This window comes from Flavobacterium hibisci, assembly GCF_020026925.1.
Classification (GTDB): domain Bacteria; phylum Bacteroidota; class Bacteroidia; order Flavobacteriales; family Flavobacteriaceae; genus Flavobacterium; species Flavobacterium hibisci.
Genome location: NZ_JAIQDW010000015.1, coordinates 1 through 57,671, shown reverse-complemented (window position 1 = coordinate 57,671; position 57,671 = coordinate 1). Strand labels below are relative to the sequence as shown.

The window sequence follows — 57,671 nt, the reverse complement described above, 5'->3', positions numbered from 1 at the left end:
CAGATAATATAGAATGAAAAAACATTTTATAATAGTACCTTTTTTGCTTGTCTTAGCACTTGTATTTACTTCATGTAAAACAAAAAGGACAAGTAAAGAAGGTTCTTTTTCTAAAGGAGCTGATGTGGGATGGCTCCCACAAATGGAAGCCACAGGTTATAAATTTTATGATACAGACGGCTCTGAAAAGGATTGTCTGCAATTATTAAAAGATAGAGGAATCAATACCCTTCGTTTGCGCGTTTGGGTAAATCCCAATAATGATAAAGCTAGCGGACACTGTAGCCCCCAAGAAACAGTTGTCATGGCGGTTCGCGCGCAAAAGTTGGGAATGCGTATCATGATCGATTTTCATTACAGCGATTCATGGGCTGATCCCGGCAAACAAAATAAACCGGCAGCATGGGCAAACCATTCTTTTGTGGAATTGCTAAACGATGTTTACAATCATACCTATGATGTGCTGAAATTATTGAGAAAATCAGGAGTTACACCAGAGTGGGTTCAGATTGGAAATGAAATTCCAAGCGGTATGCTTTGGCCTGAAGGACACACAGACAACTTTCCTCAATTGGCTCAATTGTTGAACAAAGGATATGAGGCAACAAAAGCTATAGATTCAAAAATTAAGGTAATTGTACATTTAGACGAAGGCAATAAAAACGAAAAATTCAGATGGTTTTTTGACAAAGCAACAGAACTAAATGTTCAATACGATGTTATTGGTCTTTCATATTACCCTTTTTGGCTAAAAACAGATTATAAAGAAAACATTGCCGATCTGGAAAACAATCTAAAAAATATGGTTTCACGTTACAATAAAGAAGTAATGATAGTCGAAGTAGGAGGCGATTATACTTTGGAACAAAATACCAAGGAAATGCTTGAAGCCACTATAAAAGCTGTAAAAAGCGTACCTGACAATAAAGGTTTAGGCGTTATTTACTGGGAACCACAGGGCGCAAAAAGCTGGAGCGGTTATCAGCTAAATGCATGGCTTGACAACGGAAAACCGTCGCCGGCACTCGATGCTTTCAAAAATTAAATAAATTTCAATTAAGAATTAAAAGATTTGAGTTTTATAATTTCTTAATAGTAAAGTACAAAACGAAAATGAAGATATTTTTTAAGTCCATATTACTCGCGTTTTTGCTCTTTTTTTCGTCCGGAAAAATTTGGTCGCAATCCACTACTATTGTTTTAAAAGACAACTGGAGTTTTTCTAAAGAAGTAAAAGGAGATGCCTTTGCAGTTAATTTTAATACTTCAGAATGGGAAAAAGTCAGTATTCCTCATGATTGGGCTATTTATGGTCCTTTTGATAAAAAATGGGACATACAAACCGTTATCATTGAACAAAACGGAGAAAAAGAAGCAACTGAAAAAACAGGAAGAACCGGAGCATTGCCACATATAGGAACGGGCTGGTATAGAAATACATTTACCATTCCGGAATTTAAAAAAGGCCAAAAAGCACTTCTTCTTTTTGAAGGTGCAATGAGCGAACCCCAGGTTTATTTAAACGGGAAAAAGGTTGGGCAATGGGGGTATGGATACAGCTATTTTTATATTGATATTACCAATGATCTTCTTATTGGAAAAGAAAATATATTGGCTGTAAAATTAACCAATGAACCATTTTCTTCAAGATGGTATCCGGGGGCTGGTTTGTACAGAAAAGTTAGTATTGTACTTAACGAAGAGGAACGTTTTGCGCAATGGGGGACTTTTATTACTACTCCTGACATGAAAGGGAATAGTGCTGTTGTTGATATAAAAGCAGAGTTTCATGGCAGTAACTTGTCGATGGTAACCCAAATAAAAGATGCTAATAACAAGGTTGTGGCAACACAAAAAAGTACTGATACAAAGGATGGAAAATTCCATCAGCTAATAGAAGTTGCCAAGCCTAATTTATGGAGCCCTGAAACGCCTTATTTGTACACAGCAGTAACCAAATTATATGCAGCAGACGGAACTTTAAAAGACGAACAAAACATCAAGTTTGGTATCCGGTTTATAAAATATGAGCCTAAAATAGGATTTAGTCTGAATGGAAAAGTGACTAAATTTAAAGGAGTTTGTCTTCATCATGATTTAGGACCTCTTGGTGCGGCAATAAATAAAGCGGCGCTTCGAAGACAGCTTACCATTCTAAAAGATATGGGATGTAATGCCATCCGAAGTTCTCACAATATGCCTTCTTTTGAACAGCTTGAACTGGCTGATGAAATGGGTTTTATGTTTTTGGCAGAAAGTTTTGACGAATGGGCAAAGCCAAAAGTAGAAAATGGATATAATCGCTTTTTTAAAGAATATGCCGAAAAAGACATTGTAAATTTAGTAAGAGCTACGCGAAATCATCCTTCTATTGTAATGTGGAGTTCTGGAAATGAAGTTCCGGATCAATGGGGAGCTGAAGGGGTAAAACGTGCCAGATGGCTACAGGACATTTTTCACCGCGAAGATCCTACAAGACCAGTGACTGTTGGTATGGATCAGGTAAAAGCAACTATGGAATCTGGCTTTGGAGCTTTGCTGGATATTCCGGGATTAAATTACAGGGTGCATCTATATGAAGAAGCTTATAAAACATTCCCACAAGGATTTATATTAGGTTCAGAAACGGCTTCTACGGTGAGCTCCAGAGGAATTTATAAATTTCCGGTGGTTCAGGAAAAGAACAAACAATACGATGATTTTCAAAGTTCGTCTTATGATCTTGAAGCCTGCAGCTGGTCCAATGTCCCTGATGAAGATTTCGTGCTTCAGGATGACAAACCCTGGGTTATTGGAGAATTTGTCTGGACAGGTTTTGATTATTTAGGTGAGCCTACACCGTATGATGAAAAATGGCCGTCAAGAAGTTCTTATTTTGGAATTTCAGATTTAGCAGGATTGCCTAAAGACCGTTTTTATCTTTACAGAAGCAGGTGGAATAAGGAAAACAAAACGCTTCATATATTACCACACTGGAACTGGAAAGGAAGAGAAGGAGAGATTACTCCGGTTTTTGTTTACACCAACTACGACAGTGCCGAGCTTTTTGTAAACGGAAAGAGCATGGGGATCCAAAATAAAAATAACTCAACTCCGCAAAACCGTTATCGTTTAATGTGGAATGATATAAAGTATGAGCCGGGAACGGTAAAAGTTGTGGCTTTTGATTCTAATGGAAAAATTGCTGCCAAAAGCGAGGTTAAAACGGCTGGTGATCCTTATAAAATTGTACTAAATGCAGATCGTAAAACAATCAAAGCCGATGGTGAGGATATCTCCTTTGTTACGGTTTCAGTTGTAGATAAAAACGGGATACCATGTCCTGTTGCAGATAATGAATTGCAGTTTAAAGTAACCGGTGCTGCAACTTACAGAGCAGCATGTAATGGTGATGCTACCTCATTGGAAATGTTTCATGAAAATCATATGAAGCTTTTCAGTGGTAAACTAGTGGTTTTGGTTAAAGCAATTAAAACCCCGGGTGCTATCCAACTCGAAGTAACAGGTAAAGGGCTTCAGACAGGTAAAATTAATTTGAAGTCTAAACGATAATATTTTTAAAATTACCTATAAAATTTTAATTGAAAAAGAGGCTGATGCCTCTTTTTTTATGCGCCTATTTTTTAACTTCATAATTAAAAACTGAATTCGTATCTTGTTGTACTAAAATTAATATGCCAGATATATATATTTAAATAGCTGTCTTCAAACGTTTTTGATTCATTTATAGAAATAATCACATTATGAAAAATACAGTAGTGCTCTTCATTGTATTATTAGCTTTTACAGCGTGCTCAAAACATAACGGTAACAAAAATGTTACCATTACGGGAATAGATTCTACATTACGGCCTGGTAATGATTTTTTTAGATATGTAAATGGCAAATGGTATGATTCTGTGTCTATACCTGCATCTCAGTCTGGAGTCGGTGCCTATATGTTTATGAATTTTCCGCAGCGAATTCGACTCCAGGGAATATTGGATAGTATTTCTCAAAGCAAGAATAAGGCAGGGAGTATCGCACAAAAAGTAGGTGACTTTTATGCATCTGGTATGGATACTGTAACTATTGACAAACGCGGTTATACACCTATCAAGCCACTTCTTGACAAAATTGAAGCTATTAGCGATTTGCCTTCTTTAATGAAGTTTGTAGGCCATCAGGTAAAAGTGGATAATTCTTCTATTATAGGTTTTGGAGTATCGCCAGATGAGAAAAACAGTACTATGAATATTGCCCAGATTTATCAAACAGGTCTTGGGCTGCCTGACAGGGACTATTACTTCAAATCAGATGCATCAACTATTGCTATACAGGAATCTTACAAAAAATACCTTACTACATTATTTCAGCTAATAGGCAGCAATTCCGCCGAAGCTAAAAAGAATGCTAATTTGGTTTACGATATTGACAAACAACTCGCTGTTTCCCATAAAACAAAAGTTGAACTTAGGGATGTACAGGCAAATTATAATAAAATGGCTGTCACAGATCTTGTAAAAAAACATCCCAACATAAACTGGACTGCTTTTTTAAATAATTTGGGTGCCAAAACCGATTCTATTAATGTAGGGCAGACAGCTTATTACGATGCCCTTAATAAACTGCTGAAAACCACTTCTATAACAAATTGGAAAATTTATCTGAAAGCAAACTCTATAGAAAGATATGCAGATGATTTAAGTAAGCCTTTTGCAGATGCTACTTTTGAGTATGCCAAAGTACTTTCTGGTCAGGCGGTTCAGAAATCACGTGGGGAAAAAATGGCTACTGTCATTGACAATTACTTAGGCGAGGCATTGGGTGAATTGTATGTGAAAAAATATTTTTCAGAAGATGCAAAAAAACGCATGCTGGAGCTAGTCAATAATCTGCAAAAAGCATACGGAAAAAGAATAGATAAACTGGATTGGATGAGTACTGCTACGAAACAAAAAGCCAAAGAAAAATTGTTTGCCATTACTAAGAAAATAGGATATCCGGATAAATGGAGAGATTATAGCAACGTAAATATAGCTAAAAATACCTATTTTGAAAATATGGTTTCAGCCTCTGCAGCTGCATATCAATTTCAATTGGCAAAATTGGGCAAACATGTGGATAGATCAGAATGGTACACCACAACTCCAACAGTTACAGCGTATAACAATCCTACTGCAAATGAAATTGTTTTTCCTGCAGGTATTTTGCAGGCCCCGTATTTTGACAATAACGCTGATGATGCACTTAATTATGGAGGTATTGGAATGGTTATAGGCCACGAAATAACCCACACTTTTGATGATCAGGGGGCTCAATATGACAAGGATGGAAACTTGAAAAACTGGTGGACAAAAGAAGATTATGCACAGTTTAAATCAAGAATACAACAGGTTATTAATTTGTACAGCACCTTTACTGTTTTGGGAGATTTACACATTAATGGAGCAATGACAGTTGGCGAAAATACCGCAGATATTGCGGGAATAGCAGTTGCGTATGATGCTTTTAAAATGACACAACAAGGAAAAGGGAATACAAAAATTGACGGTTTTACTCCAGATCAGCGCTTTTTTATTTCTATAGCTAAAATATGGAGAGTAAAAATGAAAGATGAGTTTCTGCGTTTGTGGATTAATAATAATCCACATTCTCCACCAAATTGGCGTGTTAATGGACCTCTAATGAATACTACACCTTTTTACGAAGCATTTAATGTACAACCTGGAGATAAAATGTTTTTGCCAGAAAAAGACAGAATAACAATCTGGTGATTTTGTTCTATAAAGTATTTTTTGCTTTGTTACAGATTATAAATTCTTTACAAGTCCCGTAATTTTTATATATAGCTAAAGAAAAAGCGCTTCAGATTTTTTTCTGAAGCCTTTTGTATTAGTTGTGAACAGGAATTCTCAAAAAAAAATCCGGAGGATTTAAAGTATCTGTTTAATGTTAAATTACTAGATGATTTTTTAAATTTAGAATAAGTAATTGATTATGGTAGTGCAAGTAAAACTAAAACTTTCTCTTGTTTTCTGAAAAAGGTGTTTAGAATTGTTCCTGTAATTTTACATTAATATTCCCATTAATTATAACTTACCTTGATATTTTTAAAGTCCCCTCCGCTGCTGTCTGCTGTAAATAGCCCTAATTTTCCTGATGTTCGATTGTTAAGTTTTTCGACTATCAGTGAAGGCTGTTCTGCATCGTTTATATAGGCCTTAACAGTTGTGTTTTCAATTACTAATTTCAATGTAAACCAATCATTAGGATCTGGCGGATTGATAATTTCTTTCTCAAAAATCGCATTTCTTTCTTTTCTTAATTTCTCCCAGGTAAAATCGGGATGAGAAATATATTGCACAGCATGAATTCTCCGAACAGAGTCTTTAGCAAAAAAATTGAAAGGACGACAATAAACAGCATCATAATTAGTATCATCGGCACCGTGAAAAGCGATTCCAATAAAGCTTCGTTGAAAAACGTCTTTTCCCCGCATTTTTATTTGAATGATACCGTTTTTAAAGTCCTTACCAGGTATCCATACAATACCTTCCTTTTTATTTTCTGTTATTTTTAGATAGGCTCCACTATCAGACGAAACGACTTTAATCTCTCTATTTACAGATTTGAGTTTTCCTTTCCTGTAAAGATTCACGAGATCAGTGTCTTGTCGGAGTTGGCCGAATAGAATTAAGGGAAGTAATGTCAAAGTATATATAAATTTGATTTGCTTTTTCATTGAAAGACTGTTTAATGTTTAATAGTGAAGTTATTTCTACAGAAAAGACCACATTCTCCAGTGATTTTGATATGAAATGACTTGTTGTTTTTCGGTGGAAATATTCTCATGTACAAAAATAGCACACATAAAAAAATAATAATGACCAGTTAGGTAAAAGAACTACCATTTTGATAAGTGTTTCTGAATTCTTTTGGAGAGATCCCTGTTTGTGCCTTGAAGAAACGCGTTAAATGATTCGCATGAGAGAATTGTAACAGATCCGAAATTTCATTGATATTAAGTTTTGTATAGTTTAGCAGAGACTTTATTTCAAAGAGAATAAATTCGTTTATCATTTCAGAGGCGGTAACCCCAAATTGTTTTTTGATGCATTTATTTAGTGTTACTCTGCTGATACCTAACTCTTGAGAGTAATAGTCGATGTTTCTTACTTTACAGACTTTATTTTGTAAAATTTCTTTAAACATATATGCAATGCTATTATTTTCTGTTTCTGAAGACAGTTGATAATGCTGTGCATAGGCCCGATTGAGTTTGATTAGTATAAAATACAATAATGCTCTTATGATATGTTCGCTATCTGATTTGAATGTTTTTATTTCACTGATCAGCTCCTGAATTATATCTGTCAGCTGCAAAAAGAAGCCGTCATTGACCTTTAGATACAATGGTTTGGTTTTGTTGTAAAAAAACTGTAGCCTGAAGGAGAATAGTTTATCTGAAAAAAAATCAGACAGAAAACTATCCTGAAAAAATAAAAAATAACATTCAACTTTGGTTTTATCCAAAAACCATCTTCTTTTTTGAAAAGGAGAAATAAAAACGACTGTTTTATCAGAAATTTCAATTCTTTGATGATCAAGTTCTAAGTAGCCATTTCCTTTAGAGAAAAATATAAGTTCGTAAAAATCTGTATGATGGAGCTCACTTTCAAAAAAATAATTTGGAATGTCTTTATAGGTACCAATGTCAATTAGTAACGCAACATTATATTTATTTTTTAAGAATTTGAATGTCTTCATTATTTAACTGTATGGAATGAATTACACTTACTAAGATTTTAAAGTTTTATACCTGAAAATGCTAAATGGCAATAGGAAAACAAATACTGCCGCTAAAATAGCATAACAAAGGATAAATATATTTTAAATCATTCTGTAAATTAGCATTTTAATATTCAATTTTTTTTTTTAAATCTTATATTTAATTCTGGCAAATGCGACAGGGCCTAATTTTTTAATTTTATAATATGATCAATTTAAAAAAGCTACACATATTAGTATTATTTGCTTTCATTTCGTACTCTTACTCACAGGAATTTGTAAAGCCTGATAATGCCAGAATCAATTACACGGGCAGGGTAGATGTTACAGCAGACTCTACTATGTTTTACTGGCCTGGTACTACAGCCGGGATTACCTTTAAAGGATCAGGCGTTTCAGTAAAAATGAAGTCTTTAAAAGAGAAAGCATTTTTTTACGCTATAATCGATAAAGACGATAAAAAGCCTTTTAAGTTTGAAACAGATAATACCCTTAAAACGATAAAGATAGCAAAAGACCTTGGCCCGGGTATCCATACGTTAGAAATATACAAACTATCAAATTCTACATCAGTAAATGTATTTTATGGATTTGAGCTTTATGGGGAAACAAAAGTGTTGAAAAACCCTGACAAGCGTACCAGAAAAATTGAATTCTATGGAAACTCAATTACAGCAGGTCACGGTGTAGATGTGCCGGAAGGAGGGAACGATTCTGGCATGCCTGAAGACTTCAACAATTATTATACGTATGCTGCAATAACAGCCAGACATTATAATGCTAAACCTTCTGTTATTGCCCGCAGCGGGATAGGAATTACAGTGAGCTGGTTCCCTGAAATTATGCCTGAAACCTACAATCGTACTGCTCCGCTGGATTCTTTAAGTAAATGGGATTTTACAAAGTACACACCAGATATTGTAGTGATTAATCTTTTTCAGAATGATTCCTGGATCGTAAACAAACCGGAAAATGAACAGTTTAAACGCAGATTTGGTACAGAGAAACCATCAGAAGCTTTTATAATTCAGTCGTATGCTAATTTTGTTCGTTCAGTCAGAAGCAAATATCCTTCGGCGAGTATAATTTGCGCCTTGGGTAATATGGATGCTACAAGGACTGGTTCAGAATGGCCCGGCTATATCCAAAAAGCCGTTGATCAATTACACGATAAAAAAATATATACCGTATTTTTTCCTTATAAAGAAAGAGGTAACCATCCTGATAGAAAAGAACAGGAAGCAATGTCCAAACAGCTCATTGAATTTATTGACCGTAATATAAAGTGGTAAATAATAGGCAATCGTACGTTCACGAGCAAAATTGCGCCCAATGTCATTAAGTCAAAGATTAAATGATTGCTGATTTTTGATTTCAGATGTATCAACAATCTAATATTTTGTCAAACCAAATCTGAAATCAAAAATAGTTACTACTCAATCTAAAATCTCTTCACTTAATAACATTGCACTCGTGCCAGCCTTTAGATTTTAATTTATAAATTTCGTTGCTATTTATTGTTTTTTCAACCTTTTAAAATCCTCGATATACAAACCTTTGGCAGTATTTGTAGGGTTGAATGCAGCAAGATTACTAATATTTAAGGACAAAGAAGGATTGGTGGTTTTTGCTGTAGTTCGCAGGGTTTGGCCTGTAATTAATTCGAGAGCTTTATTCAAATAAGGATCTTTTACGTTTCCAAATTCAACCAAATTTAAGAAAGCGCTATATGGATTAATTTCGTAATCAGGTGTAATTTTCGATGGATTTGCGTCTTTGTCTTTGTTATAATAGGAAAAGGTAATGGGTTGCAATTGCCATTTGTGTTTAGTGCTTCGATTGGCATAGGAAGTATAATTATAAGCAGGAGAATCGTATAATGTGTTGGATCCTACAAATTTACCAACCGTTTCTTCGCCTATTGTGATTACGCTAATGTATTTTTTAAGACATTGTATGGTGAGCTCGCTGGCAGAAGCGGTTTGAAAACTTACCAGCACATATATTTTTGTTAAAGCAAGGCTGTTGATACTTTCTTCTCTCTGAAAAGTGGGTTCGTTATCAACCAGATTAAAAATATTTACTTTTTCAGAAAGATTTTCATAGCCATCTTCACTATTGTGTTTATTATTGAAGTCTAAGTAAATATAAGGCTTGTTGGTAAAACTTCCGTTAATCATTTGTGCCAGGGCAACTGCTGTTTCTAATGAACCGCCTCCATTATATCTTAAATCTAAAACCAATTCGTTAATTCCATCCGATTTCATTTTAGCGAAAGCGGCATTGAGTTCGTCATTATAATCAGACTTGAAACCATTATACACCAAATAACCAATATTTTTGCTGCCATATACTTTCTTTTCGTAATAAGCAACCGGGTTTTCATCAATAGTAGCTTTTGTTACAGTCACCGTTCCTGCTTTGTCTGTGGTTACCATGCTGCCGTTTGTAAATTTCACACTTGCTGCCAGAGTAATGGTGACTTGTGAATTTTCTAGTTGGTCATAATTACTTGAAGTAAGCTGGCTTCCATTTATTTTTGTAATAACATCGCCTCTTTTCAATCCCGCCAAAGCTGCTGGTGAGCCAGGTACAATGTAGTCAATTAAAGCTACTACATTTGTATTAGATGCGTCTTTAGGGTAAATTCCATAGCTAAAACCACCTTTTTTTTCGACTTCTGCAATTTTTGAAGCATTCACTATCTCATTACTGTTTTCAATCCAGGAGAATCGGTCAACAGTTCCTCTTTGATATAGGAGTGAATAAAAAAGCGCATCGGGAGTTTTTCCGTTAATGAAATTGTTGTATGCTGTGGCAGAAGCGATTTTGCTGTCAGACAAATCGGTAACATTGGGTTGCCAGTAGTACCAGGAATTCATAGCCTTCCAGACAAAGTTGTTAATCTCGTCTGGTTCGGTAGCTGTAGTTTCATCAGCATCAGAATCCTTGCTGCAAGCTGTAAAAACCAATCCTATAAGTAATGTTTTAACAATATATTTTAATTTCATTATTTTTTCAATCGTTAAATTTGTGGATATAAAACGCCAAAAGTATGAGAAATAGTATTCCAAAAGCCTTCTTTTTATTATTTTCTTTCGTGATTTTTTTTCTTTTTTCATGTTCCCGACAACTTTTAGATATTAAAAACCAAACGTATAAAAGTTATAACAGAAATAATGAGAGAGGATATGTGGTTAGTTTTAAATTAAATGACGCTGCTGTTGTTCCAAAATCGGTTGTGATCAATGGTATTGTTCAGGATATAGCAAAAGAAAACAAAATTGGAGATACTTACCAGATAAATGTGATTGCGCAAACAACCATAATTCATAATTATCAGGTAAAATTAGATAAAAAAGAAAATGGAATTTATTTTGAGAAAAATTCCAATATATTTTTTCAGCCTGTAAAATTCAAATTAATCACTGACTAATTGAAAATCTAAACGGTAAGATTAGAAAATACACCAAAAATAAATTATCATTCCCTACCGATGAAGCAGTTTTAAAATCTGTATATTTGGCTTTAAGAGAAGCTACCAAAAAATGGACAATGCCAATCCATAATTGGGGATTAATACTCAATCAGTTCTTAACTATATTTGAAAAAAGGGTTCAACTTTAATTAAAAAGTCAAACCCGTTATTTTTAAACTTACGCACTTTTTAGGACAGTGTCGCAAATGAATCTCTCCCCGAAGAGTTCCTTGAAAAGCGGTGTATTCTATAATTTGATAATACTCAGCATATTTGTTATTAATAACCTGTATAGTTCTTTTAGTACGGCACAGAGTACTTTAAGTAGTTCATTGACAACAAAATCGAAATTTAATACTGCTTGAGTTTTTCGATTAACTTATCAATATTTTCTTTAGGCAATTTATTTTTTAATTTGGAATCTATCAATCTGAGAGATTCTCCCAATTTTCCTGAGAGGGCAAGACTTTTAACCTCTAGTATATTTATGGTATTATTATATGTATTAGCTTTAGGATTCTTTGCTTTTAACTTATGCAATGTTTCAACCATTAACTCAGGTAATCTAAATTTTTCACAAATTTCAATTTTGGTTAATAATGGAAAAGGAGTATCTGGAAATCTACCAATACATTCATCAATTATAGCTAAAGCGGTATCTCGATCATTTTCAAATGTTGATATATATTCAGCTTTAACGCTGTAATACATTTCATTAGATATGTCTGTGTTAATTAATTTTAAATCATTAATTAATTCTTCAATTGTCAATTTATAATTATCTGTTTTGACTTTAAAAAGGCAGCGAATGTAAGCTAGTATATTATATGGATTAAGTTTTTCATAATCATAAATTTCCTTAGCGTATGAAAACGCATTTTCAAAATCTTCAATATCAATATAAATCTGCACTAACTCTCTTCTACCTTTTATCGAGTTTTTCTTGATATTTAAAAATTTTTCTATATTTTCTTTTGCAAGACCTATGTTACCAGATAGTCTGAAATAAAAGCCAAGCAAATAATAACGATCTTCTTTTTTTAAGTTTCCTACTTCTTTAAAAAATCTATCACTGCTACCAATTCTTGCTAAAGAAAGGCACAACATATAAGTAATTTCATTAAGTATATGTTTATCCATGAAACTAGAATTTTCAAGTACCCTATCTGCTAATTCAATTATCGTGTGATATTTTTTTCCTTTATCGTACAACTCATTAATAGTCTTTAGAAAATGAGACGGTATTAAGTATTCATTTGGTACAGCTATTCCATTTTTTAAGGAATTTCTGATTGTATATACGACTTCAGATAAATCATTATCTGACTCTTCTATGGAGTTGACAAATGCTTCAGTATGCTTTTTAATAATATCTTTAAATTCTCGTGGCATTGATGTTCTGGTTCTTGAAATATAATCCCTAATCCCATCATTCAAGCGAATATATTCTTTAGATGCACCTAAGTGTTCGCAAATTCCATTTATGATAAATTCTTTTATTAGACCTATGTAATTTTCACTAAGTGAAATAAATTCGTTTAGAAAATCTATACTAATAAAATCAAACTCTGATAATAAAAGAAGTAAGTTTAAAGACTCTGTATTTTCTTCATATTGTTTTATAAGTTCCTTTACCTTTTCAGTATTATATTCAACAATTAAATACGAATTTTCCTTGAGATAGTTTATTCCCTGTGCTCGAATAATATCTATACAATAAAAAATTTGCTCGGGGAATCCTTGTAATGTGTTTTTAAATATATCAATGGCTTCCTCATCTAATACAATTTCAAATAAATTGGCATATCTTTTAAGAAGTCCAATTCTTTCTTTGGGGTCAAGTTCGCTTAAATTGATATGATATATCTTTTTATTTAAATTGTATGCCTTATAAAATCTATATTTTGAAATGATATTAAAGTAAAGATAGTCGTCATGCTCTGTGAAACTATTTATAATACTATCAAACCAATCAGCAAGTTCTCCTGATGGAGAAACTATGCATCCATTATCTATGACTTGAATAATTTCTTTGGCTTTGTTAATATCGATTAATAATTGATTTATTAATGAAAGCTTTTCATCAATTGTTTTAAACATCAAATTTTTAATGTCGATTTCTTCAGAAAATCCTAAATCATAAAGTTTTAATATGAAATCTTCTATACTTTCATTAATATCTAGACTTATTTTTGTGAACTCGTAAGATTCTTTAATAATTGAACACTTTATTAAAGCCTTCTTGTTGAAACTTTTACGTCCTATTTTCTCTAACCCACAAACAAAAACACAATTTGGCGCATTTAAATCAAAGGAATCAAATCGTTCTTCAAATTCAGAAATTTGTTGATTTCTTCCTACAAATAAATTATTCTTTTCCTTAACTAATGGATGATATTGCCATGAAATCTCAATTAACCTCTGATTTATTCTTCGAGCCGCTAATTTCGGGCGAGAGATATATTGAATATTGTATTCTTTTCTCATCCAATCGGGAATTCTATGATCTTTATATGTGATATTCTCATCTATAATAATGGGGAAAATTCGTTGCAATTCTCCTTTTTTTAATTTGTCATAGCTATTCAAAATTTCTTTCTGAACCCATTCAGAATCCAATGAATCGTTAGATATAAATAGAACAAATAGGTCTGATCTATCTAAGCCACTCAAAATTTCCTCATAATTTTTCATTCCTTCTTCAAAGGATACTTCATCATAGATACATTTACTCTGCCCTAGATATTTATGAACAATTGAGACATATCTTTTTTTATCTATACTACTATGGGACAAAAATGCTTTCGCCATTTTTATTTTTTTTTAATTAATAAATATTTTTTTGCAATAAATTACTTTAAGTTCAGAAAAATATAATTGTTAATACAAATCAAAAATAAAGATAAAAATGATTACACCACACGTACTTTTACCTGTTTAAAGCAATTTTCGAATCAATTATATTGGCTTCTAAAAACTATTATTAAAATTTGTTTATGTCTATATTCTGAAAATATTTCTGTCAATTTTTTTATTTCCCCTGGCGAGCGTCCCGCTCGTGAACACACTCTTGAAGCCCTAATACTAAAATTACGAACCGTTTTCATGACTGTTTGACTAAATTTAGTACAGTTTGAATTATAAAAAAAACATATTATTTTTAGTATAATCGGGTCTTTTTAATTGGATATTTTATAAGAAATAGATTTGCAGTTTCGTAGGCACTGTGACACCTTTCTGTTGTAGGATATTTTTATATTCAAGAGTTAAGGGAGTAGTCGGTGTAAAAATGCTATTAAACCTTTCTAGTAACCAGTTTGAATTATCTTGCTGATTGTAATGTTCAACGAGCCTCATAATTACATTTTCATCAGAAGGGTAATTTTTTATTACTCCTGCTATAATGTCCGCTTTTCCATTTACCCATAAATATGATTTTCGGCTAATAAAATTTGAGTTCTCTATAATTTCTTCTTTGAAAATGTTAAAGAATCCATTTTCTTTCAAAGTATGGTGATCGTTGTATGAATTCGGATAATCATTTAAATTGGATATTAATAATTTTAACGCCTCAGTTATTTCATTAGTAGGTATTAAACCATTTCTTAAAAAAGAGGCAAGTAATGTTGCTTTATTGCTACATGAATCTAATTCTGTCATCCAAAATTCTCTGATCTCTTCCGCAGAAAAATTAAACATTAAAACCTTATCAGGATTGTTAGATAAAAATTCTCTCAGATAGAATTTATTTTCTTTTATAATGGAAATTAGATGCGTATTTACAAAACTTTTATTAACCTCTAAACTTCTGCTGATCAGTTTTTGTATGTTTGAAGATAGGCTGTAAGAGAAAGGTCCGTCATTTAAAAGTTTATTCCAGAATTCTTGTAATTTTGTTCTTTCAACTGAAAATTCAATCTGCTGGATAAGCGGAGTTATATCTTTGTCAGGAGGAGTTACTGTAGGATTAAAATGACTTCTGATTTTATTAAAAAGTGACTGCATGCCACCTTCAATTGTTATTTTGGATAAATTACTCTCAATAAAAGACCAGAAGGACTCAACGTGCGAATTATCAATAATATTGTCTTTATAATGTGCGCAGTCATTTCTTCTGTCTTTCCAGTATCTAATTTGCTGTCTTAGGTTTTCGTTAATGTTGAATATCGGATCTTTTGTTCTTGTTTTGGTAGTCTGATCAGTTTTTTCTTGGCGTAGTACGGATTCAAAAACTAATGCTTCCCAAAGGTTTTCATTTTGTAGTTTTGCAGTTAAATTGTCCCATTCACCCTGAGGGAATAAGCTTGGTTTAGTACCGCCGATTATTCTTTCTTTAAGGATAGTCAGGAAAGCAAGATAGGAAAAAAGTAAAGATGCCCGGTTTGCACCGGCCTTGTAGCAGGTTACGGCATCGATGAAAAGCACGTTCACATCTTCTGAAAAATTATTATCAGAAATCCAGTTCTCAATTTTAAGTTTCATTTCAAATTATTTTTATGTATTTAGTAAAAGTTAAATCATGTAAATATTTAAGGAATAATATTTAATTTGTTTTAATCGTACGTATATTAATAGATACTATCTTTTTTAATTTATATGTGATTGTTTTTAGATTCAATTGTATGAATAAAGGATATAATTTTTAGGTTAAGACCACCAAGTTTATTTTAGAATTTCCATATCATTTGTATTTATTAGCATTTTTTATTAGTTCAAAAGTAGAAAGTTAGTACGCAATTATTTTGCGTAGCATAATTATACGCTTATGAACACTTCGCAGATGGGGGAACGCCAATTTTTTATAAAATTCGTTATATTGCTAAAAATTAAAAACAGTCTCTTACTTTTTTAATTCATCTATTCTTTTCAGAAAATCTGCTAGTGATTCAAGTTTTTTATCTTCGTCATTGATAGGGCTTTCAGTTTCTTTTTTGGTTCTCAAATATGATTCTAAAGCTGTTTTAGAACCAAAAACAAATTTTTCCGAATTATTCATTTGTTGAAAATTTCCGACTAGTTTGTCCATTGTAGAAAAGGCGGCTTTACTAGTTTTTCTAAAAATTAAGTTTTCTTGCCCAGCAATTCCTTCTGGTATTAACATTAAAATGTGTTTATTATCGAGAGGTAGTTTTAACGTATTTTGAGGATCGAAGGGCATGAATTTTTCCCCTGATAAATTACTTGCTATAACGGGATTATCGCTTGTAATGAATTCATCGGCTTCGTCTAGCTTTACGACCATAATAGCGTCATTCTTTAGTCTCAGAGGAATTAATTTTAATGCAGTTTCTAACTGAGTAAGAATCATTCCAGGTTGCCTTTCATCATTATAATCTTTAGTAAATTCTTCTAATGTTCTTCCTGCAATAGATATTTTTTCACCTTCAAATTTAAAATAATCTTTACCAGTTTGTTTACAAAGAAGGAAAACTTGATTAAAGACGCGACTCATCAAACCTCTGCTGGCATTTACCCATTTAGTCGTTCGATAATACATTGTTACAACAGTTGAAATTATTAATTCTCTTTCAACCTGTGAGATTACTCTTTTCTCGGAATCTACTAATATGTTATAAATCGTGTTATAGTGTTGCTCAAATTCATCAGAATAAAATTTTTCAACAGCCATCTTTTGTTCAATGGTTTCTCCAGGCAAAGTATAAAGATTTCTCTCAACAGCAATAGTCTTTATATTTGCTTCAAAAATTTTGTCAGGTGTTTCTACGTTGTTTGGTAATACAGAAATAATGTATTCTTGTCCCTTTTCAACAGCGAAATGTTTCAAATAAGTACGGGGAACAAAGTGTTGCCTTTTTACTAAATCTGCCATAATATTGAGTTTTGATTATTCGATATTTTTATTTAATCTCGCTTGCTTGTGCTGGTTATGTTTTTTAATATTTACGTTATTATCTTTTTACAACTATTGTATCGTGGACAACGATAGTATCATGTATATATACTTGTTTCATTTTGTCAATTATTGAATCAATTTTTTCTATTTTTATTGGCTGTTCTATTTTTATGACTTCATCTTTATTTTTTATGAAGAAAATACCAATGCATAAACAAATTATAGTAATTGCAGTCGTTGCATTAGCTAATTTAAACGCATTATGTGAATGAAGTAAATTAGTAGCTTTAACGTTATTTAAAACAATGTTTTTATTAATACAATATAAATAGTCCCGCACAAGTTCAGCGTTAAATTCTTCAACACTTCTGGCTTTAAAATTAAATACATTCAATGGAGATGGTGTTGCATATCTAAACTTTATAACATCAAAATTTTTTAATGCATTCCTAATTGATATAAAATAAAATATGAATGCAATTACAACCATGATAATTATTAAAATCCTTAAAAATAAATTTGTTTCTCCTGATTTATCAATAATCACAGGTATAAACAACCCAACGAGAGAGAAGATAATACTTGTTTGAGATATAATTTGAGAGGTTTTATTTTCTATGGAACTTTGTCGATTATTCTCTTCATCTATTAATGATTTTAAAAAATCTCTGTGAACTTCAATTTTATCTTTATCAGACGAATCAGATAAATCATATTCGTTTATAACATAATTATAGGGGTGTGGAAAAGAATGGATTTTGCTGACTCCTAAGCTTATTAAAATCTTTTTTAACCAAATCATATTAGTTCGTTTATTATTGCATCTGAAATTGGTAATTGTGTTTGAGTTTCAATCCAAGCCCACTGACCATTTGGGTTAATTTCTAAAAAAATATAATTTCCGTTTACATCTTTTATAATATCTATAGCTCCAAATCTTAAATTTAGTTTTTTAACTATTTCAATACATTTATTCTTAATATCGTTTGGAATTTTATACTTAAAAAATTTGAGTTGAGATTTTCTCCAATCAAGTTGAGTTTCAATATTGCTTTGAGAATCAACACCTGCACTAAAGACATTTTCTCCAACAACAGTAATTCTTAGTTCAAATTCTTTTTCTATCCTGTTTTGGAAGAGACATGGTGTTAAATCAAAGTTTTCAATTGAATCAATATGTTCTTTTCTTAGACGGTTGGTAAATAAAAAAGCGATAGAATCATCTTGAATAATTCTCGATACACCTAAAGGTTTAATTATAATATCTTGATTATTCTGCTCGTAAAATTTTTTTAATTCAATATTAGAATTTGTAACCAATGTTTTTGGAATATTAAATCCTATTTCTCGTGCCAATTTTAATTGCAATAATTTGTTTTCAGCCCTGTAGATTGAATATGGTTCACTAACCCATTTGGCATCTATAACTGAAAATAAATTTTTTATTAATGTTTCATATTCGTTTTGAATATATATTCTTTCTGAAAATTTTGCATTTTCAATTGATGGAAGTTTCGTTCTTCTAAACCAAACCGATTTAAATGAATATTCATTATCAAAAGTAAATTTCAAATTGTTATCAATCGAATAATTTGTTTTATCAATATCCTCACAGTTAAGTCTCTTATAGCTAATTCCTGTATTGTTTAGTTTATCGATAAGAAAATCACTTGTATAATCTTCTTTATGAGTTATAATTAGAATCATTTTTTGGAGGCTAATGTGATCCGTAACCTTTATCATCATCAGAACCTTCTGTTTGATAATGAGTTTGAGTTGAGGTGCCCATCATATAACTAATTCTGTCTGTGTCAGAATCAGATACTTCATCGTAAGTTTTAGTAAAAGTTTCAGTTCCCATATTTAAAAAACTTACTGCTGGTCTTTTTGTTATTTTATCGACTGAAAGATTTAAAATATCATCATATTCAATTAAAGAATTGTCAAAACTATAAACTAGAGGTTTTTCTGTGTATTGAAGTATTAGTGGTTTCATAGTACATTGCTTAAGATTAGAATTAGACATTTTGATAAAAACAAATATTAAGATTTAATTTTAAATATTTTTACGGAAATCCATAATGAATAAATTAAATACACGAAAGTAAAAATATCAATTAGGGCAGTATAATCATATGAGTATATATACCTGATTTATTTGTGAAATTTCAAAGACTTTTTATATTGTACACATCATGATTTTGAAAGTAAAACAGATTAAGTAATGTTCTAAAAACAAAAAAAGAGGCTGTCTCCACTTTTGAGACAGCCTCTTTCTAAAATTAAAAGATCTTTATGAATAATTATTTATTAATCAGTTTTTCAAGCCTCACCATCATTTCATCCTTCTCTTTCAACATCCTCTCATACAAAGCAATTTTTTCTTCGTGAAGCTTTAAAATTTCTTGCAATGGATTAACATTATAAGTACCACCAGAATTACCGATGAATGCTTCATCATGAAAAGTATTAGAAATAATATTTATCGCCTGTTCCTCATCAAAATTCTGAAAAGCTTCCACAGGAATTTTCAATACAGCAGAAATTTGTTTCAGCAAACTGTCTTCAATAACATCTTTTTGCTCCAGCATAGAAATTTTCTTTTGGTTCCAGTCTTCACCCAGATTATAAGCCAATGCTTCCTGTTTTATGTTAAGCATTTCTCTAAAACGTTTTACGTTTCTTCCCTGATGTATTTTCTGTTCCATAAATGAGTATTAGTTTTCTAAAGGGGCAAAGATAAAGCCATCTGCATTAAAAAGTGTGAATTTCAAAGATAAAAAAATATCCTGTAAAATATCTTTTCTGTCAGATATTATATCCAAATCCCGAATAGTTTATCCTTTTGAAAGAGTCGAACTTCGTTTGTGAATTTTAAATCTTCCCGCCATGAAAAAGAATAAAATGTACTTTGAAACTAATTTTTGGGCAGTCTATGAAGCAGAAAATCCACTTGAAGCTCTTTACTCTTTTTTTGACTTTGCCCATCTCGATTACTACAAGCAGATGTTGAGTGATGTGGTCATGCATTGCCACAAGAGCAAGATATACAAACAAGATAATCCATGCGAAATTTTTGTTTTCTACACTGCTGTATGCTCTTTTATCAAAGTGTGTTATTGCTTAAAGAGGAAAAGCATAAAATGGAAGGTGAAAAGTTCGGGTGATTATCAGTCCATAACGCAGCTGGCTTCACTTAGTAAAGAAGAATACGCGAATCCTTTTTTGGTATTCCAAAGCGCATTTGAAGAGAAAACTCCCGAAGAGTTTATTTTTTTTCTCTATGAAATCGTCCAGATCTCATTGTCTCCTCATACAGAAGAGTTTGATTATGATCTCGTAACGTGCTATATCCATTTAATCAGAATGCTCGATGCCGGGCAGATTATGGGAGAAAGAGGCATTGAAAAGATTGAAAAAGCAGAAGAGATTATCCCTGTAACCGAATAAAATATCGTCGGGTTAACTTTAAACACGATAATAGGAAAACGGATAAGAATAGAAGTTGTTATAAAACAAAAAGCTCCAGATTTTCTGAAGCTTTTTGTTTTTAGTAGCGGGAACAGGACTCGAACCTGTGACCTTCGGGTTATGAGCCCGACGAGCTGCCTACTGCTCTATCCCGCGATGTTTCGGGTGCAAAGATACACACTAAATACGGTTATGCAACTTATTTTAGGATTTTATTTTTTAAAATTTAAAAAAAAGATGTTTTTTCTCAGATTCTATAATCTAATAATTCTTCGTAAACATTTCCTTTTAAGCCTAATAGCAAACCAAAAGCAGGTTCGGTTTTTAAGCCTTTTTCTTTTAATCTAATGACCTCCAATCGAAAGTTTTCGCCTTTTGAATTTAGAATTTGGTGTTCAATTAGCATGTGTCTGTAGCCGTTTTGAAGTTCTGTTGGCGTATTTTGTCCGAAGATTTCGATTTCAAAAGTGTTGATAAAAAAGTTAGCAATAACAGATTCCTGCTTATTTATCAGCTCTTCCCGAATGGCAAAATGATTTTCTTTTCCGAACAGTTGTTTTGTCTTTTCAATAAAATCAGCTTTGTTTTTCCAATGGCAGAGAATATCCAAATCGCTGTTTTCAATATCAATATTTAGGGGAATTGTGCCAACCAAAACAGGCTCAAATTCAGCAAGATTTTCCAAAACTTTATGATGGGTTAAAAGAGTAAATGCGGCTTGCTGTTTAGGATTTCCGGTTTGTAAATAAGATATGTCTTTAAAATTAATCATTTATGATATCGCTTTTTTCTTCTTTGATTTCCTGTTCTAATTTTTTATTGATATCAACTTTTGCATTCCTGAAAACAAAAATCGTAGCGCCATATCCTCTGGCATATTTATTGGTGACCCGGCCGCCAATAGTAGCCGATTCAAAATACGGACTAGTTTCTTTCATTTCTTTGTCGTTTTCTTCAAAATCCTTAACGCGAATCAGGTTTTTGTATTTAATGCTAAGATCAAACCAATTCAGATAATCAGCATTAAAAGAAACCGCTTTGATTCCTTTTTTAGTATAATAATTAATGGCTCCGGCTTGTCCGTAATTATCGCAAAGCACAATCGTTTCTTTCTGGTTTGGAAGTAAAGCATAGACAGAATCTGTTTTTCTGGCCAATTCTTTCCACCCAAGCATATCAGCAAAATCCTGTGGCAAATGATGGTCTTTTCCATCTTCCCAACGAAGCAATCCCAGTTTTTTGTAGGGTTCAGAATGTGCAACCATATATTCAGGACTTTTATTTGGAAAAGCGACTTGATAAATCGGAATAAAAAGCAATAACGTAATCAGGATAAAAACTGGTTTTAGATAACGTTTCCATCCGGTATTTATCATTTCAGAGATATAAACTGCTCCAAAAGCAAGGTAAATGGGATATAAACCAATAGTGTAATACGCTTTTGCCTTGAAATAAATAAAAATTAAAAGGGTGAAAACAAATGAAGCGAAAAAGAACTGGTATTTTTTGAAAGGCCCGTAAAATAAAACGGCATAAAGTCCGGCTAAAATCACAAATAATCCGCCAATGAAAAATAGAATCTGTTCTTTTAAAAAATCACCCAGATCAACATGAACCAATTGCGTTTCTTTTAACTCCTTCATGTGATGCACAATTGGAAAATGATTGCTGTACTGCCAATAAAGATTAGGCAGAATTAAAACTAATCCTAAAAGCAAAGCAAAATAAAATTCTTTTCTTGCTGCTATTTTTCGCTGTTTAGAAAGTAAAATAGCAGGAGTTAACCCGAGTAATAAAAACAGGATATTATACTTATTCAGGAAACCTAAAGCGAAAATCACTCCGCCAAAATAAAGCCATTTTGTATTTTCTGAAGTCAGGTATTGTATTAAAACATAATAAACCGCAGTCCAGCATAAAATATCAAAAGAATTTGGCTGATAAAGCATATTTAAACGCAGTAAACATGAAAACAAAATGCATAAAGAGCCAAGAATTAAAGCGTAAAGATTTCCTTTTAAAAGTTCGATAGTTTTCCAGACAAGCAAAAGTGTCAGGGCTCCAAACAGGGCAGGGAAGAACTTTACCCAGAAAACCGAATTTCCAAGTAACAGAATAATATAAGAAAACCACGATGTTACCGGAGGCACTGATAAATAGCCCCATGCTAAATGATTTGCCTGATCGAGATGCAGATATTCGTCACGTTGTAAATCGTATTCGGGACTAATTAAAACATATTGAAGAATGAATTTCAGAATTATAAATCCAAATAAAATCAGGTTCTTTTTGGTCATGTAGTTGTTGTATAAAGTTGCAACTTGATTGAAAGCGCTAAAGACATAGCTAATATATAATTTATTTAGGTTTTTTTATCCTAAACAATATACTTGGGTAGTGTAAAAAATAAAAGCTCCGGATTCTTCCGAAGCTTTGGATCGTTTTTAATTGAAAATATCTTAAATGATTTAAAATTAGTTTTTCCTTTCTTTTTTTTTCTTCCCAAGCCAGATCAATAACCCTGTAACAGGCAAGGTTACAGCAAATAGACAGACGATGAAAGCCAGTATTTTAGTTGGATAGCCATAAAAGCTTCCCGTATGGATTGGGTACATGAGACGTTTTAGTTTGTCTCCTTTAGAGAAAGATTCATAAGGTCTGATTTCGATATCTTTGCCGGTATATTTGTCAAAATAAATAGCACCCGACTGATTTGGGATACTGAATTCTAAGTTTTCTTTTAGTATCAGAATACTGTTGATGGTATCAGCAGGCATTCTGATTTGGATGTTGCCTTTGTATGGAAATATACTGTCAGTTTTGCGATATAAGTTTTGATAAAAAGCAGTTTTGTCCAATTGCGGATCAATTTTAGTTGGGTTTTCGACTTTAGGAGATGGTTTTTCTGTAGTACCGTTTGCAATGAAATATATGCCATTTTCAAACCATTTAAAAGACCATGTCAATCCCGTGAGGGCAATAATCAGTAAAAAAAGAAAAGTGTAGAATCCAAAAGTCGAATGAAAATCCCAGTTGACTCTTTTAAAAGAAGCTTTCCATTTTACAGTCAGTCGCTGTTTCAGGTTTTTAGCTTTTTTAGGCCACCACAAAACAAGACCGGAAATCAACATGAATACAAATATCAGGCAGGAACATCCGGTAATGATTTCCCCAATGTCATGCATCAGTAAATGCCTGTGTATGTTTAAAACAACAGAGAAAAATCGGCTTTCCTGTGAGATAGTTCCGAGTACTTTTCCTGTGTAAGGATCTACAGAGAAAATCTGGCTGTCTCCTTCGCTGTCTTTTCCTATTATGATCATAGTACGGGTAGGATCGTTGTAGACTATGATTCGGTTTATCTTTTCAATAGCATATCGCTTCTGAATGGCAGCTGTACATTCATCAATTGATTTTTTATGGGTTCCAACAGTGGTTACATTATAAAACTCTGGATTAATAAACTGATCAATTTCTTTTTCGAAAACTAAAAGACTGCCTGTCAAAGCTACTATAAACAAAATAAGACCTGAAGCAAGCCCTAGCCAAAGGTGTAATTGTCCAATTTTTTTCTTCAATTTTTTCTTCATGTGGATTTTTAAAGAATTTAATTTCCTGCAAATCTATAGTTATTTTTAGATAAACCTACACTTCTTTAGTATCATTCTAAATAATTTTATGGTGTTTACTTGTTAAACTAATATTAATTTTTACTTTTGCATTGTTTTTATTAATTCTAAATAAAAACAAAATACTAACCAAATTTAAAGATCAATGAAAAATCTTAGTTTAAGAACATCACAATTTTTATTTACTATTAGCTTTTTATTTATAGTCATTTCATCGTTTGCGCAACAAAATCACGGAAAGATAAAAGGGCAAATCACAACTTCTGAGGGAAAACCTGCAGCAGACGTAAATATCATCCTTAAAAATTCAAAATATGGGACTTTTACAAATGATGATGGTAGTTTCGAAATAAACAGGGTAAAAGAGAATACTTATACACTCCAGATATCTTTGGAAGGTTATGAAACTTCTGAACAAGAAGTTAGGGTTGAAGATGATAAAACAGCTACAGTTAATCTACAATTGAAGGTTTCTAATAAAGAATTACAGGAAGTTGTCATTAGCAGCAGAAAAAGCCTGCTGTCAAAAAAAACAGAAACAATAGCAAGGATGCCGCTAAAAAACCTTGAAAATCCTCAGGTATATAATGTAATTCATAAAGAACTTTTTCAGGAGCAGGCAGCAATTGATATCACAACCGCAATGAGAAATGCACCCGGAGTTGTGCCGCTTAATTATCCTTCGGGAGGTTTTGCACTTATTTTTAGAGGTTTTACGGTTGGGATTAATGCCAGAAATGGAATGGAAACCTTATCAGGCCGATCTTCTGTAGGAATTGCAAACATTGAGCGTATTGAAATATTAAAAGGACCTTCAGGAACTTTATTTGGTTCTTCAGCTTCTTCTTTTGGAGGTGTGGTCAATTTAGTTACTAAAAAACCTTTTGAAACTACAGCTACGGAGGTAGGATATACTGCAGGAAGTTATGGCACACATCAGCTTACTGCAGATGTTAATACTCCTCTTACCAAAGATAAAAAAGTGCTTTTCAGGCTTAACGTAGGGGTAAATAAAGCAAAAAGTTTTCTTGATTATGGGTATTCTAACACTTTATCTTTTACTCCAAGTCTTACTTTTAAAGCAACAGATAAGCTTAAATTTAATATCGATGCAGAGCTATATAATGCAAAAAGTACTAAACCCTTGTATCCGGCTGCAGCTGCTACATCTGGTATAACGAATCCAGCCGATGTCAAATTAGATTATAAAAAATCGCTGGTTCATGATGATGCCGATGCTAAATCAACTTCATCAAAAGCTTTCGTACAGTCAGAATATCAAATATCAGACAACTGGAAATCTACTACCTTATTTTCTTATGTAAGTGAGAATGTAGAGTATAGTTATCAGGTTTTGCCAACATGGACTTCTCCCACTACGGTAACTATACGCGCGACGATGTTTGGACCAATATCCAGTAACTATACTAATATCCAGGAAAATATTAATGGGGAATTTAAAACAGGTATCTTAAGCCATAAAATTGTTGCGGGAGTGAATTACAGAAACTATTCAGATACTTTTTCATCTACACCAACGCCAACAGCTCCATTTAGAACAATTGATGTAACTACTAATTTTATTCCGGTTAGAAAAAAAGATATTGATGCAGTTTTGTTAGCTCCGGTTATACGTGCCGGAAGAGACGAGAATACCTATAGTGCGTATGCTTCTTATGTAATGGGTATTGCAGAAAGATTACATATTATGACTAGTTTGCGTCTTGATGATTTTGAACGTAAAGAAAGCGGCACAGTGCCGGGGTACAAACAAACATCCGTATCTCCTAAATTTGGATTGGTATTCGAGCTTTTGGATGATCAGTTATCATTGTTTGGGAATTATATGAATGGTTTCCAGAATATTGCGCCGGTTAATCAGCCTGACGGTTCACAATTTGTACCGGATCCGTTGTATGCTAATCAATGGGAGTCAGGGATAAAAGCGGAACTGTTTAATAAAAAAGTAAGCACAACAGTGAGTTATTATGAAATTACTAATGATAATGCATTAATAAGACAATCTGATTTAGTTTATCAGCAGGATGGAAAACAAGTGAGTAAAGGAGTGGAATTTGAATTTTTGGCGAATCCTATTTCTGGTTTAAATATTACTGCAGGGTATGCGTATAATGATAACCGTATCGAAAAAACAAGCGACGCTAATAAAGCTATTGAAGGTAATAAGGCTCAGGATGCACCAGAGCATGTGGTAAACTTTTGGGCTTCTTATAAGCTTCAGAATAAGTTAAAAGGTTTAGGTGCAGGAGTTGGCGCAAATTATGTAGATGAAAGTTACATGAGTACAGCGAATACTTTTTACATTCCATCTTATACTATTTACAGCGCAACTGTATTTTACGAGCAGCCAACATGGAGATTAGGACTTAAGGTAGATAATTTAACTAATGAAAAATACTGGAGTACATGGGGAGCACCTCAGGCACCAACTACTGTTTTGGGAAGTTTAACATTTAAATTCTAATCGTTTTATCCCAATAAAAAAGACCTCTAATTCGCAAGGATTAGAGGTCTTTTTGTGTTTTACAATTTATAGTTTTTACATTGCTATTTCAGATTCGAGTGATTCTTTAATAACAGGATAATTTACCTTTCCGTTAGCAGTAAGTGGTACAGTATCTAAGTAAATTACTTTTAAGGAGCTGGAGTGAAGACTTAATTTTGCTTTTAAAACGTTTACAATTACTTCTTTGTTTACGTTTTCATCGGTATATAAGACAGCTAAATGTTTGTCATGAATATTCAGGCAAATAAAGGTTTGTCCTCCAAGAGTGTTTTTTAGAAGCAATTCTATTTCATCCAGATTGATACGGATACCAAACAGTTTGACAATTCTTTTTAAACGGCCTGTGATATAGTAATAACCTTCAGCATCTACTCTTGCCTGATCACCTGTATGCAGCTTTTCTTCCTGATCATAAAATTGCAGGTCAGCTCTTCTTTCGGCATAACCGCCAAAAATATTTGGACCGTAATAAATAAGCTCCGAAGTTTCATTATCAATTTCAAAACGCCCGTTTTTAATAGCGCGTCCGATTGAAGTTGCTTTTCTCAGCAGGTCTTTTGGAGGTAAAAAAGACATTCGTCCGCTAGCTTCAGTCTGGCCATATTGAGCAAAGAACTGTTTATCAAACTTTTCGTTATATTCTGAAATGATTTCAATCAGTTTATGACTTAACATTCCGCCACCATGTGTAAAATAGCGTAATGAAGGATAGTCTTTTCTGAAGAAACCAATGCTATGAAGCATTTCATAAAAATAAGGTACACCTCCCAATGTAGCATATCCGTAATGCTTCAAATCTGACCAGAAATCTTTCTGAAAAACATCTTTGTCCGTACATACAATCTGATGTGCTTTTATACAATTCGTATTAAAAATTGACATTCCGTAAACCGAATGAACCGGAACATTCAAAGGCACTACATCATCACTTTTAATTGGCAGATATTCCAAAATAGATTTGGCATTTTGCACTAAGTTTTCAACAGACAGTCTCACAAATTTTGGAGATCCGGTTGTTCCGGAAGTACTCAGCAGTAATTTAATTTTGGGATGTATCGGATAAATCGAATTTTCATTGCGTCTGAAAAGCACGATAGTATCAGAAACATGTACAGCAGTGTAACCTTCGATACTATTTCGTGACGGATCATAAATGTAATAAGGCGTATATTTTGCTTCTAAATTTTCCTTAAAATCGGTATTGGTTCCCTGTCCGAGTAGTGCAATTGTAAATCGGCTTTGATAAAAATTTAATAAAGTCTCTATAGCCGGTAACTGATTGTCATTATATATAAAAACAACAGATCTCAAGTTCTCAATTTCGAGAGACTGATGTATTTCTTTTATTGATTTAGTAGCACCCGAAGCAGCATCCGTAAAGATTAAATTTTCGTTTTTTGAGATTAATTCATATAATTCCATGTTTCTAATGTTGGTTGCTAATTAATTTCAAATCCATGTTTTTTAAGAAGGTTTTTTATTTTTTCAACGCTTCCCATATCCAGAATATCTTCCATGTCTATTGAAATGTTATAGGTTCTTTCCAGTTCCTCAACCAGTACCAGATGGCTCATCGAATCCCATTCGGCTATTCCCTGATATTCTAACTCATCGTTTATAGTTTCAACCGGTATTTCAAAAGCTCTTGAAAATACGCTGTGTAATTGTGCTGTTGTGTTCATGATTTTTTAATTGATTTAAAATTGATTAAACTTTAGTTGTTTTCCATTTTCCTTTTCGAAAGATGATAATACAGGCTACGGCCAGTACAATTTCTGAAAGCAGGATGGCGGTAAAGACACCATTAGAGCCCAGATCAAAAGCGATTCCCAACAAATAGGCAAAAGGTATCTGTACGATATAAAACATCAAAATATAAAGCCAGGTAACGACTTTTACTTCTCCGGCAGCATTGAGTGCCCTTGAAATAACCATGGTGTATCCTAATAAAACATACGCCATCGAAATAAGATGGATATACATCGTACTTTGAGAAATTACTTCCGGAGTATCAGTAAAGATTTTCACCACCGGAACTGCTAGAAATATCCAGCATACGGCAATAAAAACCAGAAATCCCATATTGAGCATTCCGGCTCTCCAAACCGATTTTTCGGCACGGTCGGGCTGTCTGGCACCCAGATTTTGGCCTGTTAATATTCCGGCGGCGTTTCCAAGTCCCCAGGCAGGCATTGTAGCAATTGAAGTTACTCTTTGTGCCAAAATGTACCCGGCCAGCGCATTTTCTCCAAAATGGGACATAATTTTTATCATGAATACCCAGCTGGAAGCAGGAATGATAAACTGAACGGTTCCGCTGAAAGCCAGTTTGAGGATTCTTTTGAAAATATCCAAATGAAATACCAATTGCGCCAAACCGATTTTCATTACGGTTTTGCCTCTAATGAGATACCACGTTTGATAAAGGACTCCGATCAATCGGGCGATTAAGGTTGCGATTCCGACTCCGAGTAAACCAAAAGCAGGAATAAGTCCCCATCCGAAGATGAAAATAGGACATAAAATGATGTTCAGTGCGTTCGAAACCCATAATACCCGCATCGCTGTAGAAGCATCACCGGCTCCACGAAATATTCCGTTGATTACGATTCGCAGAATCAAAAATCCGCTGGAAGCAAACATGACTACTCCATAACTATATCCTTCCTGAACCATGGCAGGGGAGAGCCCCATAAGACTCATGATTTCTGAAGTCCAGACAGCGCAGACGATACTGATAATTACGGCTATTGGAGTTGTGATGTAAATAACCTGCATAGCAGTTTGTCCTGCTGCTTTAAACTTCTTTTCTCCGATTCTTCTGGAAATCATAGCCGAAGCTGCAATTCCCAATCCTATAGAAACCGAATAGCAAAAAGTAATAAAAGTAGTTGTGGCACCGGCAATAGAAATGGCATTGGTTCCTAATCTGCTGACGAAAAACAAGTTCCAACAGACAAATAATGATTCCATCAGTAATTCGGCAACCATTGGGACAGACAATAAAATAATCGTTCTGTTGATACTACCTGAGGTAAAATTACTTTCCTTTCCGGAAATGGAATGCCTTAAAAGGCTAAAAAAGGAACGCGTTTTCAATAGGGCTTCTTTCATGAATTTTCTTTTAAAGTTGCCAATTCCGATGTAACCAACTGGTACAAAGGGTTGGGTATAAAACCGCTTTTTTTCATATGAGGAAAACCGGAAGTTTCTTCATAGCCATTAAACAAACGTCGACTGTTAAAAATAAGACGCTTGAATTCCGGAATCAGCAAATCGTATTTTTCAAACATTTCCTGTAGTTCCGGATGTTCTTCCTGATATTCTGTGATGACTTCGTAAACACAATTCCAAAACGAAACTTCCGAATAGTCTGCAGTTGTGATTAACACATCGCTCAGGTATCTGAAAAAAGCATCAAAAACCGCTATCAGAATAACCAACGGAGCATTTTCAGGATTTGGAGAAGCATTGAACATATTATCAATGAATTCCTGAGGCAGTTTTTTCTTCCCTTCTTCATTAATTAAAATATCGCCTACAAAATCCTGCAAAGCAATACGCGTAGGGACATAATCTTTTAAAATAAGGATTACGTTTTGCCCATGCGGATCAATACATAGAGAATGCTGGTAATAAATCTGCAACACCGGTTTAAGATAAGCTGTCATATAGGCTTTTAACCACTGTTCTGTAGAAAGACCTGATTTTTCAATCAGTTCCTGAATCAGACTTTTGCCCTGATTGTCTACATATAATAAAGCCGCCATCGTCATCAGATTTTCTCCTGGCTTTAAAAAGTTAACCGGACTTTCTCTCCACATCGCTCCCAAAAGCTCATTGTACTGATAAGGAGGATTTGCAATTTTACTGTAACTCGGATGTGTATAACTTACCGAAACGACTTCGCCCAAGAGTACAACGCCCATATTTTGCAGATGTAAATCTTTTTCTAATAAATTTTTTATCCAACCGGTTAATTTAGGCGCAATGGATAATTGTTTGGCACATAATCCTCTGATGTGGCTGGTGTTTAAGATAGATATCGCTGTTTTTACATAGTGTCTCTGTGGCTGACTCTGGTTAAAAAACGTACGAATACTTTGTTGCGGACTGTACAAATCATCTGAAAGTCCTAAAAGAATAAGCTGTTTCGAAGCAATATCATGGGCAAACTGCATCACATGTTTATTCTGCCATTGCCAGGAATGAACAGGGATAAAGATGTAATCATCCGGATTTACATTTGCCTGATGAAGCACAGCTTTAAAAGAATCTATTTTTTCTTTGCCCAGTTCGTTTTCAAAAAAACGCTGCTGATCCATAGTTTCCAATAAACGAAAAGTAGTACGGCTTTTATGAGCGGCAACCCAAACCAAACGTGTATTCTGACCAGATTCAGGTGCAAAATTCTGATAATCCTGCGAATCAAAACCAATGCGGCCTTTATTTACAATGACCCATGGATGTCCATCAAGACTGTGTTCAATAGTTTGAAAATCGGCATCTGCGAGTTCTGAAGCCGACAAACGTTTCTGAGAATGGATAAAGGCATCAGCGTATAAAGTATGCAGTAACTCTTCAGCATAATGAGCCAGCGTAAAGGAGTTTATGCCAAAAGTTTCCTGAAATTCTATAAAGAAATTAGGAACATCAATTGTCGCTGATTCCTGCCCGTCTTCATTTTTACGAATACTTTCCTTTATAATATGCCAGTAATTGATAAATCTTGGGTAAGCAGAAAAAGTATAATGCAGATTTTCTTTATCAGCTGCTAATCTAAAATGAGTCAGACCATCTTCTTGTTTGCTTATGATTTCCGGTTTTGCCAGATCTTCGCGCATCAGTTCAGAGATACTTTTAGCCAACAGATTTCGGTTGACTTTATTCCAGATTTCTATGTCGAGATGTTTGGTGTCGTTGAATATATTTTCAGGAGTTATCATCTTAATTTGTTTTTAGTAAGGCCTCGATATCTAATTGTTCGTTGATGGTTGCCATAGCATCCTTTTGTAAAAAATCTTCTGTTGATTTCAGTACACCAAATTCCTGGAAGGCGATTCGTTTTTCCACTTTATAAATCTCACGATTGGTTAGTTGGTTAATGATGCAGGAATTTCGATATGGTCCCATGCCCAGGTCAGGAGTCGAAAGTCCATGGGTATGCAGTTCTGCATTCTGAACAAAAATGTCTTTTCCGTCTTTATCAATGGTATAATTGCGATTGACATTGAATAAGCCGTTTTCAAGGCGGTTAATTTTGTTTTCAATTCCTTTAATGATATCCGGTTCTTTGTAACTGTAACCTGTTGCCAGAATAATGTAATCGCTCTGATCCTGAAAGGGTTGTTCAAGTTCGGTATGAATAAAGTCCATAGTGTAGGAACTGTCCGCATTTTCAGTAACAGTTGTGAGACGCAGATTGGAACGCAATTCCACATTCAAAGGCTTGTTTTCTAAACTCATTTCATAAAGGCTGTCAAAAATTTCGTTAATCAGTTCCTGATCGATTCCTTTATAAAGTCCGTGTTGTCTGGCTAAAAGTTGTTTTCTTTTTTCGTACGTCAGACTATGAAAATGATCCACATATTCAGGAGAAGTGAGTTCCAGCGTCAGTTTTGATTTGTTATCCAAAGGGAAGAAGTGGGAGGAACGGGTGTACCATTTGAGTTGTAAACCGTTTTCAGTTTCCGGTAAAAGATCGCGAAATACTTCTGCAGCACTTTGACCTGAACCAATAATAGTAACCGAATTATTGTTTTTGATTCTCGATTTGGAATATAAATATTTCGATGCATGAATCACATTTGGCAGTTCCTGTTTTTCGATAAAATCAGGAATGTATGGAGAAGTTCCTGTCCCTAAAACAATTTTTTCGGCATAATAGGCTGATGTGATGCAGGTTTCTGTATTCATCACGACTACTTTATATAAGCCATCAACATAATCCAGAGAAACTACTTTGTGGGAGAATTTTAAATTATGAAGTTTAGAAGCCACCCATTTACAATATTCATTGTATTCTCTTCTGAAAATAAAGAAATTTTCACGGATGTAGAATTTATACAAACGTCCGCTTTTTTTGATAAAATTCAGGAACGTATATTGACTTGTGGGATCTGCCATTGTAACCAGATCTCCTAAAAACGGAACCTGAAGTGTGGCGTTATTTAACATCAGACCCGGATGCCAGTCAAAACTGGCTGACTGATCGAAAAACAGTGATGAAAGTTCGTCTACCGGCTCCATAAGGGCGGCAAGACCAAGATTAAAAGGACCAATCCCGATACCTATGACCGAGTATATTTTTTCTTTACTCATTATTACTTTTTTTAATTGATTAAACCTGAGGTGCTGAAACCGGAATGTTCTGAAAGTTTTTGGCAGCAGGAAATTTTTCCCAATACCATTCTCTGTAGCAATAATTAAGGTTGGCTTTTTTATGCGGCATTTCAATTACTTTTTCAATTTTGAATCCAACATGTGCTTTATTCAGCATTGATGCTATTGAGTCTACCGCTCCTTCGCCCACCATTTTGCCGACTTTTGATTCCGCAAAAACAAAATCCATCATCGATTGCGTTACGGCAGAAGTGAATTTCAGTTTGGAATCTGTTGGCGCGATAAATAAATGCGTTCCGTAATCGGATGGGAGCGAGTCATAATAACCTCCAACAATATCACGGTTCGCCCAATATACTTCCATGTTAAATGTAGGTTCGCCATTGACTTCGCCGATATAACTGTGTGAAATATCTCCGGGAAGGAGCGTTCGGTAAAATGATTCCAACTCCTTAACAGGCCAGTTCATTTTCCAGATTTTTAAAGCATGTTCACGATGAAACCATTCGTGCAGCATTTCCAAATCCCGTTCAGGATTAACCGGACGCAATGTTATGGTTACATTTTCCTTTTCGAAGTATCGGCTAAAAATCACATCATTTCCTTTAGGATTAATTAGTTTTGGAGAAAAAAAGTACTTGTTTAAAGGATTTGGATAATTTAAATATACCGCCGGATTGGTTCTTGGCGCACTGGCTTCATCCATATTGTTGAGGCTTGTCAGTAGGTTGCATTTTGCATACAATTGAATACTGTTTAAAAAATGTGAAGCCAGACCTGTGGTGTCATTTGCTTCTTCTGTTTTGAACGCTTCATATATAATGTTCAGAAGAGATGATTCATTGGCCAGTTTATTTTTGCCTAAAACATTTACAATTCCAAAAAGATGATTCACTAAAAAATAATAGCCCCAAAGGTTAATAATTCGGCTTTCGGCTATAAAATTTCGGCTTTCGTCACCAAAACCTGTAATTAGATTCTGTAATTCCTCCGTTTTTCCCTGACGGAAAAAATAACCCTGATTGTCCCTGAAATACATTTTAGACGGAAAAAGATTGTCATCAAATTCTATAAGGATGTTTTGCTGATGGAATTCTGCTCCAAATCCGTATTTATTGAAGATGCCTACTAACGGATGTAAAGTAACTTTAAGGTATTGCTTAAACCAGTCGATGGCTGTATCAGTCACTTCTTTGTCCAGTCTTTTTGCCGATTCGTTAATGATATTCAGTATTCTGGCTGATTCACCCAGCACACCATCCTGACATAAAGAAGCAACCATGCTCACATTTTTTCTGGCATTTGCCCCATGGAAAGGATTTTGGCGTACACTGGTGCTAAAGCCATCAATGACCTTATCTTCATAAACCACCGAAATAAAAGCAGGATCGCAAATGAGCTGTACTTCAGGATACTCTTTTTCAATTCCTTTTCCCCATTCTGTTTTCATGAGTTTGCCGGCATCATAACCACGGTTTAATTCATGAAGATAATTGACACGATATGAGTTGGTGATTTTTACATGAAGTGAAAATTTATACATCCATTCGCTTTCTGCATTGTAAACCGTACGAACCGATGAGGTAGCAGTATACGATGGTCCGAATTGTCCCAGACTGAAAAGCAGTTTTTTTGACTGCATTTCTTTTACTTCAGCCTGATTTAATAAATACTCGGCTTCCCATGGGTGTGTTGGAACTACTTTCCATTCCGGATATAAAATCAGTAATTCTTTAGTGCTGTTATCTACATATTTTGAAATTTCATTTTTGAGATAATCCGTCATCAGATAATCTTCGGCACTTTTTTCGAGTACATTATCCGGATGAATAAGGAAAAAATGCAATGGGAATTGTCCTGCCGTTTCCGGAGAATATTTTTTCAGTTCCTCATGAGTAAAACCTTCCCTGCTTTTAGGAAGGGGATGCACACTATGTCCTAAAATCAGTGATTGTTCTGATTCAATAAACGATTGCTCAGGATTATTGGCTACAAGATTATTCTCTTTGTATTGAGCGAGATAAAAAGCCAGATTATCAATACTGTTTTGCATACGTTTTTGAGTAGGAAGGGAATCGAGTTCAGGATATTCTTTTTTAGCAAAAGCAGCAACAAATTCTACAAAATCCAAAGGACTAATTTCTTTGATTTGATCAGAAGCAGCATTACGTGCAACAACCGGAAATCCAAAAGAATGAACCCCGCTTTCTGAAAAATAAGTCAAAGGCGCAAAAACTTCCTGACCGATATCAGTAAAATCAAATCGGAGAAATGATTTATGATTGATGGTCTGCATATAATCTGCCAAAGCCGGATCGTATTTCGGAATACCTTCATAACGGCTCCAGTTCCTGAATTCCCTGCAATAACAATTCAGCAGGGATTTAAAATTAACCTGCTCTGCCAGCTGTTGAAAATTAGTTGAGTTGTTGGTATTCATTTCCGTTTTGTTTAATGAGGTTAAGAATGTTTTTGATATCATTAAGCGTAGTCAATGGATTGAAAATGGTGAATTTGAGATAGAAATTTCCATTTACTTTTGTGCTGGCAACCAAAACGTCTCCGCTAAAAAATAATTTTTCTTTGATGTACTGATTGATATTACAATAATTAGCCTGATCAAGACCATTGATAAAACGGAAGACTAATACGCCCATATCAGAGTGGCATAAAAGTTCAAAATTTTCATCATTTTCTAAGTAATGAGCCGTTTGCTGGGCTGTTTCTATGATGGTGTCCGTATATTGCCCAAGCTTTTCTTTACCCATATAACGAAGCGTAAACCAAAGTTTAAGCGCATCAAAACGACGGGTACTCTGAATAATGGATTTGTTGATTTGCGCCGGAAGTGCATCATAATTCTGCTCTTTTGGATTCAGATAATCGGCGTGGTGCTTGATAATGTTAAGATGCAGTTTGTTTTTTACTATAAAAGCGCTGCTGCTAATCGGCTGAAAGAAAGATTTATGGTAGTCGATGGTTACCGAATCTGCAAGTTCAATTCCGTTTAAGAGATATCTGTATTTTTCTGTCAGCAATAATCCGCATCCATAAGCGGCGTCAACATGAAGCCATAAATTGTGGCGGCTGGCAATATGAGCTATTTCAGTTAACGGATCAACATTTCCAAAATCGGTTGTTCCCGCTGTGGCTGTAATAGCAATCGGAATATTGCCTTTTTCTATTTCTGCAGCAATTGCTTTTTCAAGTTGTTTAGGATCCATTCTGTATCTGGTATCCACGCCCACATGTACAATGGCCTGTTCACCAAGTCCTAAAATCCATGCATTTTTATGATTACTGAAATGTGCTTTATCCGAAACAAAAATTCTAAACTTACTCGCATCAGGCGGAAGCCCGTCAAGTTTGATGTTCCATTTTTGATATTCAAGAGAAAAATAATCTCTTGCCAGTAATAATCCCATTAAATTACTTTGGGAACCCCCGGCAGTAAAAATACCATCCGCATTTTCAGAATAGCCAATTTGTTTGCTGGTCCAGTCAATTAGTTTTCGTTCTATAAAAGTTCCTCCGGCACTTTGATCATACGTGTCCTGAGATGAATTAATGGCGCTGATCAATACTTCGGCTGCCAGTGCCGGAATTACCACAGGACAATTTAAGTGCGCAATATATTCCGGTAAATGATAGGCTGTAGCATGTTGTACATACAACTCATCCACTTCATTTAATAAGCTTTCGTAATCGGGTAGGGGAATATCCAGATCTACATTTTCAACTTTTGCTTTCATTTCATCAGGCCTGATTCCGCTGAAAGGTTTTCGGTTGTTTTTTAGAAAGTCCGAAACACGGTTTTGCGCTAATTGTATGGCTTCAGCATATTCATCATTAGCATGTTGATGAAAAATATCTTTATAATAATCCTGATCGGGAGTAAGCACAGAATTTTTTTGTGCCTCATCATTCATTAATGTGTTGCTCATAATGGGTTTTATTTAAGGTTTGTTAATAATTTATTGCAGATAAATCACTTTTTTAGATAAAGGAGTTCTCTTCTTTTTTGATATTTTTAATTTATCATCATAATAGCCCAGATAGAGAAGGCCTAATGATTTTTCATTTTCACCAAGACCAAATTCGCTCACGTAATCAATAGCCACATTTTTGGTACTCCAGTAACTTCCAATCTTATTCGCAGTACAAGTGAGTGCCATATTTTGTACAGCAGAAGATACCGCGGCAATTTCTTCCCACTCCGGAAGATTGATTTTAGTGTTTCGAACCAGAATTATTCCAATTATGCAAACAGCGTTCAAAGGATAGTTTCGCAGATAATTCAGTTTTTTTACTAATGCATCAGGTGAGAGTTCTTTTGCATAAGAGTCTTTGTAATAATTGGCCATGTATTCGCCATATTCTTCAAGATATTTTCCTCTTAAAACAATAAATCTCCAGGGTTCAGTCATTTTGTGATTGGGTGCCCACATAGCGTTTATTAGAATTTCATCGAGCAGGTCATCAGGCAATTCTCCCTTGACAAATTGATCACCAAAAATGCTTCTTCTCTTCCGAATATTTTCTGAGATTTTTTTTGATTTATCAGAGTAATCTGAAGCTCTTATTTTACTGGGATTGTCTTCTATTTTCATATTTTTTTAAATTTTTCTAAGAAATTTATTGTTATTTAGATTAATTAAAAATATATTTGTAAGTAAATGTTATTTAGACTAAGTAAAAACAAATGTATAAATTAATATGAATAAAAAAAAATAAATATGAAAATTTTATACGAATGCCCGTACATAAATAAATTGTTGTTATAAAATTAATTTTATATAATGCTTATTTTTAGTGCATTGTGTTTAATGTTTCAATTGTATTTTAATAACCTAAAGCGAATTAAATAATGAAATCACAATCAATTCTTTCGATTGAAAGATCTACTAATGAACCATTGTCTTTTGATATTCCTACAAAGCCTGTAATAATAGAAATATCACCTCAGGAGAGAAATATTTTATCAAATGTGGGAAGCCTTTTGATGAAAGCATTTGGCAATTATGAAAACCCTGAATATATATCGTCTCTTCATCTCCATGCTTTTCAATTATTGCCCGAACGAATAACCCGAATTTTGAGCCAGTTTGGAACCGATTTTTCAGCTGAACAATATGGTGCGATTGTCTTTAAAGGGCTTTTAGAAGTCGATCAGGAAGATTTGGGACCTACACCTCCTAACTGGCAGGGAGCAGATTACGAAAAGTTAAATAAATATGGTTTTATCTGTTCGTTACTGCACGGAGCTGTACCTTCAAAACCTGTTCAGTATTATGCTCAGAGAAAGGGTGGAGGGCTTTTACATGCTGTAATTCCGGATGAAAATATGGCAATGACACAGACAGGATCAGGCTCTAAAACCGATTTATTTGTACATACCGAGGATGCCTTTTTATCACATCAGGCTGATTTTTTAAGCTTTCTTTATCTAAGAAATGAAGAAAGAGTGCCATCAACATTATATTCTATCCGTTCACATGGAGAGGTTAATGCTGTAATGGAAAAGTTATTTGAACCTATTTATCAGTGTCCAAAAGATGCCAATTATGAAAATGAAGACATTTCAGACTCCGCACCATTAGCGTCTGTATTGTATGGAAACAGGGATCTTCCTTTTATTCGTTTTGATGCTGCTGAGCAAATTTTTAATGAAAATGCAGGACAGACATCTGAAGCCCTTAATAACTTAATAGATTTTTGGGACGAAGCAAAAACACTAATCAATAGTGATTATATTCCAAATTCAGGAGATCTTATTTTTGTAAACAATCATTTGTGTGCACATGGACGAAGTGCATTTGTTGCCGGCCAACGAATAGAAAATGGTGAAATTATAAAATGTGAACGCAGGCAGATGCTCAGAATGATGAGTAAAACAAGTCTTATTCACATCAGAGCTGTCACACAGACCCATAATCCTTATTTTATTATGGAAGAACACTTAGGGAAAATATTTGATCTGGATGAAATTTAGATAGGTTGTCAATACCATAAACTCATTACACTTCCATACTCCATTATTTTTTAATGGAGTTTTTTATGAATTTGTTTGCGTTATTATATAGTTGTGATTTAAAGTAATGATGTACAATTATTTATTTCTGTAAGATAAAAGAATAATTATGTAAAAAAATCACTATTTCATCATTTAAATTTGAGTTTTAAGCTTTAAAATCAAATACTATGAAAACACTATTCAATTCAAAAATCCTATTGTTGCTTATTATGATGGGAGTATTTTCTTCCTGTAAAAATAATCAGGATGGGTACAGCGATGAAATCGATACGCATAAGACTACAGTTGATACATCAGGCACAATTTCAGATACCACAAACCTCGATAAAAATAATGGAGCTAATACAACAGGAAGTAATGCCCCAAAAGTTAATAACGGTACAAACAACCCAAATGCTAGCAGTGCTGGTACTGGAAGCGGGCCTGGTCCTGACCCTAATGATGGATCTGTATACACAAGCTCTTCAGGAGTAAGAAAAGACAGCGTCGATGTTAAGTCTGCTAAGAATAAAGAAAAATAAAACACTTTAACCTTTTCAGTTTTAAAGCCTGTATATTATTTTGCAGGCTTTGTTTTTTTGAATTCGATTAATAATTAATTGATAATAAAAAGATCATCAGGATTCGTTAACCAGGCAAGATAAAATTTCAGCAATAGAAAAATGAGCCCCACAGACAAATTCATCAGCTGCTCCATAATATATAGTAAGTTTGTCTCCTTCTAGAACATGCCCATTAGTGAAAACCACATAGCCGAAAAACCCGCTTAGTTCATAATTTTCCTGAGGCATCATTATTGGTTCTAATGTTCGGGCAATTACTTTTGAGGGATCATTTAAATCCATTAAAAAAGCTCCCAGACAATATTGGTGTTCAGCATTGGCTCCATGATATATTTCTAGCCAGCCTCTATCCGTTTTAATCGGGGCAGCACCGGCACCAACTCTGGCACTGTCCCAAAGTCCTTTTCGGGTCCCAACTAGAAACTGATGATTTCCCCAATGTACACCGTCAGCAGATTCGGCTAACCAGATAAAATTACCTCCAATCTGCGGACTTGAAGGGCGATGCAACGCATAGAATTTGCCATTTATTTTTTCTTCAAAAATGGCGCAATCTTTATTGTGTGGAGGAAATATCATCCCTTTTTGTTCAAAATTTGTCCAGTCCTTTGTGGTACGCATTCCAACGCCAACTCCATTGGAAGAAACCGCGGTGTAGGTAATATAGTAAGTATCTTCGAGTTTGCTTACACGGGCATCTTCTATACCAAATTGTTCAAGCGTACCTAAACCAAATAAAGAACTATAACCTTCAGGTTCATAAAAATGAATGCCATCATCACTGCACAGAATACGTAAATGTGAAAGCGTAGTCAAATAATCCAGGCCTTTATATTGAACAATTCGGGCATCTGTAGCTACAAGATCAGGATCATTCAGCGGGATTTCAATAATTTCTACTTTTCCTAATTCATTAATTACAGGAAAAAAAATAACACCTTCTTTTTGCGAAATACTTTCGGCGACCCGTACCAAAAGCCATGTTTTGTTTTCAAATACAAAAACTCCCGGATTTAACAGGCTGATAATTTGCAAATCAGGAGTGCTTGATTTAAGATCTTTAGGCATTAATATTGGATTTTCAGGAAATCTTTGTGCTATATCGCTCATTGTAATTATTTTACATCTATTATAAATTCAATCAAATAGTATTCATTTATACTAAATTAAGTTATAATTCTTAATTGGTTGTTTATATAATAATTCCTGTTTTTTACATGATCTTCATTAGCTTTTTTAAGATAATACTCGTAAAAATTAAAAAGTATTTTTTGTAATTTTAATTGTAAATTTTATTCGAATAATTTTATAGAGTTTTGAAAGTTTATTTTCAATAGATTTTATCTATTAAGGTAGGTTGATATAATATAAAAAAAGCATAAAGTCTAATCGTTTAGTTCTTAAATTCGTTTTCGGTTATTCTAAAAATCAAAAAAGTATAGTATGGAAAATCAATCAAATGACATTAGTAAGTGCCCTTTTCATAATGGCAGTATAGACAAAGCGGCGGCATCAGGTACAAAAAACCGTGACTGGTGGCCGAAACAGTTAAAAGTAAACATTCTGAGACAGAATTCCTCATTATCAGATCCAATGGGAAATGATTTTGATTATGCAGAAGCTTTTAAAACTCTTGACCTTGAAGCTGTAAAAAAGGATTTGCATGAGCTTATGACGGATTCTCAGGACTGGTGGCCAGCAGATTTTGGTCATTATGGTGGTTTGTTTATTCGTATGGCATGGCACAGTGCCGGAACGTATCGTGTTCATGACGGAAGAGGTGGAGCCGGTGCAGGACAACAGCGTTTTGCTCCCTTAAACAGTTGGCCTGATAATGTAAGTCTGGATAAAGCCAGAAGACTTTTATGGCCAATCAAGCAAAAATACGGGCGAAAAATATCGTGGGCAGATTTAATGATATTAACAGGAAACGTTGCCCTGGAATCTATGGGTTTTAAAACATTCGGTTTTGCCGGAGGAAGAGCAGACGTGTGGGAACCGGACGAATCAGTTTATTGGGGTTCTGAAACTACCTGGCTTGGAGGAGACGAACGTTATGCTGATGGTTCAGATGGAGTACCAAAAGATCATGGAGTAGTATCATCTGATGACAATGCAGATGGGCAAGTTCATACCAGAAATCTGGAGAAACCGCTTGCAGCAGTACAAATGGGACTTATATATGTAAATCCTGAAGGACCGGATGGAAATCCTGATCCAGTTTTGGCAGCCAAAGATATTCGCGATACTTTCGGACGTATGGCAATGGATGATGAAGAAACAGTAGCGCTAATTGCTGGAGGACACACATTTGGTAAAACTCACGGTGCTGCTTCTTCAGATCACGTAGATAAAGAGCCGGAAGCATCAGGTATAGAATTACAGGGCTTTGGCTGGCAAAATAGTTTTGGTTCAGGTAAAGGTCCTGACACCATCACAAGCGGATTGGAAGTAACGTGGACAAAAACGCCAACGCAATGGAGTAATAATTTCTTCGAAAATTTATTTGGTTTTGAATGGGAACTGTCTAAAAGTCCGGCCGGAGCTCACCAATGGGTAGCTAAAAATGCAGAACCTATTATTCCTGACGCATTTGATAGTTCTAAAAAGCACTTACCGACGATGCTTACAACTGACTTATCATTACGGTTTGATCCTGCTTATGAGAAGATCTCCCGAAAATTTCTGGAAAACCCGGATGCTTTTGCAGATGCTTTTGCACGTGCATGGTTTAAACTGACACACAGGGATATGGGACCACGTTCACGCTATCTGGGTCCAGATGTACCTCAGGAAGAATTGTTATGGCAGGATCCTATTCCTGAAGTTAACCATACTTTGATTGATGAAAATGACATTACTCAATTGAAACAAAAAATACTGAATTCAGGCTTAAGTATTTCTGAGTTAGTTGCTACTTCGTGGGCATCGGTATCTACTTTTAGAGGTTCGGATAAACGTGGCGGAGCAAATGGAGCACGAATCAGACTGGCTCCTCAAAAAGACTGGAAGGTAAATAATCCGGTACAACTTAAAAAGGTTTTAGACAAACTTGAAAGTATTCAAAATGAATTTAATGCTGCACAAGGAAATGACAAAAAAGTTTCATTAGCAGATTTAATAGTTTTAGCGGGTAATGCAGGAATAGAAAAGGCTGTTAAGAATGCAGGATATTCCGTTAATATTTCTTTTGCTCCGGGCAGAATGGATGCTTCCCAGGAACAGACAGATGTTGAATCTTTCGGTTATCTGGAGCCTAAAGCAGACGGATTCCGTAATTATAGAAGTACAAAATCGACAGTATCTACTGAGGAACTTCTTATAGATAAAGCAAATTTACTGACACTTACTGCACCTGAACTTACAATACTTTTAGGTGGGTTACGTGTTCTGGATATCAACACTGACGGAAGTAAAAATGGTGTTTTCACCGATCGTCCGGGTCAGCTTACCAATGATTTCTTTGTCAATTTGCTGGATATGAATACAAAATGGCAGGCTTTATCTGATGACAAGGAACTTTATGCCGGAAACGATCGTAATACCGGTCAGCCAAAATGGATTGGTACACGTGCAGATCTTGTTTTTGGATCTAATTCAGAATTAAGAGCTATTGCCGAGGTTTACGCAAGCAGTGATGCACAGGAAAAATTCATCAATGATTTTGTTGCTGTATGGAATAAAGTAATGAATCTGGATCGATTTGATTTAATCAGATAAATTCATGTTAAGTTAAAAAATAAAGGGGCCTGATCATGGCTCCTTTTCTAGTTTAATCTTATAGTAAAATGGGGATGTTTTCAAACGCAGTTCCTAATTATATTCGTACATTAGTAATAGATAGAAATATCATTCAGATAAATAGTATTAAAGAACATAATTTGCATAGTAAGAGAAGTACTAATATTGTTTTTTTATTATAATTTTAATGTTGTATTTTTTTTATATTCAAAATAATAAGGGAATATAATGGACTTTTTTATGATTATTCAAAGAAATTCAATACATATTTGCTGAAAAATTAAAAATACATAGATTTGTTTTTTATAGCCTATTTGCTTTTTATACTTACTTTGGAAATAGATATTGTCTTAAAAGAACTTCAAAATCAAAATAAATCCGTTTACAAAAATGTATTTAACCATTTTTATAAAGGGCTGGTTGTATATGCCAACAATTTTTTATTCGATCAGGAATCAAGTGAAGATGCTGTACAGGAAGTATTTATTTCGTTATGGGAAAATGCAAAAAACATTGAAATAAAAACTTCTCTTAAAGCTTACCTGTATGCAATGGTACGCAACAAATGCCTGAATTATCTGAAATCGGTAAAAATAACAGATGATTTAAATGTAATTGATTTAAATTCAATGCTGGTTTTAGAAGAAGATTTGGATTTGATTTCTGAAGAAGAGAAAACAATTCTTTACCATCATATTTTAAAGATTATAGAAACTTTTCCGAAAAGTATGCAGCAGGTTTTCAAACTTAAATTTATTGAAAATTATAAATACGAAGAAATCGCCGATGAAATGGGGATTTCCGTAAACACTGTAAAAACGCAGCTTAAGAGAGCAAAGGTGAAAATTAGCGAATCGTTGGTTATTATATTAGCTTTATTATCCATTCATTCGTAAGAAAGTTACCTCGTTTGTTGGTAAATTTAATTTTTTCTTCACTTTTTCTTAAACTTTTGTCACCCATTCTTTAGTTTCGGTTGTCTTAGTTATAAATTACATCAGGTAATTGTTAATTTAAAGAGATTCTGAAAATGGAATTTAAACTGATCATAAAGAAAATACACAATACTCTTACTCCCGAAGAAGAATCGGTTTTTGATTTATGGTACAATCAATCTGCGGCCAATAGGGCTTATTTTGCCAAAGTTCAAGATAACTATCAAACGGATGATATCAAGGAGATAAATCTGGATGACGCATGGAAAGCTATTGACAAAAACATTAGTCCGGAAAAAAATAAAAATCAGTTTTATAAATATGCTGCTGCTGCATCCATAGTTTTATTGCTCGGTACAGGAATATTTTATTTTACAAAACCAAAAGAACAAATTATTGAGGTTGCTGAAAAACCAAAGGACATTGCCCCTGGAGGTAACAGAGGGATTTTAACGCTTTCGAACGGAAAACAAATTGTTTTGTCTGATATTTCTGCAAAAGATACTATTGCCCACGAAGGAGAAAAAGAAGAAGTTACAATCAAAATGGATGCTAACGGAGTTATTACTTATACCATAAATCCTGATGCTGATGTTTCAATAGCTGATGCTAATTCGTTCAATACACTTTCAACACCAACAGGAGGGCAATATAATATTGTTTTAGCAGATGGAACCAAAGTTTATCTAAACACTGTTTCTTCTATTAAATATCCAACCCGTTTTAATGGTAAAGAAAGAATCGTAGAATTAGAAGGGGAGGCTTACTTTGAAGTAGCTAAAAATAAAAATAAACCCTTTATCGTAAAATCAGATACTCAGTCTATAGAGGTTCTGGGAACTCATTTTAATGTTCATGCTTACCATAATGAACCATTTGTGAAAACAACATTACTGGAAGGAAGTGTAGCAGTTACTTCTAAAAATCAAAAAGCAGTCTTAAAGCCTGGAGAACAATCTAATGTATCTGATAATCTTGGCAGGATTACCATTCGAAAAGTGGATACAGAAGCAGCTATTGCCTGGAAAAATGGCCGTTTTAAATTTGATAATGCCGACCTGAAAACGGTAATGAAACAATTGGAACGCTGGTACGGAATTAAAGTTGAGTACCGTGGCGATGTATCGGACGTAAGGTTTAATGGTGGTACATTTATGAATAAAAATTTATCTGAAGTATTAAAAGTGCTTGAGCTTAGTAATATAAAATTTAAGGTCGAAGGAAAAACGATTGTTGTGTATCCATGATCTTAAGTTTACCCGATTATATTGAGCTTAAAACTAAAAAACCAGAGGCAGTTGCGATGCTTCTGGTTGTTAGAAAGTTGATAGCCAATATGAGTTTTCCACTATTGTTTAACTATAACTAAATGTAAATGTATGAAATTTAATTTACAACCAAAAAAACCTTACAAAGAACTCAGGAAAACAATTCCGGGGTTTCATTTTTCTAATTATCCGTGGATATTGGGTTTGCTGTTTATGCTGTTATGCAGTTTTACGGTTCAGGCACAAAATGTTACTATTAATTTCAAGGATGCATCACTTGAAACAGTCCTGAAGGAAGTAGCAAAACAGGCTAATTACGAAGTTTTTTATACGCAAAAACTGCTAAAAGATTCGAAACCGGTAACGATTAATGTTAAGAATTCAGGTTTAAAAGAAACGCTTAATCAAATTTTCAATTCGCAAAATTTAAAATATTCACTTACCAATCAAACGATAGTGGTAACTGCTGCAAAAGAAAAAGAGGAAAAGCGGGGAAACGGATCCGGAAAAATACAAGGAAAAGTATTAAACAGTAAAAACGAGCCATTTCCGGGAGTAAATGTTACAATTTCAGGGACAAACAAGCATAGTATAACTGATTTTGACGGCAGCTTTTCTTTTGATGATGCGCCTCTGGATGCTATATTAGAGTGTACTGGATTAACTATTGAAAAAAAATCTTTTGCCATTGATGGACGCACCCAGTTAACACTTGTTGTTGAAGATAAGGTTTCTGTAATGAAAGATGTTGTTGTGACAGGATTCCAGACGCTTACCAGAAGCCATTCTACCGGTGCTATTACCAAAATAGATGAAAAAGTATTAAACGAAAATATCAACACTAATTTAGCATCTGCCCTTGAGGGACGTGTGGCAGGTTTGATGTTTCAGAAAAACCCGACAGGAGCTTCAGCTGATACTCCAATACTAAGAGGTATTGGCACTTTTTCTGTTGGTGAAGTAGGATATAGTCCGCTTTTGGTTATAGACGGTCTGCCAACCGAATTGACTCTTGATCAGATTAATCCGTATGATATTGAAAGTGTAAATGTTCTTAAAGATGCAGCAGCAGGATCTATTTATGGTTCAAGAGCAGCAAATGGTATTATTGTTTTGACTACCAAAAAAGGGAATGGCAAGCTTAAAGTGAGCATAAATTCTGATTTTTTTATTGGTACAAAACCAAATATTAAAGATATGAATTACGCTTCTACAAGTGATTTGATTGATTTTGAACAAGCTGTGTATAACAGAGAAAGAGCCAGATTTGCCAATACAGCTACAATGTTCAATGCTTATGGCGATATTGGAAGCAGCAGCCCAAAATATTATAGCCCTTTATACCAGCTTAACAGGGATCTTGAAGACGGAAAAGTGAGCAGTACAGATTACGATACTACTATCGCTCAATGGAGAAAGAACGATTACATAAAAGATTATCGGGATAATGTATGGCAAAACGAATTCAGACAGCGTTACAATGTGGCATTTTCCGGAAGTACGAGTAAGCAGAATACTTATGTTTCATTCAATTATGACGCCGCAGATAATCGTATCGTAAACAACACAAGTCAGGCATTTAATCTTTATGTTAAAAGCAGTTTTCAGGTAAACAACTGGTTAAATGCAACTTTTGGGGTTAATGCTACCTATAGCAACGATGATGTTACTGATTTTGATTTCGGTAATTATAATATTCAAAAAAGATATGAGCGTATTACGGATGATAACGGAGACCGCGTATTATCACAGTTTGTAGGGATTAAAGATGGTTTTACCGGTAGTAGTGTTATTAACCCGGCTATGGCTGCAAAAATAAACAGTTTAAGTGGTTTTAAATCAGTTAATTTTAACGTATTGGATGCGCTTAATGAAGGTATCACACATGAAAACTCATTAAGTTTAAGAGCCTTTACAAACCTTCGTGCGAAGATATGGAAAGGGTTGAGCTTTAATACACAATTTCAATATGAATTACGAAAAAGTGATAACGATCAATATTATGCCGTTGACTCATACAGAATGCGTTATGCCATCAATGCCTTGACAGGGTATAACCCAACTACAAATGTTTACACTTATGTAGATGGTTTTTCTGCAGGAGGACGCTACAAACAATGGAGCAGTCAGGCAAGTAACTATTCTTTTAGAAATCAGTTAGATTTTAGTCAGGATTTTAGTGAAGGGAAGCATTCTGTTAATGCAGTTGCCGGTTTTGAAATGCGCGAAACTTTTGTTCCAAGAGGTATTGAACAAATACGATATGGTTACGATCCGGTTACACTTACTTCTGCTACATTGAATAACCTTTCACTTAGCCAAACAGGAGTTCCTAGTTATATTTATGGAAATAATACCACTTTGGCAGCTATATCAAGATCACAAACGGAAGTTTTACATCATTACTTTTCAGTTTTCAGTACAGCAGGTTATACTTATTTATCTAAATATAACGTAACAGGAAGTTACCGTGTGGATCGTGCAGATTTATTTGGTGTAGATTCTAAATATAAAAACCGTCCATTATGGTCTGCAGGTTTAGGCTGGAATATTAGTAATGAAGACTTCATGAAAGAAGTAAAATGGGTTAACATGCTTAAATTCAGGGCTACTTATGGTGTAAGTGGAAATGTCGATCAAAGTACAACACCCTATGTAACTGCTACAAGAAGAAATGACAACTTATATCAGTCTTTACAATACATAAACATTACGTCTCAGCCAAATCCAATGTTAAGATGGGAAAAAACACAAACAACCAACTTGGGTTTAGATTATACAGTACTAAACCATAAACTGACAGGTAGTATTGATGTTTATCGCAAACTGAGCAGTGATTTATTGGCAACAACCGATTTAGATCCTACTGTTGGAGCTACAAGCAGAAGAATCAATGCAGGCGCCTTGTTAAACAGAGGAGTTGAATTTACTGTTGGTTCTGAATGGTTTAATAATGGTAGTTTCCGCATTAATTCCAATGTTGTTTTTGGTTACAACAAAACGACAATTGATAAAGTTACCAGAGCACAGTCAAGTTCATCAGTGTATGTCAGTGCGCCATCAAATTACTTTTTTGAAGGTGACGTATTCAATAACCTGTACGCTTACAAATACGGGGGTACAGTTAATGGATATCCTTATGTTCTGGATGAAAATGGAAATCCGTCAATCACTTTCGATGCTAACGGGAACCCGATATCAACGAGTATAAAAACAGTTTCTAATCCGAATGCATTGGTAAAAATGGGAAGTTTAACCCCAACTTATACAGGTTCATTCTCACAGCGATTCTCATATAAGGGATTCGATCTGAATATGTTGTTTGTTTTCTCAGGAGGAAATGTAATGCGTAAAGAGACTATTGACATGAGTACTGATGCAGTAAATCTTTCAGGGATTTCAGATCGTTATACAGATGCAAATCCAAATGGTAATACACGTTTATATGTTGATTTCGCAGAAAATGTAAGATCTTATGCAGGAACAATTAGCAGCCAATGGAGAAATTCCGATGTGAATGTGGTAGATGGAGATTATATCAAACTTAGAAACATTTCATTAGGTTACAGTCTTCCGAAAATTTTCGCAAACAAAATCAAAATGGAATCAGCAAAATTTACTTTCCAGGTAAACAATATCTGGTATTGGAGTGCAGCCGGAAACCGTATTGATCCCGAAGTTTATTCTGTGAACTCAGGAACACGTAATTTGCCATTGTCCAAAACCTACTTATTTGGTTTTAATCTAACCCTTTAAAAAAATGAAAAAGACACATATCATAATGCTGTTGCTGGTAATGTTTGGTGCAGCATCCTGCGAAGAATATACAGACCTTACTCCTAAAGGAGCTTTAGTAATAGAGACTGCAGATCAATTTTACGAAATGGTCTCCCTGCCAAACAGAGGTTATCCGATTAATAATTTTCAGTATTTGGTAGATGACCAATGGATGAAAGAATCAAATGTTATAGGAGTAACTCCTAATATCAATACGATCAATTTTACCTTTGACGAAACAACTGACAGGGTTTCTTTAATGTCTGGTTCAAGCTTTTACAACCAGGCTTACGTTTACATTAACAGATGGAATACTATTATTTCATTGGTAGATGATAGCAAGGGTGAAGGAAGTACTAAACAATTAGCAAAAGCAGAAGCAAAAATTTACAGAGCATACGATCACTTTTTGTTAGTAAATCACTATGCAAAAGGCTATGATCCGCAGACTGCTGCTACCGATGGAGGTATTTGTATTATGGATAAATTTGATTTAGAAGCTCAGCCGTCAAAATCAACAGTAGCACAGGTTTACGATTTTATTCAAAAAGACATTGAAGAGGCATTGCCATATCTTAAAGAAACCCCTCGTGATGTTTACCATCCGTCACTGGCATTTGCTTATGCTTTCAAAGCAAAAGTTCATTTGTTCAAACGCGAAATTGCTCTTGCAAAAGAAGCCGCAGAGAAATCATTAAGCTACAATAACAAAATATTTGATTTGGTAGCCTACAGCGCTCAGGGAGGACCAACAGCTGTTGCTGTACCTGCTGCAAATAATATAGAGGTGCTTAGCTATATGTACATGACAGGTTATAACGAAATGAACTTTGCACAACAAAATATTATAAGTCCAGAACTGAGAACGCTATTCGGTACTAATGATGCACGTTTTAATTTGTTTTTTAATACCACAAGTGCAACCAATTTAGATCTTGGTTCTAATACCGCTTACTGGGCAACACAGTATACCCGATTTTTTTACCCAACAGTCGGAATGAAAACGACCGAGGTTTACCTGATGCTTGCTGAATGCTATGCGAGAGAAAACAAACTTACTGAAGCTGTTGATATCTTAAATCAATTAAGAGCAAAACGTATTTTGTCTGGTACGGTAAATTTAACGGTACCGGCTACCCGAAAAGAAACAATGGAATTGGTGATAAATGAACGCAGAAAAGAATTAATGTTTGGTTTTAATCGTTTTTTCGATCTTAAAAGGTTAAATACGGAACCGGAATATGCAAAAACAATTACAAGAGTATTTCCGCTTGTTAACAAAACTGTTCCGCAAAAAACATATACGTTGCAACCGAATTCCAGATTGTACATTGTGCCGTTTCCTTTGACAGCTTTGATGAAAAATCCAAAACTTACTTTAAACACAGACGAAAAAGTCCCATTTTAATCCTGATGAATAAATTATTTTTAATTTTAATCATGCTGCTGGCCACGCAGCAGCATGGTTTTTCTCAAAACACTGCAGAAAAAAAAGCAGACAGTACCAGCACACAGCCGAAAGGCATGCTGGCTTATAATAAAGTAATTACCGATAAAGCCAAAAGCAAAGTAGGTCTTTTTACAGTAAGTCAGGTAGATACGAAATACTACTTTCAAATTCCGGACAGTTTGTTTAACAGATACTTACTGGTAGTAACCCGATACCTTTCGACACCTGAAGGAATGGGAATTTTTGGAGGTGAAAAAGCGAATGAGCAGACTATTTATTTTGAAAAGGGCGCTAATAATACTGTTTTTTTAAGATCACTGCAATATAGACAGGATGTTCGTAACGCAGATTCAATGCTGGCAAAAGCATTGGCGGGTAGTAACGAGAATCCTATTGTAGGCGCTTTTCCAATAAAAACTACCAATCCTGATAATGGATATGTTGTTATTGATGTTACGGATGCTTTCAAAAAAGACAATGCCATGTTTTCTCTGGAAACCAAAGAGAAAACAGAAAAAAAATTAACCACTCTTGCTGATGATAAATCTTTTATTGAAAGTATTGAAACCTATCCAATCAACATTGAGGTAAAATCAACAAGAACCTACACGAGTTCTTTAGCAAGCAGCGGAACCGTAACAATAAGATTGAACACCTCAATTGTATTGCTGCCAAAAACGCCAATGCGAAAACGTTTTGCAGATGAAAGAGTCGGTTTTTTTGCCAATAAATATGTTTTGTTTGATGATGACCAGCAGCGTGCCGAAAAAAAATATATTATTCAGCGCTACCGTCTGGAACCAAAAGACAAGGATATCAAAAAGTACTTAAGAGGAGAACTGGTTGAACCTAAAAAACAAATCGTTTATTACATTGATCCGGCAACGCCAAAAAAATGGAGACCGTATTTAATTGCAGGTATTAATGACTGGCAGAAAGCTTTTGAAGCGGCAGGTTTCAAAAATGCTATTGTGGGTAAAGAATGGCCGGAAGACGATAAAACAATGAGTCTGGAAGACGCAAGATATTCTGTAATACGATATTATGCTTCAGAAACACCTAATGCTTATGGGCCGCGTGTAAGTGACCCGAGAAGTGGGGAAATAATTGAAAGCCACGTGGGCTGGTATCATAATGTGATGAAATTGGTGCAAAGATGGTATATGATTCAGGCTGGACCTTTAGATCCAAAAGCCAGAAAAATGCATTTAGATGATGAACTAATGGGGCAGTTAATCCGTTTTGTTTCTTCGCATGAAATTGGGCATACGATTGGTTTGCGTCATAACATGGGAGCGAGTAGTGCTACTCCGGTAGAAAAACTTCGCGATAAAAAATGGGTCGAAGCGAATGGACATACGGTTTCTATAATGGATTATGCCCGTTTTAATTATGTGGCACAACCGGAAGATAATATTGGCCCGGCAGGGATTTATCCTCGAATTGGAATGTACGACAAATGGGCAATTAAATGGGGATACAGTTATCTTCCAAATGCAAAAGATGAGTTTGAAGAAGAAAAAATACTGAGCAAAATGGCCACAGACAGCCTGTCCGTTAATCCTAAATTATGGTTTGGAGGTGAAGGAAAAGACGAAGATCCACGAAGCCAGTCAGAAGATTTAGGTGATGACTCAGTGCTTGCCAGCGATTACGGAATTAAAAATTTAAAACGTGTTGTACCTAAGCTTATAGAATGGACTTACGAGCCAAACGATGCTTATGATAATTTAGAAGACATGCATAAAGCGGTTTTAGCACAATATTCAAGGTATTTGTATCATGTATTGAAAAATATTGGCAACAACTACGTTACAAAAAGAACAGTTGATGAAAAAGGAATTGTATATCAGCCAATCCCTAAAGCAAAAGTAAAAGCAGCTATCGATTATGTAGGAAGACAATTGTTTGTTGCCCCTCTGTGGATGTATCCTCAGGAAATTGACCAACTTATTCGTTTAAAAACAGCTGACCAAATACTAGACCAGCAAAACCAGGTATTAAATATGCTATTAAGTTCAGGCATGCTTTATAATATTAGTCTTAAATCACTGCAATTTGAAGGAGCTTATACGGTTCCTGAATTTTTAAACGATTTACAGCAGACAGTTTGGATAAAATTCAGCGGTGATGAAAAGCAGGATTTTTACAGAAGAAGCCTTCAGCGAGCTTATGTCGAAAAATTGGGCATGCTTTTGTTACCAAAGGAATTAGAACCCGGCAAAGCGTCAAATACAGCACAACGCAGTGATGTAGTGTTGTATGGAAAACAGCACTTAGTAAAATTAAGGGCAGATGTTACCAGATTAATGAATTCAGCAACAGGAATTAATAAAGATCATTTCGAAAGTATTCTGATCGATATTGACAAAATTATTTCAAAATTAAATAAAACAGACATATGAAAAAAATACTAGCTACAGCATTTATTTGCTTAAGCACCTTCATGCAGGCACAATTAACATCAAAACAAGAAGTAACACCTGAGTTAGTAGCAAAACGTGAAGCACAAAAAAAAGAAATCACAAATAATTATCTGGCTTTAAAAAACAGCCTAGTCCTGTCAGATAGTCTTGCTGCTGCTAAAAGTGCAGAAGCATTAAAGACCTCATTAAAAAACTTCAAATTTAAAAAACTGAAGCTTGAACAAATGAATGAAGCTACTGCAAAAAGAAAAGTAATAATTGATCTTGTAAGTCAGGTAGCGGCAACGAAAAATATTAATAAACAACGTGAGATTGTTCAGGAACTTTCAGTAAAATTCTGGGACTTGGCTCCAAAGTTTAAGGCTGAGGACGCCACATTATATCTTCAGGTTTGCCCAATGACAGGGGCTACGTGGACAAGTGACAGTAAGGAAATCAAAAATCCTTACTATCCAAAAAATATGCTGACTTGCGGTGAAGTAAAAGCAAGTTTATAAAAATTGAATTAGTTGGACAAATACGGTATTCTGAAAAGAGCCGTATTTGCCTTTTTAATAAATGATGTTTTTTGTTTGGATAGGTGTTTAAAATATTCAAAAAAGAACATTATTAATGGAACGTTAATCGGGCAAAGAGATGAATATAGATTTCATATCTTTGTAAAATATCACAGGAATAATGAAAAGGATTTTTCTTTTATTATTATTTATTTTGGGCTTTTTGCTGATGCCCAGTATTGGTATGGCCTGTAACACTAAATCGTTGAAATCTCCTTCTCATAAAGAGATGTCCACAAAGAATGAAAAAGAACATTCCTGCTGTAAATCATCTGATTCCAAAAATAAAAATCATAATTGTGATGGCAAAACATGTACACATACAAAATGTGCCTGCACTTTTTCATGCTCAGTATTTTTATTCTTTACCCCAACAGTCACTTCAAATACTGTAATAGAAATTGCTTCTGCAGTACAAAGATTCCCGGATTTTAAAACTCTTTTATCGACAGGTTACGGATCACTTTGGCTAATCCCTAAAATAGGCTAATAGAATTGTGTGACAGCCAAAGGTCTGTCCATTTACGAGCAGTTAATGCTCAGGATTTAATTATATCAGTTCTCTTTCAATTCAACCATGCTTTGAATAAGTTGCTGTAATTTGATTTTTATTATTCTTTTAAAAAAAACTATTATGTATCCATTCAAAAATATAATGATGGCAATATTCCTGTTGCTATCAGTTAGTAGCCAGTCTCAGGTTAAAAATGATAGTACTGAGAACATCAAAATATATGGAAATTGTTCCATGTGCAAGGACAATATAGAACACGCAGGTAATCAAAAAAATGTGGCTGCCGTTATCTGGGATAAAAATACCAAAATGGCTTCTGTAACCTATGATCCCAAAAAAACAAATACAGATCAGATTTTAAAACGTATTGCTCTAGCCGGCTATGATAATAGCAGTTTTTTAGCACCACAATTATCTTACGACAAACTTCCTGATTGCTGTAAATATGTAAGGGAATTAAAAAAAGCTGAACCAAAATCTGAAATGGTGTTTACTTCTCATAAAGTTCATAATCAAGCAGCTCAAGCAGGTCCATTTCAAACAATTTATGATGCTTATTTTGCTCTTAATGATGCTTTTATTCAGTCTGATACTGAAGCAGTAGCTTCTAAAGCAAAAGGATTTGTGGATGCTGTTTCGGCTGTAAAAATGGAATCATTATCTGAACAGGAACATATAATCTGGATGAAAGTAAATTCAGTATTGACTGAGCAGTCTGGCGCGATTGCAACAGCAAAAGGAATAGATAAACAAAGGGAAAGTTTTAAGGGATTGTCTAAAAATCTTTATGAATTGCTCAAAACTGCTAAAGGAGCAGCGCCTGTTTATTATCAATATTGCCCAATGGCAGATGCTAATTGGCTAAGTAGAGAGAATACCATAAAAAATCCTTACTATGGTGTTCAAATGCTAAGTTGTGGTAAAACGGTAGAAACCATTCCATAATTCAAATTTAAAGAATGAAATCAATCTATATACTATTGCTGATCGCTGTTACTGCAACCGCGCAAAAAGTGGTACGGTACGACCTGTATGTCAGGGATACACTTGTCAATTTCACAGGCAAACAAAAAAGAGCTATTGCCGTTAATGGACAAATTCCGATGCCGACACTTACATTCACAGAAGGCGATATTGCCGAAATTTATGTACACAATGAAATGGATGAAGAAACTTCGCTTCATTGGCATGGACTATTCCTGCCTAATAAGGAAGACGGGGTTCCTTATCTGACCCAGATGCCTATAAAACCGCATACAGTTTACAAATATACTTTTCCCATAATTCAGCATGGAACGCACTGGTATCACAGCCATAGTGGGCTTCAGGAACAAATTGGGATGTACGGATCCTTTGTAATTAATAAAAAAACAGATGATCCTACTTTTAGAAAAGGTATTGATGATCTGCCCACCGTTCCTGTTATTTTAAGTGAATGGACTGATATGAAACCTCACAATATTCACAGGCTTCTGCATAATGCCAGTGATTGGTTTGCGATAAAAAAAGGAACAACCCAAAGTTATGGAGAAGCCATCAGGCAGGGACATTTTTTTACGAAAGTGGTCAATGAATGGAAAAGAATGAACGCCATGGATGTAAGTGATGTTTATTACGACCGTTTTTTAATGAATGGCAAAAATGAAAGTCAGTTGTCTCAGTTTAAAGGAGGGGATAAAGTCCGTTTGAGGATTTCTAATGCCGGGGCTTCAAGTAATTTTTGGCTTACCTATGCAGGAGGTAAAATTACAGTTGTAGCAAACGATGGCAATGATGTAGAACCTGTAGAAGTAGATCGTCTGCTTATAGCCGTTTCTGAAACCTATGACATTGTGGTAAAAATTCCGGCAGATCAGACAGCATATGAATTTTTGGCTACCCCAGAAGACAGAACTAAATCGGCCTCTTTATATCTTGGTTCGGGAATCAAACAGCTTGTTGAACCACTTCCCAAATTAAAATATTTTGAAGGAATGAAGATGATGAACGGTATGATGAAAATGAATGGCGATCTTGATGATATGGGTATGAGCATGTCCCTGAATCAAATGGATATGAACGTAGTTATGTATCCGGAAATAAATGGTGAATCAGTTAAGAAAGAAAATTCAACTCATAAAAACCATGCCGAAGAAGGATCTTCGAAATACAACAGTAATGCATTGTCCGATATTATAACTTTAAATTACAATATGCTCAAATCTACTATTAAAACAACACTTCCCAAGGATGCACCTGTCAAAGAACTTCGGTTTGAGCTTACCGGCAATATGAATCGTTATGTGTGGAGCCTGGACAATAAAGTAGTATCTGAAACAGATAAAATCCTGATCAGGAAAGGAGAGAATGTGCGTATTGTATTGTACAATGGTTCGATGATGCGTCATCCAATGCATTTGCATGGCCATGATTTTCGTCTGATTAATAATCAGGGCGATTATGCACCACTAAAAAATGTGGTCGATATTATGCCAATGGAAACCGATACAATAGAATTTACTGCCAATGCTGAAGGGGACTGGTTTTTTCATTGCCATATCCTTTATCATATGATGAGTGGTATGGGAAGGATTTTTAGCTATGAAAACCAAAAGCCTAACCCGGAAATTCAAAATCCTAAAGCTGCTCAAAAAAAACTCTTTGCTGATGACAGGATGTTCCATTTTATGGCAGAAAATGATTTTGCTACCAATGGTAACGATGGTGAAGCAATGTATCAAAATACGAGATGGAGTATAGGAACAGAATGGAGGTTAGGGTACACCGATATGCATGGTTACGAAACAGAGACCCATATTGGAAGGTATATTGGCAAAATGCAGTGGCTGATGCCTTTTATCGGGTTTGACTGGCGATACCGTAAGATGGAGATGGGTGAGTATGAAAAGAACCTCTTTGGACAAACCAACACTAAAAATGAGAGAGCTGTTTTTAGTGCGGGTGTCAATTATACTCTGCCAATGTTAATTGTTGCACAAGCAGAAGTTTTTACTGATGGTAACTTTCGCTTTCAGCTGGAACGCATGGATATTCCTCTTTCCAAAAGACTGCGAATGAACCTGATGTGGAATACAGACAAAGAATATATGGCAGGTTTGAAATATATAATAGGAAAGAATTTTGGACTTACCACGCATTACGACAGTGATATGGGAGTAGGGTTTGGTTTGAACCTGAATTACTAGAATTTCTAATAACTACAATAAATAAAAAGAGGCTGTCTCAAAAGTGAGGCAGCTTTTTTTGTGGCATAAAAAAAAGGAAAGTTTTCGCTTTCCTAATTCTTGCAATTTAATTAAATTGCGGTGTGTGTATAGCTTCAAAAGTAGTCTTTA

The 57,671-nt window shown here is 34.5% G+C and carries 43 protein-coding genes and 1 tRNA gene (1 of these 44 running past the window's edge); 21 read left to right on the top strand and 23 right to left on the bottom strand.

The annotated features are described in order from the left end of the window. From K8B81_RS15270 to K8B81_RS15255, 4 genes are all read left to right on the top strand, one after another. A protein-coding gene (locus K8B81_RS15270) for a glycoside hydrolase family 53 protein (RefSeq protein WP_223682428.1) crosses the window boundary here: on the top strand, positions 1 to 7 show its 3' portion. It extends 1,085 nt beyond the left edge of the window; 7 of the gene's 1,092 nt are visible here — the last part of the coding sequence; its start codon lies off the left edge, out of view; it ends in the stop codon at positions 5 to 7. Between the two features lie 6 nt (positions 8 to 13). Continuing rightward, the gene (locus K8B81_RS15265; protein WP_223682427.1) at positions 14 to 1,045 is read left to right on the top strand and encodes a glycoside hydrolase family 53 protein; all 1,032 of its coding nucleotides are present in this window, start codon (positions 14 to 16) and stop codon (positions 1,043 to 1,045) included. 68 nt (positions 1,046 to 1,113) lie between these two features. Next, positions 1,114 to 3,552 carry a DUF4982 domain-containing protein gene (locus K8B81_RS15260; protein ID WP_223682426.1) on the top strand — a complete coding sequence of 813 codons (2,439 nt, stop codon included), beginning with the start codon at positions 1,114 to 1,116 and terminating at the stop codon, positions 3,550 to 3,552. A gap of 191 nt (positions 3,553 to 3,743) precedes the next feature. Further along, on the top strand, positions 3,744 to 5,756 hold the full coding sequence (locus K8B81_RS15255) for a M13 family metallopeptidase (protein ID WP_223682425.1): 2,013 nt from the start codon (positions 3,744 to 3,746) through the stop codon (positions 5,754 to 5,756). Positions 5,757 to 6,067: 311 nt separating this feature from the next. On the opposite strand, the gene K8B81_RS15250 is transcribed toward K8B81_RS15255, so the two are convergent. Continuing rightward, complete coding sequence (locus K8B81_RS15250; protein ID WP_223682424.1) at positions 6,068 to 6,724, bottom strand: hypothetical protein; 657 nt, start codon at positions 6,722 to 6,724, stop codon at positions 6,068 to 6,070. Positions 6,725 to 6,873: 149 nt separating this feature from the next. Beyond that, positions 6,874 to 7,749: a helix-turn-helix domain-containing protein gene (locus tag K8B81_RS15245; RefSeq protein ID WP_223682423.1), complete on the bottom strand. Its 876-nt coding sequence runs from the start codon at positions 7,747 to 7,749 to the stop codon at positions 6,874 to 6,876. A gap of 227 nt (positions 7,750 to 7,976) precedes the next feature. Here K8B81_RS15245 and K8B81_RS15240 point away from each other — a divergent pair, with 227 nt between their 5' ends. Further along, entirely contained in the window at positions 7,977 to 9,062 is a 1,086-nt protein-coding gene (locus K8B81_RS15240; protein ID WP_223682422.1) for an SGNH/GDSL hydrolase family protein, read from the top strand. A gap of 222 nt (positions 9,063 to 9,284) precedes the next feature. Here K8B81_RS15240 and K8B81_RS15235 read toward each other — a convergent pair whose 3' ends face one another. Next, positions 9,285 to 10,781, bottom strand: a complete 1,497-nt coding sequence (locus K8B81_RS15235; protein ID WP_223682421.1) for a S41 family peptidase — start codon at positions 10,779 to 10,781, stop codon at positions 9,285 to 9,287. Positions 10,782 to 10,825: 44 nt separating this feature from the next. Between K8B81_RS15235 and K8B81_RS15230 the strand changes: the two genes are divergently transcribed. Next, positions 10,826 to 11,206: a hypothetical protein gene (locus tag K8B81_RS15230; RefSeq protein ID WP_223682420.1), complete on the top strand. Its 381-nt coding sequence runs from the start codon at positions 10,826 to 10,828 to the stop codon at positions 11,204 to 11,206. Further along, positions 11,206 to 11,397, top strand: a complete 192-nt coding sequence (locus K8B81_RS15225; RefSeq protein WP_394370723.1) for a transposase — start codon at positions 11,206 to 11,208, stop codon at positions 11,395 to 11,397. Before K8B81_RS15230 ends, K8B81_RS15225 begins: the two co-directional genes overlap by 1 nt. 202 nt (positions 11,398 to 11,599) lie before the next feature. Here K8B81_RS15225 and K8B81_RS15220 read toward each other — a convergent pair whose 3' ends face one another. From K8B81_RS15220 to K8B81_RS15190, 7 genes are all read right to left on the bottom strand, one after another. Continuing rightward, positions 11,600 to 14,059, bottom strand: coding sequence for a toll/interleukin-1 receptor domain-containing protein (locus tag K8B81_RS15220; protein WP_223682419.1), 2,460 nt, complete (start codon positions 14,057 to 14,059; stop codon positions 11,600 to 11,602). A gap of 381 nt (positions 14,060 to 14,440) precedes the next feature. Further along, positions 14,441 to 15,730 (bottom strand): hypothetical protein, encoded by a 1,290-nt coding sequence (locus tag K8B81_RS15215; protein ID WP_223682418.1) that lies wholly within the window; start codon positions 15,728 to 15,730, stop codon positions 14,441 to 14,443. Positions 15,731 to 16,088: 358 nt separating this feature from the next. Next, positions 16,089 to 17,078 (bottom strand): DUF4238 domain-containing protein, encoded by a 990-nt coding sequence (locus tag K8B81_RS15210; RefSeq protein WP_223682417.1) that lies wholly within the window; start codon positions 17,076 to 17,078, stop codon positions 16,089 to 16,091. A 79-nt stretch (positions 17,079 to 17,157) separates the two neighbouring features. Then, positions 17,158 to 17,904 carry a hypothetical protein gene (locus K8B81_RS15205; RefSeq protein ID WP_223682416.1) on the bottom strand — a complete coding sequence of 249 codons (747 nt, stop codon included), beginning with the start codon at positions 17,902 to 17,904 and terminating at the stop codon, positions 17,158 to 17,160. Further along, complete coding sequence (locus K8B81_RS15200; RefSeq protein ID WP_223682415.1) at positions 17,901 to 18,809, bottom strand: hypothetical protein; 909 nt, start codon at positions 18,807 to 18,809, stop codon at positions 17,901 to 17,903. The genes K8B81_RS15205 and K8B81_RS15200 overlap by 4 nt, the downstream gene beginning before the upstream one ends. A gap of 10 nt (positions 18,810 to 18,819) precedes the next feature. Continuing rightward, positions 18,820 to 19,098 (bottom strand): hypothetical protein, encoded by a 279-nt coding sequence (locus K8B81_RS15195; RefSeq protein ID WP_223682414.1) that lies wholly within the window; start codon positions 19,096 to 19,098, stop codon positions 18,820 to 18,822. 307 nt (positions 19,099 to 19,405) lie between these two features. Continuing rightward, on the bottom strand, positions 19,406 to 19,810 hold the full coding sequence (locus K8B81_RS15190; RefSeq protein WP_223682413.1) for a helix-turn-helix domain-containing protein: 405 nt from the start codon (positions 19,808 to 19,810) through the stop codon (positions 19,406 to 19,408). A 181-nt stretch (positions 19,811 to 19,991) separates the two neighbouring features. Here K8B81_RS15190 and K8B81_RS15185 point away from each other — a divergent pair, with 181 nt between their 5' ends. Beyond that, entirely contained in the window at positions 19,992 to 20,552 is a 561-nt protein-coding gene (locus tag K8B81_RS15185) for a hypothetical protein (protein WP_223682412.1), read from the top strand. Between the two features lie 104 nt (positions 20,553 to 20,656). On the opposite strand, the gene K8B81_RS15180 is transcribed toward K8B81_RS15185, so the two are convergent. The 4 genes from K8B81_RS15180 to K8B81_RS15165 form a co-directional block, all read right to left on the bottom strand. Further along, positions 20,657 to 20,729, bottom strand: a tRNA-Met gene (locus K8B81_RS15180). A gap of 91 nt (positions 20,730 to 20,820) precedes the next feature. After that, the gene (locus tag K8B81_RS15175) at positions 20,821 to 21,345 is read right to left on the bottom strand and encodes a DUF4269 domain-containing protein (protein WP_223682411.1); all 525 of its coding nucleotides are present in this window, start codon (positions 21,343 to 21,345) and stop codon (positions 20,821 to 20,823) included. Next, positions 21,338 to 22,870, bottom strand: a complete 1,533-nt coding sequence (locus tag K8B81_RS15170; protein ID WP_223682410.1) for an ArnT family glycosyltransferase — start codon at positions 22,868 to 22,870, stop codon at positions 21,338 to 21,340. The genes K8B81_RS15175 and K8B81_RS15170 overlap by 8 nt, the downstream gene beginning before the upstream one ends. A gap of 177 nt (positions 22,871 to 23,047) precedes the next feature. Further along, complete coding sequence (locus tag K8B81_RS15165; RefSeq protein WP_223682409.1) at positions 23,048 to 24,163, bottom strand: PepSY-associated TM helix domain-containing protein; 1,116 nt, start codon at positions 24,161 to 24,163, stop codon at positions 23,048 to 23,050. Between the two features lie 184 nt (positions 24,164 to 24,347). Between K8B81_RS15165 and K8B81_RS15160 the strand changes: the two genes are divergently transcribed. After that, positions 24,348 to 26,687 (top strand): TonB-dependent receptor, encoded by a 2,340-nt coding sequence (locus K8B81_RS15160; protein ID WP_223682408.1) that lies wholly within the window; start codon positions 24,348 to 24,350, stop codon positions 26,685 to 26,687. Positions 26,688 to 26,762: 75 nt separating this feature from the next. Here K8B81_RS15160 and K8B81_RS15155 read toward each other — a convergent pair whose 3' ends face one another. From K8B81_RS15155 to K8B81_RS15120, 8 genes are read right to left on the bottom strand one after another with little or no spacing between them, the layout of a single operon-like run. Then, a complete protein-coding gene (locus K8B81_RS15155) occupies positions 26,763 to 28,151 on the bottom strand; it encodes an AMP-binding protein (protein ID WP_223682407.1) in 1,389 nt (462 codons plus the stop codon). A 17-nt stretch (positions 28,152 to 28,168) separates the two neighbouring features. Further along, the gene (locus tag K8B81_RS15150) at positions 28,169 to 28,411 is read right to left on the bottom strand and encodes an acyl carrier protein (RefSeq protein ID WP_223682406.1); all 243 of its coding nucleotides are present in this window, start codon (positions 28,409 to 28,411) and stop codon (positions 28,169 to 28,171) included. 25 nt (positions 28,412 to 28,436) lie between these two features. Beyond that, a complete protein-coding gene (locus K8B81_RS15145; RefSeq protein WP_223682405.1) occupies positions 28,437 to 29,843 on the bottom strand; it encodes an MATE family efflux transporter in 1,407 nt (468 codons plus the stop codon). Next, positions 29,840 to 31,675, bottom strand: a complete 1,836-nt coding sequence (locus K8B81_RS15140; RefSeq protein ID WP_223682404.1) for an IucA/IucC family protein — start codon at positions 31,673 to 31,675, stop codon at positions 29,840 to 29,842. Before K8B81_RS15140 ends, K8B81_RS15145 begins: the two co-directional genes overlap by 4 nt. Position 31,676: 1 nt before the next feature. Further along, positions 31,677 to 33,050, bottom strand: coding sequence for a lysine N(6)-hydroxylase/L-ornithine N(5)-oxygenase family protein (locus K8B81_RS15135; RefSeq protein ID WP_223682403.1), 1,374 nt, complete (start codon positions 33,048 to 33,050; stop codon positions 31,677 to 31,679). A 19-nt stretch (positions 33,051 to 33,069) separates the two neighbouring features. Next, positions 33,070 to 35,511, bottom strand: a complete 2,442-nt coding sequence (locus tag K8B81_RS15130; protein WP_223682402.1) for a GNAT family N-acetyltransferase — start codon at positions 35,509 to 35,511, stop codon at positions 33,070 to 33,072. After that, positions 35,489 to 37,015 carry a pyridoxal phosphate-dependent decarboxylase family protein gene (locus tag K8B81_RS15125; protein WP_223682401.1) on the bottom strand — a complete coding sequence of 509 codons (1,527 nt, stop codon included), beginning with the start codon at positions 37,013 to 37,015 and terminating at the stop codon, positions 35,489 to 35,491. Before K8B81_RS15125 ends, K8B81_RS15130 begins: the two co-directional genes overlap by 23 nt. Positions 37,016 to 37,045: 30 nt before the next feature. Beyond that, complete coding sequence (locus K8B81_RS15120) at positions 37,046 to 37,681, bottom strand: nitroreductase family protein (RefSeq protein ID WP_223682400.1); 636 nt, start codon at positions 37,679 to 37,681, stop codon at positions 37,046 to 37,048. Between the two features lie 257 nt (positions 37,682 to 37,938). Here K8B81_RS15120 and K8B81_RS15115 point away from each other — a divergent pair, with 257 nt between their 5' ends. Together K8B81_RS15115 and K8B81_RS15110 are read left to right on the top strand one after the other, a co-directional pair. Continuing rightward, positions 37,939 to 39,063, top strand: coding sequence for a Fe(II)-2OG oxygenase family protein (locus K8B81_RS15115; RefSeq protein ID WP_223682399.1), 1,125 nt, complete (start codon positions 37,939 to 37,941; stop codon positions 39,061 to 39,063). Between the two features lie 209 nt (positions 39,064 to 39,272). Then, positions 39,273 to 39,626 carry a hypothetical protein gene (locus tag K8B81_RS15110; RefSeq protein ID WP_223682398.1) on the top strand — a complete coding sequence of 118 codons (354 nt, stop codon included), beginning with the start codon at positions 39,273 to 39,275 and terminating at the stop codon, positions 39,624 to 39,626. Positions 39,627 to 39,722: 96 nt separating this feature from the next. Here the strand turns inward: K8B81_RS15110 and K8B81_RS15105 are convergent, their stop codons facing one another. Then, positions 39,723 to 40,778, bottom strand: coding sequence for a glycoside hydrolase family 130 protein (locus tag K8B81_RS15105; protein WP_223682397.1), 1,056 nt, complete (start codon positions 40,776 to 40,778; stop codon positions 39,723 to 39,725). Positions 40,779 to 41,111: 333 nt separating this feature from the next. On the opposite strand from K8B81_RS15105, the gene katG reads away from it, so the two are divergent. The 10 genes from katG (at position 41,112) to K8B81_RS15055 (ending at position 57,521) form a co-directional block, all read left to right on the top strand. After that, complete coding sequence (katG, locus tag K8B81_RS15100; protein ID WP_223682396.1) at positions 41,112 to 43,388, top strand: catalase/peroxidase HPI; 2,277 nt, start codon at positions 41,112 to 41,114, stop codon at positions 43,386 to 43,388. 317 nt (positions 43,389 to 43,705) lie between these two features. Further along, positions 43,706 to 44,305, top strand: a complete 600-nt coding sequence (locus K8B81_RS15095; RefSeq protein ID WP_223682395.1) for an RNA polymerase sigma factor — start codon at positions 43,706 to 43,708, stop codon at positions 44,303 to 44,305. Positions 44,306 to 44,439: 134 nt separating this feature from the next. Continuing rightward, complete coding sequence (locus tag K8B81_RS15090) at positions 44,440 to 45,591, top strand: FecR family protein (RefSeq protein ID WP_223682394.1); 1,152 nt, start codon at positions 44,440 to 44,442, stop codon at positions 45,589 to 45,591. Positions 45,592 to 45,723: 132 nt separating this feature from the next. Beyond that, positions 45,724 to 49,368 (top strand): SusC/RagA family TonB-linked outer membrane protein, encoded by a 3,645-nt coding sequence (locus tag K8B81_RS15085; RefSeq protein WP_223682393.1) that lies wholly within the window; start codon positions 45,724 to 45,726, stop codon positions 49,366 to 49,368. Between the two features lie 4 nt (positions 49,369 to 49,372). Beyond that, on the top strand, positions 49,373 to 50,797 hold the full coding sequence (locus K8B81_RS15080; RefSeq protein ID WP_223682392.1) for a RagB/SusD family nutrient uptake outer membrane protein: 1,425 nt from the start codon (positions 49,373 to 49,375) through the stop codon (positions 50,795 to 50,797). 5 nt (positions 50,798 to 50,802) lie between these two features. After that, positions 50,803 to 53,244 carry a zinc-dependent metalloprotease gene (locus K8B81_RS15075; protein WP_223682391.1) on the top strand — a complete coding sequence of 814 codons (2,442 nt, stop codon included), beginning with the start codon at positions 50,803 to 50,805 and terminating at the stop codon, positions 53,242 to 53,244. Continuing rightward, positions 53,241 to 53,762 carry a DUF3347 domain-containing protein gene (locus K8B81_RS15070; RefSeq protein ID WP_223682390.1) on the top strand — a complete coding sequence of 174 codons (522 nt, stop codon included), beginning with the start codon at positions 53,241 to 53,243 and terminating at the stop codon, positions 53,760 to 53,762. Before K8B81_RS15075 ends, K8B81_RS15070 begins: the two co-directional genes overlap by 4 nt. A gap of 181 nt (positions 53,763 to 53,943) precedes the next feature. Next, complete coding sequence (locus tag K8B81_RS15065) at positions 53,944 to 54,312, top strand: hypothetical protein (protein ID WP_223682389.1); 369 nt, start codon at positions 53,944 to 53,946, stop codon at positions 54,310 to 54,312. A gap of 144 nt (positions 54,313 to 54,456) precedes the next feature. Further along, on the top strand, positions 54,457 to 55,281 hold the full coding sequence (locus K8B81_RS15060) for a DUF3347 domain-containing protein (RefSeq protein ID WP_223682388.1): 825 nt from the start codon (positions 54,457 to 54,459) through the stop codon (positions 55,279 to 55,281). Positions 55,282 to 55,295: 14 nt separating this feature from the next. Further along, complete coding sequence (locus K8B81_RS15055) at positions 55,296 to 57,521, top strand: multicopper oxidase domain-containing protein (RefSeq protein ID WP_223682387.1); 2,226 nt, start codon at positions 55,296 to 55,298, stop codon at positions 57,519 to 57,521. Positions 57,522 to 57,671 lie beyond the last annotated feature (150 nt).

What these genes read in the sequence shown, in the direction of transcription:
- K8B81_RS15265 (WP_223682427.1), top strand. Translation starts at nt 14, where the DNA reads ATGAAAAAACATTTTATAATAGTACCTTTTTTGCTTGTCTTAGCACTT.
- K8B81_RS15260 (WP_223682426.1), top strand. Translation starts at nt 1,114, where the DNA reads ATGAAGATATTTTTTAAGTCCATATTACTCGCGTTTTTGCTCTTTTTT.
- K8B81_RS15255 (WP_223682425.1), top strand. Translation starts at nt 3,744, where the DNA reads ATGAAAAATACAGTAGTGCTCTTCATTGTATTATTAGCTTTTACAGCG.
- K8B81_RS15250 (WP_223682424.1), bottom strand. Translation starts at nt 6,724, where the DNA reads ATGAAAAAGCAAATCAAATTTATATATACTTTGACATTACTTCCCTTA.
- K8B81_RS15245 (WP_223682423.1), bottom strand. Translation starts at nt 7,749, where the DNA reads ATGAAGACATTCAAATTCTTAAAAAATAAATATAATGTTGCGTTACTA.
- K8B81_RS15240 (WP_223682422.1), top strand. Translation starts at nt 7,977, where the DNA reads ATGATCAATTTAAAAAAGCTACACATATTAGTATTATTTGCTTTCATT.
- K8B81_RS15235 (WP_223682421.1), bottom strand. Translation starts at nt 10,781, where the DNA reads ATGAAATTAAAATATATTGTTAAAACATTACTTATAGGATTGGTTTTT.
- K8B81_RS15230 (WP_223682420.1), top strand. Translation starts at nt 10,826, where the DNA reads ATGAGAAATAGTATTCCAAAAGCCTTCTTTTTATTATTTTCTTTCGTG.
- K8B81_RS15220 (WP_223682419.1), bottom strand. Translation starts at nt 14,059, where the DNA reads ATGGCGAAAGCATTTTTGTCCCATAGTAGTATAGATAAAAAAAGATAT.
- K8B81_RS15215 (WP_223682418.1), bottom strand. Translation starts at nt 15,730, where the DNA reads ATGAAACTTAAAATTGAGAACTGGATTTCTGATAATAATTTTTCAGAA.
- K8B81_RS15210 (WP_223682417.1), bottom strand. Translation starts at nt 17,078, where the DNA reads ATGGCAGATTTAGTAAAAAGGCAACACTTTGTTCCCCGTACTTATTTG.
- K8B81_RS15205 (WP_223682416.1), bottom strand. Translation starts at nt 17,904, where the DNA reads ATGATTTGGTTAAAAAAGATTTTAATAAGCTTAGGAGTCAGCAAAATC.
- K8B81_RS15200 (WP_223682415.1), bottom strand. Translation starts at nt 18,809, where the DNA reads ATGATTCTAATTATAACTCATAAAGAAGATTATACAAGTGATTTTCTT.
- K8B81_RS15195 (WP_223682414.1), bottom strand. Translation starts at nt 19,098, where the DNA reads ATGAAACCACTAATACTTCAATACACAGAAAAACCTCTAGTTTATAGT.
- K8B81_RS15190 (WP_223682413.1), bottom strand. Translation starts at nt 19,810, where the DNA reads ATGGAACAGAAAATACATCAGGGAAGAAACGTAAAACGTTTTAGAGAA.
- K8B81_RS15185 (WP_223682412.1), top strand. Translation starts at nt 19,992, where the DNA reads ATGAAAAAGAATAAAATGTACTTTGAAACTAATTTTTGGGCAGTCTAT.
- K8B81_RS15175 (WP_223682411.1), bottom strand. Translation starts at nt 21,345, where the DNA reads ATGATTAATTTTAAAGACATATCTTATTTACAAACCGGAAATCCTAAA.
- K8B81_RS15170 (WP_223682410.1), bottom strand. Translation starts at nt 22,870, where the DNA reads ATGACCAAAAAGAACCTGATTTTATTTGGATTTATAATTCTGAAATTC.
- K8B81_RS15165 (WP_223682409.1), bottom strand. Translation starts at nt 24,163, where the DNA reads ATGAAGAAAAAATTGAAGAAAAAAATTGGACAATTACACCTTTGGCTA.
- K8B81_RS15160 (WP_223682408.1), top strand. Translation starts at nt 24,348, where the DNA reads ATGAAAAATCTTAGTTTAAGAACATCACAATTTTTATTTACTATTAGC.
- K8B81_RS15155 (WP_223682407.1), bottom strand. Translation starts at nt 28,151, where the DNA reads ATGGAATTATATGAATTAATCTCAAAAAACGAAAATTTAATCTTTACG.
- K8B81_RS15150 (WP_223682406.1), bottom strand. Translation starts at nt 28,411, where the DNA reads ATGAACACAACAGCACAATTACACAGCGTATTTTCAAGAGCTTTTGAA.
- K8B81_RS15145 (WP_223682405.1), bottom strand. Translation starts at nt 29,843, where the DNA reads ATGAAAGAAGCCCTATTGAAAACGCGTTCCTTTTTTAGCCTTTTAAGG.
- K8B81_RS15140 (WP_223682404.1), bottom strand. Translation starts at nt 31,675, where the DNA reads ATGATAACTCCTGAAAATATATTCAACGACACCAAACATCTCGACATA.
- K8B81_RS15135 (WP_223682403.1), bottom strand. Translation starts at nt 33,050, where the DNA reads ATGAGTAAAGAAAAAATATACTCGGTCATAGGTATCGGGATTGGTCCT.
- K8B81_RS15130 (WP_223682402.1), bottom strand. Translation starts at nt 35,511, where the DNA reads ATGAATACCAACAACTCAACTAATTTTCAACAGCTGGCAGAGCAGGTT.
- K8B81_RS15125 (WP_223682401.1), bottom strand. Translation starts at nt 37,015, where the DNA reads ATGAGCAACACATTAATGAATGATGAGGCACAAAAAAATTCTGTGCTT.
- K8B81_RS15120 (WP_223682400.1), bottom strand. Translation starts at nt 37,681, where the DNA reads ATGAAAATAGAAGACAATCCCAGTAAAATAAGAGCTTCAGATTACTCT.
- K8B81_RS15115 (WP_223682399.1), top strand. Translation starts at nt 37,939, where the DNA reads ATGAAATCACAATCAATTCTTTCGATTGAAAGATCTACTAATGAACCA.
- K8B81_RS15110 (WP_223682398.1), top strand. Translation starts at nt 39,273, where the DNA reads ATGAAAACACTATTCAATTCAAAAATCCTATTGTTGCTTATTATGATG.
- K8B81_RS15105 (WP_223682397.1), bottom strand. Translation starts at nt 40,778, where the DNA reads ATGAGCGATATAGCACAAAGATTTCCTGAAAATCCAATATTAATGCCT.
- katG (WP_223682396.1), top strand. Translation starts at nt 41,112, where the DNA reads ATGGAAAATCAATCAAATGACATTAGTAAGTGCCCTTTTCATAATGGC.
- K8B81_RS15090 (WP_223682394.1), top strand. Translation starts at nt 44,440, where the DNA reads ATGGAATTTAAACTGATCATAAAGAAAATACACAATACTCTTACTCCC.
- K8B81_RS15085 (WP_223682393.1), top strand. Translation starts at nt 45,724, where the DNA reads ATGAAATTTAATTTACAACCAAAAAAACCTTACAAAGAACTCAGGAAA.
- K8B81_RS15080 (WP_223682392.1), top strand. Translation starts at nt 49,373, where the DNA reads ATGAAAAAGACACATATCATAATGCTGTTGCTGGTAATGTTTGGTGCA.
- K8B81_RS15075 (WP_223682391.1), top strand. Translation starts at nt 50,803, where the DNA reads ATGAATAAATTATTTTTAATTTTAATCATGCTGCTGGCCACGCAGCAG.
- K8B81_RS15070 (WP_223682390.1), top strand. Translation starts at nt 53,241, where the DNA reads ATGAAAAAAATACTAGCTACAGCATTTATTTGCTTAAGCACCTTCATG.
- K8B81_RS15065 (WP_223682389.1), top strand. Translation starts at nt 53,944, where the DNA reads ATGAAAAGGATTTTTCTTTTATTATTATTTATTTTGGGCTTTTTGCTG.
- K8B81_RS15060 (WP_223682388.1), top strand. Translation starts at nt 54,457, where the DNA reads ATGTATCCATTCAAAAATATAATGATGGCAATATTCCTGTTGCTATCA.
- K8B81_RS15055 (WP_223682387.1), top strand. Translation starts at nt 55,296, where the DNA reads ATGAAATCAATCTATATACTATTGCTGATCGCTGTTACTGCAACCGCG.